The sequence below is a fragment of the Nocardia abscessus genome (assembly GCF_015477775.1).
GTDB classification, from domain to species: domain Bacteria; phylum Actinomycetota; class Actinomycetes; order Mycobacteriales; family Mycobacteriaceae; genus Nocardia; species Nocardia abscessus_A.
Window position 1 is genome coordinate 1 of record NZ_JADLQO010000028.1, and the last position, 56,094, is coordinate 56,094.

Sequence of the window (56,094 nt, forward strand, 5' to 3'; positions counted from 1 at the left end):
GCAGTCGCCGACGAACTCAACAACCGACCCCGCAAATGCCTCGCCTGGCAAACACCCACCGAAAGACTCGATGCTTTACTGAACGCTTCGTAGTTCGAACCGTTGCGACGACCACTGGAATCCAAGCTCGCCCTTACGGGCGACCGCGACAACATCGCGGCGGAACTCCTCGGGATAGGGCTTGGGCATGGTGGTCATCCTTCCACCGCGAGGACGCATCCTCACAGATCAGGAGTCAACCAAACCGGGGGCAGTCCCCCCTGCATGAGACGAGGACCTGAACCTGATGATGCTGATCGGCGTCGATCCGCACAAGTCCACCCACACCGCCACCGCTGTCGGCCCCCGCGACGAACTCTGATCGCGGCCCGATCCGTATCGAGGCCAGCTTTCGCGGCTATCGCCAGCTGCTGGCCTGGGCGCTGCAGTGGCCCGAACGAACCTGGGCGGTGGAGAACGCTGGAGGTTTGGGCCATCATCTGGCGGGGTGGCTGGTCTCGAAGGGTGAGGTGGTGGTGGATGTCGCGTCGGCTGCGACAGCTCGGATCCGGCAGCTTTCCCGCGGTGGGCGCCGCAAGAACGACCGCATCGACGCCGCTGCGGCAGCGAGTGTCGCGGCCCTGCACGGCGACGCCCGTCCAGTGCATGCGGAAAAGACCACCGACTCCTTCGCGTTGCTGGATGAGCGGCGAAAGAATCTGTCCAAGAGAACGACCCGATGGGTGAATCAGTTGCATGCCCTGTTGCGGGAGCTGTTGCCCGCCAGGGTGCCCACCGATGGTACAAGAACGCCCGCCTGCACTCCCGGCTGGACTACCTGAACCCCACCGAACACGAGAGCACCTACTACGCCTAACGACCACCACGCCGACCGGCGCTGGTCTAAACCCGATGCCGGTCCTGAAGCCGTGATTCCTCTGTATTCGTCAAGGGGCTTCGGCTTGACGGGCGAGTTCTACTGGTTTGGTGCGTCGTTCGTCTCGGATCATGGTTCGCCAGCACAGATCCGCCAGTCGCCGCTTGAGACAGCGTTTCGCCTCCTTCGGTGTCCTTCCCTCGGCGATCTTCTTGTCGTAGTAGGCGCGTCCGGCGCTGCCACGCATCCGGATCTGGATCATCGCAATGGTGTGCAGGGCGGAGTTGAGTTCGCGATCGCCATAGCGTGACAAACGATGACGAGTCGAATCACCGCTGGCGATCTCGACCGGCGCCGCAGCGGTGTAGTTGGCGTAGGCGGCCGCGGTGGGGAATCTGCCGGCCCGGCCAGTGCGGCCGACGATCCGGGCGGCGAGCACCGGGGATGCCACGCAGCGTGGTGCCGTGCACGTCGAGCAGCTCGCTCATGGCCGCGGTGTTGTCGGTGAGCTGCGCGGCGTAGTGCTTGATGTCGGCGATCAAGTCCCCACGACATCACGCTTACACCAAAGCCGATCGGTGGAATTACTGCTCACTCACTGGTGCCCCACTTCGCCGGAGCCCTCCGTGGTCACCGCCGCCGGCGTGAGTACCCGCAGCGGCCGTGATGACAAGCGCGGTCACTGCGACGATACCCACACCAAATTCGAACACCAGATTGGCTCCGGTTCGATGAAAGAGCAGGTACCCGCCCAAGGTCTCCCCAGCGAGCGCACCTGCGACAACCGCAAGCCGATGCCGGTTTTCCCAGCCCACGCGGGTCGTCCACTCGCGAACGAGTAGATAACCGGCCGCGGCAATAGCGAACTGCAAGAGCAGTGTGGCTGGAATCGGCAGGTGTCGCGCCCACGAGTCGGGAGCAATCGTCGCGAACCATACGAGAGTTCCGGCCCCTGCGGTCAGCCCAACCGCCCATGGGGGCGGAACTCGCGTCGCCGAGTGCTCGATTTGGATGGCCCACTTGATACTTCGCCCGCTCAATAACGCAAGCAGCACGAGGAACACGACGACACCGAGATATTTCACCGCGTCGATGTCGGCATCGACACCGTACCTCGGCAGTGTGACCCGTCGAAAGTAGATGGCGCTGAATGCTGCGTCGAGAATAAAGATGACGGCCGCCAAGCGGATGCCAGTGGCGCCGAGCCAGGAGTGGAAGCGGCGGCGATGGAACAGGGTTTCTGTCAGAACGATCGGGAGTGTTACGCTCCAAATCGAATGAAAAACGATATTGAACGCGGCGTAGGTCCAGAAGACGCCGAAGGCGGCTCCGTATGGGTGTCCATGTGGTGGAAAGAGCTGCGGAGTGAGCCATCCAGGCTCCAGTAGCCCTTCGAAGATGGCCGCGAACAAGGCGCCGAGTATCAGCATTGACGGCCAACTGCCGCCGCGCCGCCGGACCACCTCCCGAATGAGTAGCGCGCCAGGCCCGTACAGGCCGATCCGTAGAGGGAGGCCGACGATGTTCGACAGTATCGTCGTCGACCCGGTCAGAGTTGTCGTTCCGGTCAGAATTTCAGGAATCGCGGCGGCCAGAACAATAAGCACAACTACCGGCCACCCCCGGCAAGATCGCAGTCGCCGATAAAAGGCCTGGTGAGACAAGGTATTCCGCCCCTCGATGTAGAACTTAAGCAATGATGTCTCAGTCACCGACTGAGACATGGAGCTTAGGATCAATCTGATTCATGACGCAAGCAGACGCGTTGTCCCATCAGAAATTCGCGCGTCGCTCGGGGCCGTTGCCTCATGCCTGAGACCGCGTGCGGTGCGCTAGCGGGACTGGTCCCGGTCGGTTCGGTGGGCCGGCGTCGTGGAGTCAACGCAAGCTGTGACAACGGTGGTAGCAACCCGGCTTCTGTCGCGGGCAAGGCCGCAGGCGTGCATCCGAGACGAGTGGTGCGCGACAGTCAGCTGGTGCCGCTATCACGGGAGAAGCGTTGGTGCAGAGCGGGAACCGAAGATGCGATCAATTTGCTTACCAGGCGTGCGCCGCAGTGCGGGCTGGAAGTTGTTGGCGGACTGGGTTTCTACGAGGCGGTGCTGGGGATGTCGGCCGGGAAGCCGCTGTTGCGCCGGTGCTGGGTGACCAGGTAGCGACCCTGCGTCGGTTGGTTCGAATCTTGCTCGGGGGCAGCGGATCTCGCCGATGTTGCCGACATGTCGTACTGCCGGTAGGCTGCCGAAGTAGTGAGTCATGCGAAGCATCCGAGACCTGAGGCGGCTATCGCGCGACGATTCAGTTGTGAGGGGAGATTGTGGTAGGGGATTCCGAAAACCGGCTGGGAGTGAACTTGCTTCCGGCTAGCAGTCCATTCAGTATTTTGCCCGGAAATGATGACGAGCCCACGGCGGACCATCCAGACCTTCCCGATTCGCATGTGTTGTTGTCGTTGTATGAGAAAATGATTATCGGCCGTAGGTTCGATAATCAGGCTACGATACTTGCGCGGCAGGGCCTATTATCCGCGTACCCGCCGTGTCTTGGTCAAGAAGCTTGCCAAGTGGGAGCTGCGGTTGCACTGGACGCTCAGGATTGGCTGTTCCCCACCTATCGCGACAGTGTCGCAATGCTGACTCGCGGGGTTACGCCGCTTGAGGCACTGACCTCATTTCGTGGTGAATGGCACTCAGGTCACGATCCCAATCATTACAGGATTGCACCGAGATGTACCCCTCTCGCAACACATATGCCGCACGCGGTTGGGCTAGCGTTTTCGGCGAAGTGTAGAGGAGAGGACTCCGCGGTTCTAGTACTACTTGGAGATGGCGCGGTTAGTGAAGGAGACGCACATGAAGCATTCAACTTGGCAGCTGTGTGGCAAGTTCCGGTCGTCTTCCTAATCCAGAACAATGGGTATGCGATCAGTGTCCCGTCAAGCATGCAGTCTGCCGCTCCCTCGCTCGCCTGCAAGGGGGTGGGGTACGGGATGCCCGGCGAGCTAATAGACGGAAACGACGTTGTCGCCGTATTCAGTCGGGTAAGGAACGCACTAAATGTCAGTCGTTCAGGTGGTGGTCCGCGTATTATCGAAGCGCTTACATATCGAGCCGGACCTCATACGACTTCCGATGACCCAACGAAATATCGCGATACACACGAACATGCACAGTGGTTGCTTCGAGACCCCGTCGCGCGGATGGAGCGTTTTCTTGTAGCGGGGGGAGTTATTGACGATCATGTTCGAGATAGAATGTTGGACATCGAACACCGAATTGTTGACGAGGTCCGTAATGCGGCCCTCCACTCCAAGCATGCGAGTGAGTCGTCTCTGACCGAGCATGTCTATGCACTTCCGTAGCGAACTCGGTGACTTCAAATTAACTTGATCTTGTTTAGCGGATCCGCTTTGCGACGCTGACTGCTTTTGTGTTTGTCGCATCCGAATATAAGGGTCTGGCTACAGAACTGTAAGTCCCTGGGAGGGTATTCGTGCATACCGGAACCGAATCACTATGGAGCGACGGAGCCGAGATCAATTATTCACAGGCACTAAATCGCGCACTTTCGGAAGCGCTTGAACTGGATGATCGCGTAATTCTACTGGGACAGGATATCGGTCGGCTAGGTGGACTATATAGAGTAACAGATGGATTATTAGAGCGTTACGGATCGCATCGGGTAGTAGACTCGCCAGTGGCTGAGTCCGGACTGGTGGGCGCAGCGATCGGGATGGCGATGAATGGGATGCGACCGGTAGTGGAGTTGCAATTCGATGCCTTCTCGTATCCTGCGCTTGAACAAATTTTCAGCCATCTGGCCAAATTCCGCTACCGCACGCAGGGTGCTATTGTGCTACCTGTAGTAGTTAGGATTCCATATGGTGGCGGGATCGGTGCAGTAGAACATCACAGCGATTCATCCGAGGCCTATTTCGCACATACCCCCGGCTTGCGTGTAGTCACGCCATCGACACCGTCCGACGCCTATACGATGTTAAAGGCCTCGATAGCTTCCCAAGATCCTGTAATATTCCTCGAACCGAAACGCCGCTATTGGGATAAGGAGCGAATTGATCTGCTGGCGAGCGTGCCCAATATTGGGAAATCCGTGGTTCGACGTTCAGGTACAGATGTAACTTTAATTTCCTACGGGGGATCGGTAGCGGTTGCGCTTGAGGCCGCGGAGTTAGCACTTGATCATGGATGGGACGTTGAGGTTGTTGACTTGCGGTCACTTGCACCTTTTGATGATACAACCTCAAGTGAATCGGTAAAAAAGACCGGTCGCTGTATTGTTGTTCATGAGGCTTCTCGCTTTCTCGGGTATGGGGCAGAAGTTGCGGCTCGACTTACGGAGGATTGCTTTTACCATCTGTCCGCTCCGATCTTGCGGGTGACTGGGCTCGATGTTCCGTATCCACCGCCAAGATTTGAGGAAGATTATCTTCCATCTGCGTCGAGGATTATAGATGCGATAAAGCGTCTTCAATGGGATGAGAGCCAGGTAGTGGTGAGCCATGGTTGATTTCTGTTTACCGAAACTTGGCGACGGGATCGTCACTGCCGAAATTGTAGCGTGGCTCGTTGACGAAGGCGAAGCTGTGGAACTCGACCAGCTTGTCGTTGAGGTTGAGACTGCGAAGTCGCGGGTGGAGCTCCCCAGTTCTTACGCAGGGACTGTGGACCGGCTGCATGCTGCTATAGGTTCGACGGTCGAGATCGGGCAGCCCCTGATGTCAATCTCGGAGACTGACAGCGCAGGTGGTTTAGGGCCTGATGTCGGAGCTTCTAAAGAGCCCCTGTCCGAGACGGCAGATGTACATGAAAATGCGTCACAACCTGTACTAAGTGGCACCGAATTTGGCTCACTCAGTGAAGCCGGCACGGTGAAGGTGGTATCACCACGGGTTCGACGCTTGGCGGCGCTCAATGAGGTAGATCTGAAGCTGGTGCGGGGAACGGGACCTGACGGCTTAATAACTGTTAGCGACGTGCAACGGGAGATAGCTGCAAAGAAGACCGGCCGGAGTTTGGACCTTAGAGCCGAAAAATACATGTTATCTCGACGGGTAATTCCAGACGTAACTGTCTGGTTGGATGTGGACGCTACGAATCTTGTAGAATACGGAGCAGGATCCCACGGTATCCAGGGTATCGACCCGGTGTTTTTCTGTATCGCCGAATTGACCGTGCAGGCGCTAAAGAGCTATCCGGAACTGAATTCTACCATTGATGACAGTGAAATCCGACCGGCTAACAGTGTTAATTTGGGTATCGCTACACAGACCAGGCGTGGATTATTTGTTCCCGTCGTCAAGGATGCGGACTTAATGGACAGGACTGAACTTGGGCAAGCTATTGCGACAGTAACGGAAAGAGCCCGGTCAGGTGAAGTCGATGCCAGTCTGTATAAAAACGGCACCTTCACGTTGAACGACTACCGAGGGCTGGGGGTCGACGGCTCAGCGGCGATTATCAATTACCCTGAAGTGGCGATACTGGGTATTGGTCGTATCAAAAGGCGGCCTTGGGTGATGATCGATGGCATTGCAATAAGGCATATTCTGCATCTCAGCCTTACTTTCGATCATCGGGCGTGTGATGGAGATGTTGCTTCTGGATTTATAAACTTCATCGCCCGCGGAATAGAATCGTATTCTTCTCAAAAGCCTGGCGGACGCGCAACGGTCGGCTCAAAGTCGTTGACCCAAGGCCGTCTCGCAGATCCTGAGTTGAAAATCTTGGACCTACTCGATCAAATTGTGGTTGGGTTGGGCCGAGAATTTGATGCTAACGCGAGTTTTAAAGATCTCGGTCTGAGTTCAAAAGATGCTGTTGAGATACGAAATAATCTGTGTCTCATCACAGGTATGCGATTGCCCGCCACTCTATTATTCGACTACCCTACTCCCGCTGAGCTCTGTGACCACCTGGAGGGGATGCGCAATACTGGATCATCTGATGTTTCATCGATAATACTAAATAGTTTAGAAGAGGTTCGAAACCTGTTAGGTGGGGTCACGGACCTTCATCAGCTCTCGGACATCAGAAGCCGTATTGTACGCCTTAGTCGTTTGGCCGTGTTCGACTCGACTGGCGTGGCAGGTGCTCGCGAGCTTGAGTCGATGACAGGTGACGAGGTTGTAAATCTCCTAAAGGACGAATTCGGAATATCGTAGCTAGGTCATTGTAAGTCGGAGCAATTCAATCCCGAGCAAAATGATCGGCCATCTCCTTCCGTATGCCACAATTTGCGTGCCCGTCATTGGGAATCCCGTTGCATTGAGCGTGGATGGGATGTATAAGTTGCGCCTAACGGAGCAATTTGAAAGGTTTCACTAATGTCAAGTGATTCACACTACGTCGGGTATATTAAGAAGCTTGTAGTGGAACTTCGGCAGGCTCGGAAAATTATTTCTGATTCCCAGGCCCGGTTGCGGGAGTCGGTGGCGATTGTTGGTATGGGATGCCGTTTTCCGGGGGGTGTGGATACGCCGGAGGGGTTGTGGCGAGTTGTCTTGGAGAGGCGAGATGTAATTTCTGGATTTCCGGTGGATCGGGGCTGGAATGTCGAGGGGTTGTTCGACCCGAATTCGGACCTGTCGGGCAAGTCGTATGTACAGGAGGGCGGGTTCCTCTATGACGCCGGTGATTTCGATGCCGGGTTCTTCGGGATTAGCCCGCGTGAGGCGCTGGCGATGGATCCGCAGCAGAGGTTGGTTCTAGAGACTGCGTGGGAAGCGCTGGAGCGGGCGGGGATCGACCCGGGGCAGTTGCGAGGCACACCGACGGGGGTATTTATCGGCGCTATGGATCAAGCCTACGGAGGAAGCTGGGGAGGGGGTGGCTCTGCTGTGGAGGGGATCGAGGGGTATCGGCTGACGGGCGGGTCGGCGAGTGTGGTGTCGGGTCGGGTGTCGTATGTGTTGGGGTTGGAGGGGCCGGCGGTGTCGGTGGACACGGCGTGTTCGTCGGGTCTGGTGGCGTTGCATCAGGCGGTGGCGGCGTTGAGGTCGGGTGAATGTTCTCTTGCCCTGGCCGGTGGAGTGACGGTGATGGCCACGCCCAGGACATTTGTGGAGTTCTCGCGGCAGCAGGGACTGGCGCGGGATGGGCGGTGCAAACCGTTCGCCGAGGCCGCTGACGGGACCGGCTGGAGTGAGGGTGCGGGGGTGTTGGTGTTGGAGCGGTTGTCCGATGCCCGCCGCAACGGGCATCAGGTGTTGGCGCTGGTGCGCGGCAGCGCGGTCAACCAGGACGGCGCCTCCAACGGTTTGACCGCACCCAACGGGCCTTCCCAGCAGCGGGTGATCCGGCGGGCGCTGGCCAACGCCGGAGTGTCCGCGGAGGAGGTCGACGTGGTCGAGGCCCACGGCACCGGTACCCGGCTGGGTGATCCGATCGAGGCCCAGGCTCTGCTGGCGACCTACGGGCAACGCGACCGTGACGGGCAACCGTTGTGGCTGGGCTCGATCAAATCCAACATCGGGCACACCCAGGCCGCCGCGGGCATGGCCGGAGTGATCAAGATGGTGCAGGCACTGCGTCATGGTGTGCTGCCCCAAACCTTGCACGTGGATGCCCCGACCTCGCATGTGGACTGGACCGCCGGACACATCGGATTGCTCACCGAGGCACGGGAATGGCCGGCCAGTGACCACCCCCGCCGGGCCGCGGTCTCGGCGTTCGGTGTCAGCGGCACCAACGCCCACGTCATCCTCGAACAAGCACCACAACCAACACCCGCCGATTCGGGCCCGGTGCCCGAGGGGAAGTCACCGGCAGCGGGTACAGGTCCGCTGGTGTGGTTGGTGTCGGCGCGGACCGCTGAGGCGTTGACCGGGCAGGCGAGCCGGTTGCTGACCCATCTGCAACAGCATCCCCAACTCGACCCCGCCGATGTGGCGGCCACGCTGTCGGCACGCACCCGCTTCGACCATCGCGCGGTGATCGTCGGTGGTGACCGCACCGAATTGATCGACGGGTTACACGCGCTCGAACAAGGACAACCCGCCGCCGCGCTGGTGACGGGCACTGCCCGCAAACACGGCAAGACCGCGCTGGTGTTCCCCGGCCAGGGCGCGCAATGGGTCGGCATGGGCCGCGACCTGTACACCGGATTCCCGATCTTCGCGCAGAAGATGACCGAGTGTGCTCGCGCGTTCGCCCCGCTGGTGGACTGGTCGCTGCTCGATGTCCTCGACGGCGCCGAGGATGCGCCGTCGCTGGATCGGGTCGAGATAGTGCAGCCGGTGTTGTTCGCGGTGATGGTGTCGCTGGCCGAGCTGTGGCGTTCGGTCGGTGTAGTACCCGATGCCGTGGTGGGGCATTCCCAGGGAGAGATCGCCGCCGCCCACGTGGCCGGCGCGTTGTCGCTCGAGGACGCCGCCCGGATCGTGATCCTGCGCTCGGCAGCACTGACAGCGTTGACCGGTCAGGGCGGGATGGTGTCGGTGCTCTCGCCGCTGGAGCGAGTCGAGGACCTCCTCGACGGGTTCGACCGATTGGCGGTAGCGGCGGTCAACGGCCCGGGATCGATAGTGGTGTCCGGTGAAACCCGGCAGCTGGAGCAGTTCCTGAGCGAATGCGAACGCCGCGAGATCCGCGCACGCCGTATCGCGGTGGACTACGCCTCGCATTCTCCCCAGGTCGAACAGCTCCGCCAGCAGTTGCTGGACACACTCACCACAGTCCAGACACGACCGTCACAGGTAGCGTTCTACTCCACTGTCACCGGTGCGCTCTACGACCCCGCCGACATGGACGCCCGCTACTGGTTCCGCAATCTGCGGGAAACAGTGCGTTTCGACCAAGCCGTGCAGGCACTGCACCACGACGGGTACACCGTGTTCGTCGAGGCCAGCCCGCATCCGCTGCTGGTCGTGGATATCGAGCAGAGCTGTGAGACCGCTGTAGTCGGCAACAGCGGTGACCCGGTCATCGTGGGCTCGCTGCGCCGTGACCAGGACGGTCCAATCACGTTCACGCAGTCGATGGCCCGGTTGGATGTGGCGGGTGTGGCGGTTGCGTGGGATGCGGTGTTGCGGGGGCGGGGGCAGCGGGTCGAGTTGCCCGGGTATGCGTTCCAGCGGCGCCGGTACTGGCTGACCGCGACCGCGGCGACCGATGCGGTGGCGTTGGGTTTGTCGGGGGCCGGGCATCCGCTGCTGGGTGCGGTGATGGTGTCGGCGGAGACCGGGGCGGTGGTGTTGACGGGCCGGTTGTCGCTGGCAACGCAGCCGTGGCTGGCCGACCACGCGGTCGGTGGTGTGGTGTTGTTGCCGGGTACCGGGTTCATGGAGTTGGTGATGCGTGCCGGTGAGGAAACCGGCTGCCCGGTGCTGCAGGAACTGACCCTGACGACTCCGCTGGTGCTGGTGAGCGAGACCGCGCGGCAACTGCAGATCGTGGTCGACACCGCCGATGAACACGGCAGGCGCCGCACGACGGTGTACTCCCGCGACGGCGAGGACACCGAGGCGGAGTGGACACTCCACGCCGAAGCAGTCTTGGCCGGACAGACCACACCCGCCGGACTGGGTGTTTCGACCGGCCTCGCCGCGGGGTCGGAGGCATTGACGGTGTGGCCGCCCCGCGACGCGGTACCGGTGGCGGTGGACGGCTGGTATGAGGTGCTGGCCGAGACCGGATACGACTACGGCCCCACATTCCGAGGACTGCAATCGATCTGGCGACGCGGCGAGGAATTGTTCGTCCAAGCGGCACTACCCGACACCGTTACCGACGCACAGCGATTCGGACTACATCCAGCACTGCTGGACTCGGTCCTACACGGGATGATGGTCGCTGCCGACACCGCTGCTGCTGGTGATGGTGTGGTGTTGCCGTTCGCGTGGGAAAACGTGTCACTGCACGCCGTCGGCGCCGCGGGACTCCGGGCACGGATCTCCCCGGCCGGTGCGGGCGCGGTCGCGATCGAGGCCACAGACCTCACCGGGCAACCGGTACTGACCGCCGGGTCGTTGACCTCGCGTCCGGTCTCACCAGAACAACTGGGCACACCCACCACACGCGAACGCCTGTGCGAAGTCCAATGGACCGTGGCCCCGATGTCGGCCCCGGTGCCGGAGCCGGAAGCGCGGGTGTTCTCGACGGTCGAGGCGTTCATCGCTTGGTCGCAGGACCAGACGCTGCCAGTGCCGTCGGTGGTGGTGTTCGATCGGCGGGCCAGCGGTAGCGGCGATATGCCGCAGCGGGTGCACCGGGCGACCGGTGAGATGTTGGCGGTGCTGCAAAGCTGGCTCAGCGAACCACGATTCACCGCCAGCGTGCTGATGGTGGTGACCTCCGGAGCAGTCGGACGAGCTGATGAACAGGTCACCGACCTAGCTGGTGCCGCGGTGTGGGGATTGGTGCGCTCGGCGCAATCGGAAGACCCCGGACGAGTCGTACTCGTCGACACCGACCACCCCGACACCGACCACCCCGACACCGACCGCTCCACCGCTATCGACGCGGACCCGCTGCCGGTGGCGGCGGTGCTGGCTTGTGGTGAACCACAGGTCATGATCCGTGCCGGGGTACTGCACACCCCCCGACTGACCCGGCTACCCCGACCCGACAGTGTCGGTGGTGTCGGTGGTGTCGGTGGTGTCGGTGGTGTCGGTGGTGTGGATTCGGGTGTGGTGTCGCGAGTGTCGCAAGGCACTGTCCTGATCACCGGTGGGACCGGTGGGTTGGGGGCGATGCTGGCCCGGCATCTGGTCACCGCCTACCAGGTGCGGTCGCTGCTGCTGGTGAGTCGTCGTGGACCGGCGGCGCCGGGGGCGGAGGAACTGGTCGCGGAGTTGACCGAGCAGGGCGCGCGGGTACAGGTGCTGGCCTGTGATGTATCCGATCGCGGGGCCGTGGCGCAAGTGTTGGCCGCTGTGCCGCAGGATGCGCCGTTGACCGGTGTGGTGCATACCGCGGGTGTGCTCGACGACGGTGTGGTGACAGCGTTGACCGCGGACCGGGTCGATACCGTGCTGGCGGCCAAGGCGGATGCGGCCTGGCATCTGCACGAGCTGACCCGAGAGTTGGATCCGGCGTTGTTCGTGCTGTATTCCTCGACGTCGGGTGTGCTGGGCGGAGCCGGGCAAGGCAACTACGCGGCGGCCAACGCGTTCCTGGACGGGCTGGCCGGGCACCGCCGTGCCAGCGGTCAGGCCGCGGTGTCGATCGCATGGGGGTTGTGGGCCTCGGGCACCGCGATGACCGGGCACCTCAGCGAAATCGACACCACACGCATGGGCCGCGGTGGCATGCTAGGTATGTCTGCCGACCAGGGGCTGGCACTGTTCGATGCGGCCGTGGGACAAGAACGTGCCGGTGTGGTCGCTGCCCGCCTGGACACGGTCACACTGGCTGCCCGAGCCCGTACCGACGCCATCGCCCCGATCCTGCTGGGGCTGGTACCCGGCGCCCGCCGAACCACGGCTGAGGATAGAACAACTATCCGAAATCGTTTGCTTGAAGCGGATACCGATGAACGTCAAAGGATGCTGACTGAACTAGTCAAAGGATATATTGGCACAATCCTGGGTCACGAAAATATTGACCCGCAACAATTCAGTCTTCAAAGCGCTGGGTTCGATTCTCTTACTGCGATGGAGCTTCGGAAATTGCTGGCCGACGCTACTGGGGTGCGGCTGTCTCCGATGGCCGTCTTCGATCACCATAATATAGATGGATTGGTTGCTGAGATGTTGGATAGATTGGAGGGAGACATCTATTCTTTAGGGAGATCTAACGGCAATCCAATCGACGAGGATTCTGATTTAACTTTGGTTTCTCTGTTTAAAGCTGCGGTAAAGAACGGGAATTCTTACCAGGGAGAGCAGCTGATTCGGGCCGCAGTTCCGATACGACCAACCTATACGGCCTCTCGAGATTCATCGCGTGTTGTTCAGCGGGCCCAGTTGAGCTACGGTTCGGCGGCACCGCAGATAATATTCTTGACGTCTCCAGTATTCACTGGTGGCATTCACCAGCACGCTCGGATTGGCAGGGGTTTTAATGGTCGGCGAACTGTATCAAGTATATCTCTGCCTGGTTTCAGGCCCGGCGAGTACCTGCCGGAATCCCTGTCTGATGCTGTAGAAGACCTCATCATGGCTATTAAGGAGGAATCAAAGGGTCGGCCCTACGTATTGGCTGGGTACTCATCCGGTGGAGCGTTGGCTCATGCGGTCGCAAATAGAATAGAAGAATCGGGTGATGAAACTCTATCGGGTGTCGTTTTAATCGATAGCTTCGACGGAAAGCGCGGTGCAAAAATATCCTCCCGCCAATTAATTGAGTTGATGCTTGAGAAGGAAGCCGACTTCGGTACAGTTACAGATTGGAATCTGACAGCATCTGTGAGATGGCTCGATCTGCTCTCCAGTATTGAATCGAAACCCCTTAGTGTAAACTCCCTATTTATAAAATGCGCTAGGGCAGTATTCAAGGACTCTGTGAATGGAGGCGGATCCAAGGATCTACTTGCTGAACCTTGGCATGAGGGGCAGGCGGTAACGGTGTTGGATGCGGACCATTTCTCGGTATTATCCAGTGATGCGCTTGCTGTAGTGCAATCGATTGAACAATGGTGTTCGGAGCTTGATTGAAGGTGCTCTTACAATGCGCCTGATTCTGCACTGTAGCTATTAGCGATCGATGGGTGGTTTCCTGCTGGATTGGGTCGTCGTGCCAGGGAGACCATTTAATCTGGGCCTCGCATCGTAGCCTGGCGTTCTGGAATCTAGCTATTGGCATAAAAGACGACATGAAAGGTATTGTTAGTGGACGTCACAAGGAAATCTAATGCATGGGTGAGGTGCTTTCACCCATCCCCGGGACCTCGCGCTCGGCTGGTTTGTTTACCTCACGCTGGCGGTTCGGCAAGCTTCTTCCTTCCTTTCTCTAAGTTGCTGTCGCCTGAATATGAGGTTCTTAGTATTCAGTACCCAGGAAGACAAGATCGAAGGCTTGAGCCGCTTATTGATAGCGTTGACCGGCTATCGGACTTGATCGCGGACGAACTAGGCCCTTGGCTCGATCTGCCTATGGCATTTTTCGGTCATAGTATGGGAGCGTTAGTTGCATATGAGACTGCGAGGCGGTTGGAGGCTGAAGGAAAACGGGTAGAGGCACTGTTTGTATCGGGCAGAAGAGCTCCCTCTCGGCATAGAGATGAAGTGGTGCATCAATATGATGATGAGAGACTGTTGAAAGAGATAAGAAATCTAAATGGAACCGACGAGAGGGTGCTAAACGATCCTGAGATTTTGCGTCCAATGCTTACTGTTATACGATCGGACTACAAGGCTGTGGAAACCTATATGCATATCCAAGGAATTCAGTTGTCTAGCCCAATACATGCACATATCGGGCTAGAAGACGCGAGGGTCTGTATCGATGAAGCTAAAGCCTGGAAGGAGCACACGTCTGGGAGATTTGAGCTGCACACGCATCGAGGGGGGCATTTCTACCTTGCTGAAGATGATAGAAAACTTATAGAGAATATAGTCGATGTCTTATCCGGCGAGACAGCCCAGCCTCAATATTTCTTGCCCCCAGCAGAGGGGAGGTGACCTCGTGTAGGTAGATCTGCCGTTGTCGGCTCGTAGTCGCATGCCGGGGAAGTAGCGGTATCTGCGCCCCAAAGCCAAGTCGTCCACACCCAAACTCGGGCGCGTAGGGTCAGATCGGGCAGCTCGCGGATCTGCGGCTCGCGGATCTGGCGCAATCGGGTGGTGCGGCTAGCCTCGCTGCTAAATGCCCCGGTCAAAGCGAGTGCTACTGCGAACAGCGCCCTGCAGCAGCAACGTCCGCCGGCTGTAGGGTCGGCGAGTCCGGGTGCCTGTTCAGCGAAGTCCTTCTTCCGCAGGGTCTCGCATAGCCTCTGCAGGGGTACGGTCACCGAGCACGATCCGGGGCGCCGGTTGAGCCCGCCAGCGACCTCCCGGAGATCCCGGAGGCTGTGTTCGGAGATGTCAGCGGCCTTCGGGAACTATTGCCGCAGAAGGCCGTTGGTGTTTTCGTTGGTGCCGCGCTGCCAGGGTGAATGCGGGTCGCAGAAGTAGATCCGGAAGCCGGTCAACACCTCGATCCTGGTGCAGGGTCAGCTCTCGACTCTGATCCCAGGTCAGGGTCTTGCGCAACTCGGGCGGCAGGTCCGCGGTCTGCGTGATCAGGGCGTTGCGCAGTTGTGGTGTCTTCCAGCCGTAGGGCAGGTGGATCAGCCGCAGGTAGCGGGTGTTGCGTTCGACCAGCGTGCCGATCGCCCCGCCCTGTTCGCCGCCGATGATCAGATCCCCCTCCCAATGGCCCGGTGTGCGACGCTCGTTGACCTCCACCGGCCGCTGGTGGATGAGCCGCATGTTCTTGATCCGGTTCGGGTGTGCGAGCCCGCGACGTTGCTTCTTGTGCCGGGTGCGGCCGGTACGCAGCTTGCCCTTCTTGCGTCCGAGCAAGCCGGCGAACAAGCCTCGGTAGATCGTCTCGGGACAGACGCGCATGGCGGTGGCGGTGGCGAAGGTGTGGGCCAGATACCGGGAGATCTGCTGAGGTGACCAGTCCTCACCGAGCTCGTCGTAAACGATCTTCCGCAGTGCGTTGTTGTCGCGAATTTTGTTGCTTTTCGGCCGTTTGGGGCGTAGTAGTGCCTGGTTGTGCGTCCACCACGGCTGGGATCGACCGTCGGGTTTGCTGTTGCGTTCGATCTCTCGGTAGACAGTCTGGAAGCTCTTGCCGATCGAGGCGGCGATGTCCTTGATCGCCAGTTTGGCCCGGAGCCCGTCGGCAATGGTGATCCGGTCATCCTGGGCGAGGAAGCGCGGCGAAATGTGGCCGGGGTCGGGCACGAGCATCCCGCCAGCATCGAGGAACCATAGCAATCCGCAGCTGGTTGACACACCGACGATCCGTGCCGCGGCAGCCCCCTTCAGCCCTTGCCGGATCAACTCGAAGTACCGCTTCTTCACCGCAGTCGGCAGCTTGTTGGGTGCGTATCGGGGCATGCGAACGGTCCTTCCTTGAAGCGTTCGCAACCACCGATAGAACTCAAGCGCGATCGAGAGGCCGGTTGCACAGTCGGTCATCTCCGCGACCACCTTGTCGGTAATCGCGGAGAGGGTGTCCTTGGACACCGAAGCGCCGTAGATCTCAGCGAAATGCGCCGAGATCTCCCCGGTCGTCAACCCCCCCCCGACAAGTTCGTCCAGATGAGCGCGGCGTCCGGAGGGAAGATCGGTCGAACGGCTCATGATCCACGAAGTCAGCCGACGCGGTGAGGGGCAGATGCGGTCGCTCTCGGCGCGCCCCCGGTTGAGATATTTGTGCAGCAGGTTCAGGCCGCCGGTGTAACCGAGCGCTTCGATCTCGTGGAACAGGTGAAGGACCGGGACACCGGGCTGTTCGGTGCGACGCTGCCGCAAGTGGTCGCGAAAGGGGTCGACAAGGCAGGCCCGGTAATACGGTGGGCGGCGCAGCTGGTCCGGCTCGGATGCGCGGGCGTAGCGTTTCACCGCGTTCAACGCCAGGCCCAGACGCCGCGCGCAGCCCAGCAGTCCCACACCTTGATCGAGCAGATCGTGCACCGCATGCCAGCGTTCCAACGTGGTGGTCTCGCGGGTGAGTGTTTGCCGTTTCGGGCCGGCCGCGGCCCAGCATCGGCCGTGCGCGGCAACGACTTCCCTCACCGGTCGGGCCAGGCCGTGCCACAGATGCCAGCGGTCGCTGACCTGCAGTGCGGCGGGCCGCGCGCGGCGTACCGCTTCGGCATATGTGGCCGATCCGTCACGGACGACGACCTCGACGCCTGGATTGTTCCGCAGCCATGTTTCGAGGGTTTCGGACTTGCGGTCGGCCAGGACGTCGATCCGTTGGTGAGTGACAGCGTCGATCACCGCTGTGCCGTCACGGTTTCGGCGGCGCAGGGCGAAATCGTCCACGCTGACCACCCACGGGACCGGCCGGTGCGGCAGCGGGATCGCCAGCAGTACCCGCACCGCGGTATGTCGGAACAAGCGAACCGGCAACGCGGCCCGTACACCGACCGCAGCCCGACGGCCAGTTCTTTCAAGATTGCCCGCACCTGGCCGGTCAGTCGGGTCGTTCGCCGTTGGTAGCGTTCGAGCAGCCCGGGAACCTGTTCACGAAAGTCCTGCAGCACTGCGCTGTCGGGCAAACCAGTCGTCGAACCCGGACGCGGATGATCACCGGGCGACCGTCGGCGGGCAGGTCGGCGACGGTCCGGTGGTGGTAGCTGTGGACTTTCTCCGACTCCTCACCACAGCGTGAGCACACCGCCGGACCGGGCGCTGTCCGGGCCCGCACTACGAGCCGCCAGCCCTCCTCGACAACTTCCTCGATCACCAGCGTCGACAAACCCGAGAACACCAGCCCGACAGCAACATCCGCCTCACCCACCCAGGCATCGTGCCGTCAGGCGACCACACTCAGCCACCGGAAGTGAGCCAGAGCCGTTGTTCCCAGTGTCAGGATGATGCGGCCGCCGGTTCGCTCCCCGTTCTTCTGCCTGCGTGGCTAGTGCCGGTTTTGCGGCCGGCGGTACCAGGCGAGACCGGCCGGCATGGCTTGAGAGGAGCGTGGCACCGCCCCCTACTGGGATATGCCCACCGACCGGCCTCGTGCCATCCCCAACTGAAAAGGGCTGACACCGCAACAATGATGGTTATCGGGATCGACGCGCACAAGCGCACCCACACCGCTGCCGCGGTCGACGAACTCGGCCGCCACAAGTCGACCAGAACGGTCGGCACCACCAGCAGTGACCACCTCGCACTTCTGAAATGGGCGCAGGCACAAGATGTTCCGGACCGGCTTTGGGCGATCGAGGACTGTCGGCACATGACCCGTCGTCTCGAACGAGATCTGATCGCCGCCGGTGAACGCGTGATCCGAGTGCCACCTAAACTGATGGCTCACGCCCGGGACTCGGCCCGCACCTATGGCAAATCCGATTCCATCGATGCTCTTGCCATCGCCCGCGCCGCATTGCGGGAATCAGACCTGCCTGTTGCTCGGCTCGACGGCGTCGAACGCGAGATTCGCCTGCTGGTCGACCACCGCGAGGACCTGGTCGCCGAACGCACCCGCATCATCGCCCGGCTGCGCTGGCACCTGCACGAACTCGACCCAGCATGGACCCCACCGGCGAAACTCGACCGGACCAGCGCATTCGACCGAGTCACAACATATCTGGCCCAGACCACCGGACTTCTCGCGCGGCTCGCAGCGACGCTGGTCGAGCACTGCCGTCGTCTGACCGTCGAGATCGATGACCTCGCCGCCGAGATCGGCACCCGCATCACCAAGGTCGCTCCGTCACTGCTGGCGATCGTCGGCTGCGCCGAACTGACCGCCGCGAAGATCATCGGCGAAACCGCTGGGGTCGACCGGTTCCGATCCAAGGATGCCTACGCTCGGCACAACGGCACAGCACCGCTACCGGTCTGGTCTTCCAACCACGAACGCCACCGGCTATCGCGGACCGGAAATCGGCAGCTCAACGCCGCGATCCACCGTATCGCACTCACCCAGGCCCGCTGCCACCCCGGCGCCCGAGAACTACTCGCACGGCGCAAGGCCTCCGGCGACGGCGGCATGGAGGCACTGCGAGTCCTCAAACGCCGAATCTCCGACGCCATCTTCCGCGCCATGGCCAACGACCATGTCGCCTCGACGGCTTGACAGAGGAGCAAGCGACAGTCCCAAAGCCCCCAGCGGCGAGTACACGACCGGGGAGTGTCAGAACCTTTGTGGGTGAGCGCGATTGATTCTATTTTTCGGTGTGGTCGGTGCGGTCGCCGTAGATCAGGGCGAACTGCTGCAGGGCTCGTTTCCAGCCGGGGGTGCGCCCGACGACGTTGGGCCGGTTCTTGCGGCGGTCGCGGATGACCAGGTAGAGCACCTTCAACGCGGCTTAGGTTGGGAAGTGCCCGCGGCGGCGCACCGCTTGCCGGAAACGGGCATTGAGCGATTCGATCATGTTGGTCGTGTAGACGACCCGCCGGATCTCCGGCGGGAACTGCAGAAACGTGGTGAAGTGCTCCCAGGAACCGCGCCAGGTGTTGACGATCATCGGGTAACGGTCGCCCCATTCAGCGGTGAACTCGGCGAACCGCGCTTCGGCCGCATCGACCGTCGGGGCGGTATAGACCTGACGCAGCTGTTTGCTGATCGGCCCCCAGTGCTGTTTACCAGCGTATTTGAGGCTGGCCCGCACGAGGTGGACCACACACAGCTGCACGTCTGCGGCCGGCCAGATCTCGGCGATGGACTCCGGGGAGTCCCTTCAAGCCATCGCAGCAGACGATGCACACATCCTCGACACCACGGTTACGCAGCTCTGCCAGCACCGCCATCCAATGCTTGGCGCCTTCACCGCCGTCGCCGACCCACAACCTGAGCACGTCACGAGCGCCGTCGAGGCCGATACCGACAGCCACGTACACCGGGCGCGAGGCGACCTGACCATCGCGGATCTTGACCCAGATGCAGTCGATCATCACGACCGCGTACACGCGATCGAGTGGTCGGGACTGCCATTCGGCCAACTCGCCGGCCACGGCGTCGGTGATCTTCGAGATCGTCTCCCGCGAGATATCCGCGCCGTAGATCTCGGCCAGATGCGCGCGGATCTCACCGGTCGTGAGCCCCTTGGCATACAGGCTGACCACCGCCTCGTCGAACCCGGCCACCCGCCGGGCATGTTTGGGCACGATCCGTGGCTCGAACTGCCCGGCGCGGTCCCGGGGCACGTCCACGGTGACCTGCCCGATATCGGTATGCACCCTCTTGCGGCTGGTGCCGTTGCGATGATTGCCGCCCTCGGTCTCGGCCGCCGCCGCACGATCGCCCTTGGCGTATCCGAGATGGTCGGTCATCTCCGCTTCCAGGGCAGCCTCGATGACGCGGCGGGTCACTGCCGTCAGCAGCCCATCGGCCCCGGTCAGCGACAGCCCCTCGCTGCGGGCCTGCTCCACCAACTCCTGCGCGATCCGAACATCCAGCCCGCCACTAGCAGTCCGAGTTGCGTTGTCGTTCAAGGTGATCCTTCCTCGCCGAAGCAGCCGCAGGCTACTTCAGCACCTGTTCGGAATCACCTCCACCCCCAAAGTTCCTGACAGTCCCCACGACCGTGGAACGTTCTCGTGGTGGGTAGCTTCGGCTACGTGGCCATAAACCGAATATTTCCTCGCGCAGGGCTGTTCGGGTGATGACCGAGCGAGCCAGCGGCGCCGGGTGGGGGGCATTGCCACTCAAAATGAGGGCTGGTACAGCGAGTAGGTCTTGAGCTGGCTGGGTGGGAAGTGTGCGTCGGTTTGTCTCGTTTCGTAGATGTCGTACTGACCGGTTTCGGCGTTGTATATTCCGACAGTTGTATCGTCGATAGATTCCGGCAGAGGATCGTTCTTCCAAAGCCTGGTGAAATGTGGCGATCTAGCCCACGCTTCGTAGAGTTCAGCGAATCTGGCGGGGTCGGCGAAAGGGCGGAAAACGCGTACTCCGAAGAGTAGTACCTGTATGCGCTCGTATCGCTTTCTGAATCTATCGGAGTCAGGATGATTGAGCATCAGATCGATGATGTTTACAGCACTTTTGGAGCCCCTAGGTGCTGGCTGCAGCATGGGGAAAACATCGCACCATTGCTGGTTCGCGCCGCCGGGTGGGATGTCGTAGAGCCGCCCTTGGAAACACGCTGGACCTTTGTGATTTTCGAGGTAGGAGATGTCGTCGTCCGTCAACTCCGGCCACTCCTCGGTGGAGACCGGATAGAGATCCGGAGCGACCAATGCGCGCATGACGTCCGCGATGTACCACGGGACGCTCAGCAGCTCGATGAGCAAGTCGATATAGGTGTCGGAGGGGGTGCGTTCGTCGCGGATCCACTTTTGGACGGTATTGAGAGAGGAATCGAGCAAAGCGCCCAACTGTGTCAGCGTGAGTCCCCGTTCGTTGCCCCTGGGTGAGAGGTGACGGACCTTATCTGGCACGACGCTGGTCAATCTGACCCAGTTGATATATTCACCGAGAGTCGACGGTCTTGGGCCGGTGCCGAGTGGCTCTATTCGCTCGACCAACTTTCTCATTGTTGCCTTCGTCCTTCTGTGATGTGCTGCCCTCATCATGTACCTGGTAGCCACCGAGGCGACTGACTCGCCATCACCGCGCCGTGGCTTGATGAGTAATCGGGTTGCTTGCTGCCGAGACTGGTTCTGGACAGTGCCAACGACGTTCGCTGCGCTGATGGCTTTGGGTGCGCGACGACCAACGCCGAATCGACGTTGTGGGCGCATGCCGGTTTGGCCGAAACACTGATTGGCGCTGTCTTGTCGTGCCCACTGTGGCGTGTGGGGGCTGTGGGTTGACAGAAGAGGTTCGCCATGGCCGGTCTTCAGATGTCCTCCGCGCCGTGCGCGACCAGCGGTGTCTCAGCGGCAGCGGGGGCGTCATCTTCGTCATGGGCCGCCGTCAGTGCTGTCCGGAGCACGGCGGAGAGTGCGGACCGCTCGTCTCCGCGGCAGCGTAGGCTGATATGTCCGTCCGGTCGCACCAAGCACAGTGAGTCCGTGACGGAATCGCCGTACATGTCGAAAATATCGTTGCGGTGAGCGACTACGGTGTCCCTTGGCGCGGCCGTGTCAACAGGGGCCGATCTCGATGCGCGGGGGAGCAGGCCCCGATCGAACCTCCGCTGCCACCAGACTTTCCACGATCGACAGCCTCGGCGCCGTTTCCCACGCCGTGCCGGCCGCCGCCGGGTCGCGGCGATCGCCACCACTCGCAGTCGTCGGCTGTAGGGCTGCGCAGCGTGCGCGGCCCATGCCGCCAGCGCGGACTGCGGATTTCGTTGCAAGACCAGCAGCGTGTAGCCCGGATGTCGCAGCAGGTCGTGAAGCCACAGCGTGGGCGTGATGGGCACGTCAGGGGCGCGGTCTCCGGCTCTGAGGCCCTCCATGGGCAGTATGCCGGGGGGCTGGGCTATGACCTGGCGGTAGGAGTAAGAGAGTCCTGAAATTTGCTCTGCGGCAGCTCGTCTGAAGCCTGGTGCTCGGATGACCGCGCGGCGGTCCTCCATGGATTTGCCGTGCGCCATCATGAAGCTGTGCAGCCTATGGGTGCCGTCGATGACTTGCTCGGCGACCGGTCTGCGCTCCACCTCGTAGGTGTCCAGCACCTCGTTCGGAGCCTCGCCTGCGGCGACGCCGGCGAGTTTATAACCGAGGTTGAGCGCGTCCTGGATGCTTGCGTTCATGCCTTGGCCACCGGCAGGTGAATGAACGTGTGCAGCGTCGCCGCACAAGAAGATATTTCCGATGCGGTAGGCAGAGCTGACGCGTCGCCAGATCTCGAAGACGGTGGCCCACTCCGGTTCACCGAGCATGACGGTGCCGTCGAAGTGCCTGTCTATGGCCTGCTGGAACTCCGCGCGAGCGGCGTCGAGTTCGGGTTTGGCTTTGCGTGCGGGCGTGGGGTCGTGGATCAGGACCCGGTAGTTGGTAGGAAGCTGCGCTTCGGTGGGCAGCGGTGCCGTGAGCAGCATTTCCCCCCGATGGATGTCGTAATGGATATCCGCGTCTTTGTGTGGAAGGCCGAACACCGGGACATCCATCATCCTCATGCTGCCGGTGTACTCATCGCCTTGAAAATCCAGCCCGAGGAGGGTGCGGACGGTGCTTCGCACTCCATCACATCCCACCAGCCAGTCAGGGTTCACGATCTCCGCTACCACGGTGGTGCCGGCATCCGTGTGTACAAGGGTGGCAGTGACGCGTCCACTGTCACTGGTGGTGAGGGCGCGAAGTTCGGTGTTCCATTCCACGAAGACGCCGCGTGCGGCAAGCTCGGCACGAAGGACGCTCTCCAAGCGGTCTTGCTCGAGCAGGAGGATGCCCGGATATCGGTGGCTCAATTGCTCGAATGCGAGCCGCTCCGCCTCTTGTTCGTCCCCTTCGAAATGGAAGACCATCCCGCTGCTCCAGATGCCCTTATCCAGCATTGGCGCGATGATCCCTGCCCTGTCGTAGCCTTCCAAGGTTCGGATGTGGACGGTGAAGGATCTCGATGTCGTGGCAGGACCGGACCTTTTGTCGATCACGCGACATGGCACGCCCCAGCGCAGCAATTCGAGGGCGAGAGTCAAACCCGCTGGCCCAGCACCAACGATCAGAATCGCATCACGCGAGACAGCGGCTTGTGACATGGTGATCCTTCGTGCGGTGCCTGTGGCGTCCAGCGGCAAGGGAGCGCGGACCGGCTTCGGATGGCGCCCTTCCATCGCGGGAAAGCTGTGGTCGTCAAGCGCGACTCTCACATGCACGCAACGAAGATGGAATGCGGAATGACCGGCAGATACCTACCGAGGCACTTACCTATGTCACATCGTCAGGATTCGGAGCTGACGGCCGGTCTCGTGCTGCGGCGTCGATTCTGGGCGTGAGATGTGCGGGAATGCTCGCCGCTACCTCGCCTCGCGACTTGATCTTCAGCTTTTGGAATATAGCCGCGACTTGCGCGTCGATCGTCCGCCGGGAGACGCCTCGCCGTGCGGCGATGGCACGATTTGTGTACTCGGCAGCAATCAGGATGGCGATCTCGAGCTGGGGTTCCGATAGAGTGCGCCACGGCTCGGGTGCAGGCAGCGGTGCGAAGTTCATCGTCAGTTCGCGCAGAGCGACGCGGTGCACCTCGTTGTTCACAGGGTCGAGGCGGGCACCGCGTTTCTCGGCATCCGCGTAGGCGGCAGCACCGAGCACCTTGCGGGATACGGCGCGAGCCTGGCGCGACTGGTCAGCGAACGATCCCATCGATGCGATGTCGATGCCCAGGCGAGTTCGCACGGCGCCCATGCCGCCAGCGAGGTAGGCGATCTCCCTTGCCAGAGACGGATTCTGAGGGTGGCTGCTGCCGTTCCTTGTGATGAGGGCTGCCAATGCCCAAATCCGCAGCTCGACCGCCCACGCCGCACCCCACTGATCACGAACGGACAGCTGATGACGCAAGGCGTCATCCAGGATCGCCAACGCCTCATTGGGATCGCCATGCTTGAGTAGGGCGACGGCACGGCTGAGCTCAGCCCACGAAGCCGCCCACCGTGCGCCCGATACTTGCGCTTGCTCGAGGCAACGCTCGGAAATGGCGTGAGCTTGTTCCGGTGATCCGAGCAGGGCCGCCGCGAAGCCGGCGAACATGCCGGCCATCATTTCGCCGCCGCGATTGCCCAGATCACGGAACTTGTCACGGGCCCGCTCGAGCACCGTGATTGCTCTTGGATCCCGATCGCGCATCACCATTTCTGTGCCACGGGCCAATTCCAGTCGCGGAGGAAGGCCAAAGTCGATTTCAGGGTGCTTGCGCCAGCTGGCCATGTCGGTATCGGGAATGCTGGCGGCGACGCAGTCCTCGATCATACGATGGGCGTCTTGCCCTTGCCGCACGGCAAGCCACGCGATCGCGGACTTGGCAGATACCTGCAGCGCAGTCGGCTGTGGGCTGAGGGTCTCGGTGGCACGCAGACACCGCTCCGTCAATCGGCGGATATCTTGGATTCTCCCTTGTACGAAGGGGACACGGAGAGCTATCAGTCCGATACAGATTTCCAGACCCGCCGCGGCCGTGCTGGGCGAAGAGCGGGACGTTTCGATAGCTGTGAGGATGTTGTCCCAGGATGCGCGGGCCCAGTCCAGCAGTTCTCGCTCTTGTGGACTGAAGCAGCGGTCTGCGGCATCGGTGACTCGATCGCGGTAGTATCTCAGATGTCGATGAGCCAGGCAGACCGATTGATCTTCTCCGCTGCTGGCCGAGCGTCGACTCAGCTGCTTCCACGCGAACAGCCGTAGGGTCTCGAGCAGGCTGTAGCGCACCGTCGATGTCGTGATGTGGATAGTGACCAGCGATTGATCGACGAGCCTGTCGAGTAGCTGCTGTATCTCATTGCGTGGCAGCGGCAGACGATCATCCCTGTTGTCGCCGGAATCGTCGACTTCTTCACCGCACACGGCTTGGATCGCGTGCAGATCGGCTCCGACATCTGCTGCGGCGGTGTGCGTGTCGTCGGGGTGGGTGTCGTATCCGGATGCGAAGACCGACATGCGGTCGAACAGCAGTCGTTCCTGGTCGGAGCACAATTCGTACGACCATCGAATGACGTCAGTGACCTTCCTGTGGCGGGGTTCGACCCCCGCGCGGGGCCCGGCCGACCATTGCATCCGCTGGTCGTCGGCTCGGCCCGATAGTTCATCTCTGATCCCTGCCAGCGACTGGTAGCGCCGCCTGGCGGCGGCCAACCGGATGTAGAGGGGATGGTGATGCACGTGTCGGCATATCTCAGCGGCGATCTCCGATTCTTCCTCGCCGATCACCTGGTGGCCGGTGAGCTCGACACGCTGCCGAAACAGAGTTGCGGCTTGTTCCCTGGTCAGCGGTGGAACATTCGTTACGCGCTCATCGGCCCAGCCGAGGGAGATCCGGCTGGTGGCCAGGATGGTGAGATCCGGGAGCGTATCGAGGAGATCTGTGACGAAAAGTAGTATGGGGTCGAGCACGTGCTCGCAGTTGTCCAAGATAACGATGGTGCGTTGGGGGCGGCCTGGCTCATCGGTGCCGGTGCTGTTCAATGCGTCGACTAGAGCTTCCCACCCGGTTCGTCCGGAGAACTCGCCCTGGAACACGATTCGGGTGGTCTCCCGCTCGACTGCGGCGTAGTCCGAGTCTGCTGGCAGCCGTGCGAGGGGTACCCAGTGGACCTGAGTGCCGCGGTCCTTAGCTTTGACTCGACGGATCACCTCAGCTGCCAAGGCTGTTTTCCCGATCCCACCCGGACCTGCGAGCGTGACCAGCCGCTGGGTCAGTAGGTAGTCGTGGATCTGCTCCAGCTCTCGATCGCGTCCGACAAAGTTCTGAGTCGGCGTCGGTACACCTCCCACACGCCCCGCCCCTGGTTTATGCATATGCGGACTATAACCGAAAAGGATGGTCGGTCTTCGATGTCCTGCTGGCCGACCTAACTCGTGGCTGTCAACACTCATGCCCGACTGGGCGAAAACACCATTGCGACCTGGGCATCTCGATATGAACCCTTCTCGTGTCGATCCGAACGCGCTGGCAACTGAGGATCGACGAGGGGTAGGCGTGCCAACCGTATTCGGTGAGGATAGGTAGGTATGTCCATAGGTAGCTACCTATCCTTTCGGTACTTGGAAGTGTGCAGCTTTGCTGTCCGCAGTCAGTGCGTCCACCTGGACGTGCCATTACTCCCGCCGACAATCGATTGCCAACGTTTGTCAGTGGTGTAGGTAGGTGTAAGCGTAGGTAGTTCCCTATTCCAGGGAATCTTACGATTATGGCAATGTGTCGCTGGCCTACATCGGGAGGTAACTCGATGCTCAAGCCGAGTTGGTGGTCGCCGCAGAGCGAATGGTGTGGTGACCCGGCTGCGTTCGCCGGACGCTGACCGCGCGACTGGTGGTGTCTGAACGTTGGTCGGGCTGATGGCTCACGACGCCCGAGCGGCGAGGTAGTCCAGCAATGAGAGGGTGAGGATGCAGACCGGACGCCCGAGCACAACCGCGATGGCTGTGGCGCAATATCGCGCCTACCACCAGCTCGCCGACGAGCCACGGGTGTTCACCGATCCTTTCGCTGTGAGAATTCTCGGTGAATCCGTCTTAGCTGAAACGGAGTTCGACCACGGCCTGGACTGGGACCTGGTTCGTCAAAGGAGGTTGTTCATCAATGCACGCAGCCGATTCGCAGACGACACCGTAGCGGCCGCAATCTCCAGAGGCACTGACCAGGTGGTGATCCTCGGTGCCGGACTCGACACGACGGCCTACCGCCATGGCAGCGCACAGGCGCGAATCTTCGAAGTAGATCACCCCACCACACAGGAGTGGAAGCGACGCCGCTTGTCCGGAGCGCGAATGGCGATTCCGAACTCGCTGACCTTCGTTCCAGTCGATTTCGAGAACACCACACTGGCCACCGGGTTAGCAAGAGCAGGCCTCGACAGCAATCGCAGTGCCGTGTACGTCTGGCTCGGCGTTGCCGTCTACCTCACGAGAGCGTCGGTCGACGAGACGCTCCGATACATCGCCAGCCACGCCAAGTCCGAGGTGGTTTTCGACTACTTCTACCCGGTCGCCGCGAGTCCCGACGATCTCACGGCTGCCCAGGTGCAAGCACGTGCCGATCGCGTCGCCGCAGCGGGCGAACCGTGGCTGACTTTCTTCACCGCAGACGAGATACGCGACATCTTGCAGGACTTCGGCTACAGCCATGTCGAAGACCGCTCCGCGATCGAGCTGCTTACCTCATACGGCGTCCCCGTCGGCTCTCGTGCCACGGATTCGGGACCCCATCTGGTGTATGCCTGTACGGCGTGACAGCGCCACACTGCCCCTCCGGTCGCCGCGGATCAGTTTCCCGTCACGGTAGGTGAGCAGCATGTGGCGGGACGAGCAGCAGGTGAGGTGAGGGGGGTGTCAGACTTCCGCGTCGGTTTCATCGCAAGGAACGCGGTGCCGTCTTAGCGCGCATGCGCCGGCTGTCGGTCACCTGTCGACGCGGAAGCTGCCAGTAGATCATGGAGTACGGACCCATCCAGTCGTGACATGAAGGATATCGGTTCTATCTGTCCGACTCTCGAACGGGTCAATTGCGGCCGTTGCCGATCTTTTACCACTGTGCGGCCACCGCCAGGTGTCGCGGCGTTCGGTAGCGCGCCGATATAGCAATGCGATGGATGCCGCTTTCCGATGCCCGGCAACAGTGGCTGGCCTGAGTGTATCGCAGACAAGGCTGGCCGATTCTGCCGTGGGCGATGTGAGTGTAGAGCAGTCCCGTGTTATCGCCCGAATGCAGTCAACAACCGACGGAAAATATACCCAGCCTGGGTGAAATTTGCCGATATATGTCGGTGGTGCTGACGGTCCGGGGGCCTTTCTGCAAAATGTGTACAAAGTGGGTACCCCAAGAGCGTTGACACGTACATCTTGCTGTCGAAGACTGCTTGTAGCCCGAACATTCGGTACTCGATCGGATATCCCGGCAGTAGCTGCCGTAGGAATCGGCTCGTTTATAGATGGGTAAGGCTGACAATGGCCGGGGGCGGTGGGCAATTCGCGTGCGCCGTAGCTGCGCTGTGTGCTGCACGTGTACGAGATGTTCTTCCATTCGCTGTCGGTCGATCACTGAAGCTCGGTGTGAAATGTGATCAGTTCATATCGAGCGGCCACCATTTCGATGTACGGACAACGTGCGTCAGTAATGAAAGGAATACCTAACTCATGGACATTCTCGCCCTGGCCTATGGAGTTTCGAATCTCGCCTCGAGCGTTCTGTCGATCCTGGCGAACGGGATCTCGCTTCTGCACTCGTTCGGCGTGATCTAGCGCTGCGGGCGGGAGCCAGCCCGCACGGTGCGGGCCGGTTCCTGGAAGTCTCCACGGTTTCCCGGGCTCATCGCAGAGCCCGGGGATCCGCGAAGACTTCACCGTCCGCTGCTGCGCTGTCTACCGCCAATGCTTCTCGATCATTGGAAAAGGAATTCCATTGCGATGCTTCATTACTCGCTTCGTGACCGAGGCCGGTGTGGTGCTCGGCTGCGTGCAGGTCGCTGCGCGAGAAGCCTTTGTTCATGCAGTTGTGGAGGTCAGTGCATGAGAAGGCATCGCCGCTGCCCTAGGAGTACACGAGCCGGTGCGTGGGGAGCGGTGGCCGTGACCACCGCTGCTGTGATGGCGACGGGCGCCGGCGCTGCAGCCGCAGACGAAGGGGCCGTCCCGCTGCCCGGCTGCCCGGCGCTGCTGGTGTTGGGCGTGCAGGGTACCTCCGAGTCGTCGCCGACCGCCTCTCCTACGGCGGATTCGGGGATGCTCGGCCGGGTGTTCGCCGCGATGCTCGCTGAGGGAGCGAGCGTGGACCGCGTCTACATTCCCTACCCGGCATCGTTCGGTGGTGCGCTGGGCACCGGACCGGGTACCGACCCGTTCGCCTCCTCGACCGATCAGGCGCGCGCTCGACTGGACGCCACGGCAGCCGAGATCATGGACCGCTGCCCGCACACACAGATCGCGGCAGCGGGATATTCCGGCGGCGCCGCGGTGGTGTCCGGCTTCGCACAGGACATCGGCGCAGGTATCGGTCCGGTGCCTGCAGATCGAGTGGCCGCGATCGCGCTGCTGAGTGATCCCACGCGACCGGCTGGGACAGGGCCGATACCGGGTCTGGCGGGCCAGTCGTCGCCGAGTGCCCCGCCGGGCACCGACGGCACGCACACCGGACAGGTGCGGCTGTCGCCGGTCCCGGGCAGCGGCGGCATCGCCGACCGCGGCACCGACTTCGGTGCCCTTGCCGGGCGAGTAGGCGAGTTCTGCGCGGCGGGTGACTTGGCATGCGATGCGCCCGGTCATGCCACAGCGCTGCGCACGGCAGCCGGACTCGCGGCGCAGGCCGACCTGCGTGACCCGATCGCTGCGGCAGGCAGCTTGGCAGGGGCATGGGGTCAGACGGTGACCGAGGCGAGCAATGTGGTGTTGCTGTCGGATGTCACCGTTGATCCAGCTGGCCAGGTGAATTACGTCCCGACGCAGACCGTCTCGCAGCGGCTGGCGGAGGCGGCGGATCCCCGCACGCCTGCGGCGGCCGCGGAGCAGACCCAGGCCGCAGCGGACAGAGTCGGTCAGATCGTCGGCGCGATCGTTGCCGACCCGCTAGGGCAGATTCCGAGGCTGGTCAATCAGATCGGCGCGGCGGTCGGCGCGGAGGTCGCGGCGAACGCCGACCTGCTGAATCCCGCCACCCTGTTGCACTACGCGACGGTCACTGTCGCGCACACCGGGTACGGCGCCAACGGCCAGACCGACGAGGCAGCCGACTGGTTCGCCGCAGCCTCACATGATCTCTTGGGGAACGGGCAATGAGTGCCGAAGCGCAAGGCCGCACGCGATATGTCCTGAGCTCGAGCCTCATCGCCGCACCGACGACCGCAGCCGATGTCGTTGCGTCACCAAAGCGCATTTCGGAAGGGCTGCCCGACCAGTCCGGCGCGGCCCGGGCTTCGGTTTCTCCGGCGTCGATCTCCGCTGCGACGAGGGGGTGCGCACACAGCAGGGACGGGTACTCGTATGCGGCATCCGCGCCGCTGGCCCGCGGCCGAAGAGATGTGCACGGGCGCCACCATCGAGCGGCGGAACCACGATGAGCGCCTCCGAGGACGACCAGCCGCGCCACTACGATGATGGTCATTGCAGACCAGACCGGTTAGGGCTCTACGGGCTAGTGCCCGCAGACGGTCTTCTCGCGTCGGGGCCGCTCGGCGCGGAGCATGAACTCGCGCAGGTCGAACGCCGCGATGCCGACCCGGCGACCGAATTCGATCTGCTGCGCAGGATCGTGCGGGCCGCAGCGGTCGCCAGCGTAAGCGAGGGAGAGTTCGTCCGTCGGCTGCGCACGCCGCGCATGATGCTGCAGCCACGCTTCCACGCGAATGATTCGACGGTCGCAGGTTTCTCGCTGCGCGATCCGCGCACAACGCTTCTGCGACCGGAGGTATCAGACGCGGAACTCGGTGGCGATTGCTTGCTGCAGGTGCTGCGCCTGGATTGGGACTCCGGCGAACAGGCGCGGTTGGAAGCGGCGGCGGAGTGGCGACACGTGCGCATCATGGGCCGATGGGAGCGGGAATCAATCCTGTTGACCTCCCCGGCGATGTGGCAGCGAGCGCTGGTAGATGCCGCGCAGTTCAATCACCACCTGCAACTTTGCGAGGCTGCGGATCGCCACAGCTGGCAGTGGGCGGCCACCCGAGTCGCCGGTGTTCTCGCGATCTGGTCGCTGCGCACCGAACCCGCCTCCGGTGGGCCGTTGGCCGCGGCATCCGAGCAGGTTGCCCGATCCGGCATCGCCCGGGGCAGCGGTCCCCGCTCGAAGACGGACGGGGCCCCTTCGGCCAGTCTCGCGCGGACGGCGTATGTGCTGGCTCAACAATCGGCCACAGCCCACGACGCGGCGCGCGAGACGCTGTTACTCGCGCAGTTGTCCGCGTCGGTGATGCTCATCGCGAAGGCCCATCGCCGCCGCGGCGAGCTACCGGCCGCGATGCGGCTGGCAGAGCGCGCCTTGTCGCCACTGGCGGAGGTCGAAAGGTTGATGCGCGAGCGCATCGATCGGCTCCCGCCCAACGACGATGCGGTAGGCGAGTAGATGCCGCAACAGCCGACCAACACGATCTCGGCCGCCCTGCACGCCGCGCGCGCCGTCATCGACGACAACGACGCTGAAGCAGGCGGTCTGGTCGTCATTCTGCTGCGTGAGGGGCATCCGGTGACCGTGCTGCGACAGCTGCGGGGCGAGATCGACCTGGCGACGATCACAGCAGCGGCACGGTCGGCGAGCGCTGCGGTGGTGATCGTCCTCGGCACACCGGCAGCACGGGGGATCGGACCGATCCTGATGCGTCTGGACGAGCTGGTGGCGCAGCTGTCGGCCGCAGGGATCAGCGATCCGGTCGCAGTGCACGTCCCCAGCCTCGACGGTGACCAGGACACCGTCGTGACGGCCTTGATCAACACCGGCGACCGGGTCGTGCCCGCCCTGGGTTCGAACCGCCGTGCCCGCCGAAAGGGCCGGATCTCTGCGCTCCTCGGGCGCCGCCGCCCAAGCCGCGAGAGCGGGAGATCGTGATGCATTGCGACACGAAGAATCCGGATGACGACACCTCGCCGAGGCAGTGGCAGACGTTGAGCAGTGTGGTCACAGCCGCCGCGGCGGTCCCCGCGGCCGCCGTCGGATGGGCGACGATCTGGTCGCCGAACCCCGAACCGTCGCATCCGCCGAGCAGTACCAACACCGTGATCCTCGTGCCCGCCCACTCGGGCGACAGGGTGGGCTGTGGAGGCGCGGCTGAGGGCGTGATCCGCCTGGCCGTGCGGGTCACCGATAGTGGGGTGGCGCAATGAGCGCGGATCTGTTGATCCTGGCCGCCTTCGCGGTCGCGGCGGTGAGCATCAACGCCGCGATCGGCGTGGCCGCCCCACCACCACGACCTACGGCCCCCCCACACCGACACCGGTGTGCCACCGGAGCGCAGCGGGAGCTGACCATGCTGAACTTCGTATCGGTCTATCCGGTTGTCATCGCGGTGGGCACGGTGATAGGCAACGTCGCGCTCACCATCGGCGGCCATCAACCCCGATGTGCACGTCAACGCTGCCGCGACTGCCCGCGCACCCGCGCGAGGAGCCGTCGATGATTCCCTCCGGCCCTCAGAGCTCACGGCTCGAACAGACCTCAGCCGCGGCACCGGCCGTGGGGAGCGATAGTCCTCGCCCACCGAAAGAAACAGCGTGGGTGCTGGTGCAGACATTCCTGCCCGGCTCGCCGCGATCGGTGGTGGCCGAAGGTGTCTATCCCCGGCGATTCTCGCGAGTCGCGCGAACCCGCGCCGCGGGTAGTTCCACAGTGGCGCAGCATATTCCCGCGATCATCGAGCAGACCGTCACCACCGGTGAGCCGCAGGTGCGCGCACTTTACCCACCCTCGGGCGAACCGATGCGAGTGTTCGCCGTCCCGGTCCTCGGCCCGAACGATCACGTGTGGGCAGTGCAGCTATGGGCCGGCCCGCGCGATGCCGCAGCGCCGCTGCGACCGGAGGTCGGCGCCATGCTGTGGACCGCATCCGGTGGCGGACTCGTCCACACCACCAGCGCACTCGAACGGATATTGGACAGCGACTCGATGCGGTCGACTGAGCGCACGCTGCCGGACCTCATGCGTCATTTCGAACGCATCGAGGACCGCACCGCATTTCTGCACCTCTTCGGCGACACCCACACCCCGAAATTGTGGTCGGGCACCGCCATCACCGCAGGGGTGATGAGCCAAGCGCGGCTGCATGTTTCCATTGCCGCCTGCGGCAGCGGTACTGGACGCACCCGCACCGTCCAGGCCCTGGTCCACGACATCAGCGACGCGTACCCCGTTCCTGCCCCCGGAATAACAACGCGGCTGATACGAACGGTGCCAATTCCTGTCCAGCACGCCGTGGGCGTGGTGGACCTACGCACCGGCCTACTGCACGAGTGGGTCTCCCAAGGCCCACCGCCGCTGGACCGGTGGCTGCACCAGATACCCACGATCCACCCAGACGACATCACCGGGCTGGCCGCCCTACGCGCAGAGTTGCTAGCCGGGACCGAATACGCCCGAAATCACTGGCGGATGCGCTGGGACGACGAGGAGGACTGGGTTGTCGTCGCGGCCCGCTGGACTGTCCTGACCCGCGGGGACGCGCCTCAGGCAATGGTCGATGTGCGGCTGTCCGCGCCACGGCGCACACGATCCACGCCACGGCCTGACCCCGAGCAGCAAGCAAGCAACCCGCCCGGCTCGAAGCCTGACCACGCAGAGCGGGTCCTATGAACACTGGTCACGCCACACCGCAGTTACCGCCACCAGTGCGCGCCGAAATAGCCCCCGCACAGGCCCCGACTGGCCCACTGGCGCGGCACCTCCTGACCGATAGCCGCCTCACCGTGGCCGCCGGCGCACGCCGCCATCAGCACCCTCCATGATGCGGCCGCCGGTCGCGCCTCCACAGGACGAACCGGCGACAAACGAAGTCACGGGGCCCAGCTGCGACAAAACGAACTGTCGCACCAAACATCGGAAAACGGCTGGAGCGGGTATCGACAGCTGAGACAAGTGAGGCAACAACTATGAACTCACCGGATTCGCGACAAACCATGGCGAAGGTTGCGATCGTCGGCGCCGGTTTCGGCGGGCTCGCGGCGGGAATTGCGCTACGCGAGAATGGGATCGATGACTTCCTGATCTTCGAGGAGGCCGACGATGTCGGAGGTGTTTGGCGAGAGAACACCTACCCTGGATGCAACTGCGACGTACCGTCACATCTGTATTCGCTGACCGCACAACCGTATCGCGGCGAGGTCCGCTATCCGGGACAGCGGGATATCTTGGACTATCTGCGCCAGGTCGTCGGTGACCACGGGCTGCGCCCGCATCTGCGTCTGCGCACCGCCATCGCCCAGGCGGCCTTCGACGAGGACACTGGTCGCTGGCGGCTCACCACCGCCCAAGGACATATCGTCCACGCCGAGATCGTGATTTTCGCTGTGGGGATCCTGCACCGCCGGCATCTGCCCAACATCCCCGGCCGCGACACCTTCGGCGGGGATTGGTTTCACTCCGCACAGTGGGACCACACCCGAGACCTGCGGGGCCGACGGGTCGCGGTCGTCGGCACCGGCGCCAGCGCCGTGCAGTTGGTCCCGGAACTGGCGGCGATCGCCGCGCAGGTGCGCGTGTTCCAACGAACTCCGACCTGGGTGCTGCCCAAACCCCGCCCCGAGTTCGGATGGCTCACCCGCACGCTGCTGCAGCGGATCCCGATCACCCACGAGCTGTATCGCGCACTGGTGTATTACATGGCAGATCTGGTGTTGGCTCCGGTGATGACCGGCGGATGGTCGGCGCGCCCTGCCGAATGGGCCGCCCGTGCCTACCTGCGCTGGCAGGTCCGCGACCGGCGGCTTCGTGACGCGCTGACTCCACAGCACCGTATAGGCGCCAAACGCATACTGCTGTCGCGCAGCTACTATCGTGCGCTCGGCCGCGACAGCGTCGAGCTCATCACCACCGCGATTCACAGCGTCACCCCGACCGGCATCCGCACCGAAGACGGTGTCGTGCACGAGGTCGACACGATCGTCTATGCCACCGGGTTCCGCGCCACCGAGTTCCTGGAGCCGATCCGAGTCGTGGGCCGCGGCGGCATGCTCCTGCACGAATACTGGAAGAACGGGGGCGGAACATTCCTCGGCCTGGCCGCGCCGAAATTTCCCAACGCCTACTTCCTGGCCGGACCGAATACGTTCAACGCTGCCGGCTCCAACATCGGCATGAAGGAATCCCAGCTGCGCTACATCATGGCCGCGATCCGGCTGCGCGAAACCTCCGGCGCGGCCGCGCTCGAGGTCAGGGCCGGCGCCATGGCGACTTATGACCGGTGGCTGCAGGCGGCAATCGCTCGAACCGTTTGGTCGACCGGGGGACCGAGTTGGTACAAGACCGCCTCCGGGCGGGTCGTCACGCCGTGGCCGTCGACCGCCCGGGCGTATGCGCGGATGACCGCCCGTGATCCTGCCCTGGACCTCGGCCCGGTGCCGCTGCGTGGACGCGCACCCGCGCAACGCCCCACCGGCCCAGCGGTCACTGCCCGACGCGCGCACACCCTCCCACGCGCATCACACACCGCCACGCCGTAACCGCCAGCCGCGACGGCATAACCACCCACTCTCTCTCCACCGAATCGAGGACTTGTCATGACCACATCCGCCGCGCCCGATGGCCGCGCCTACTGGCATTCCATCCACTCCACCCGCACCCACAGCCCAGCCCCCGCAGCCTTGCGCCACACCCTCGCAGGCACCGGAACCCTCGACCAGCGTCGGGTCCGCGACATCATCGCCGCACTCGATGACCGTCCCGTGCCGGGCCGCAGCTACACCGACACCGCCCACCACGGCTACGAACTGATGGCCCAGATCGTGGCCGCGCTCGGCGGCTCAGCCACCGACATCGCCAGCAATTTCCCACTCCTGTGCGCCATCTACGACTCCGCCGCCATCCACGCCCCACGACTGCTGACCGTGCTGCACGGATTCAATCTCGGCATCGCGCCCATCCTGCGCTTGGGCAGCGGATCCGACTACCAGCAGTCCTTGCTGCACGCGCTCGAGGACGGCACCGCCAGCGGCGCGTTCGCAGGCACGGAACTCGGCCACGGCACGAACCTGGCTGGTCTGCAGACCGAGGCGATCTGGCAACCGCAGCAGCGTCGATTTCTGCTCCACACCCCCAACGCTGCGGCGATCAAATGGATGCCGAACATCGCTGATCCCGCCGTCTCCAAGATCGGGATCGTCCTTGCCCGCCTCTTCGCTGCGGGCACCGACGAGGGGGTCTGGCCGTTTTTGGTCGTGCTGCGCGATGCCGACGGCGAGCTCACCGACGGCATCGAGTTGTCTGCGCTGCCTCCGTCGGTGGGTGGGCCAGAGATGGATCACGCGGGGTTCCGATTCGTCGAGAAACCGCTGCCCGCGGAGTCGCTGCTGTGCGGGCAGCTGGCCCACTTCGATGACGAGGGCCGGTTCCACTGCGCTTTGAGCCGACACCAGCGCTTCCACGCAGCTATCGGCACCATCGATTCCGGGCGCGCTCTCTACGCCGGCGCGGCGCTGGCCAGCGCCCGGGCGGGATGGAGCATCACCACCCGCTACGCCCGTCAGCGGCTGACCGCTGGCGGTGTCCTACTCGGTGACCGTGACGGCATCCAACGCGATCTGGTCTCCGCGGCCGCGCGCATCACCGCCGCCACCGCGTTGAGCAACCTCACTCGCGCCCGGTTCACCACCCGCGACGGCCGCGTACCGGATCCGACTGCCGCGCCGATGGCGATGCTGGCCAAACCCCTGGCCACCTACACCGCACGCGACGTGCTGACAACGTGCCGTGAAATCGTTGGTGCGCAGGGTTTATCGAGCATGAACTACTTCGGGGATTACATTGCCCGGGTGGCCGGGACGGTCACCGCCGAGGGCGCCAACAGCGCGTTGTTGGTGGCGGCCGGTCGCAGTATCGAACTCGTCGCCGCCGGTCGCGCCCCCCGATATACCGATATCTCCCACCTGCGGGTCGTCGACGAGCGCGCACCATTGCCGTGGTGGAACGCGATGCTGCGCGAGCGGGAGGAGGCGATCGTCGCTGCTGCGCGAGAAGGCGCACTCACCGGTGGCGGCGTCGTCGGAGCCGACACCGCCGCCACTGAGGTGGCGATCGCCGTGACCGACCGGCTGGCCTCCGACGCTGTGATCGCGGCCGCCACCGCCACCGACGACCCCGAAGCCGAGGCCATCCTGCGGGATCTGGGTGCTGTGTTCGCGCTCGAGCGCATCAACGCCCACGCCGCCTGGTATGCCGCCCACCGGCAGCTGCCGGCCAAACGTGCCGGTGAGGTCCAGCGGCAGCTGACCGACCGCTACGCCGCGCTCGCAGCACACCTGCACACCACCGTGCTCGATGCCTTCGGTGTCCCGCCCCTGCCCGCGCTCATCGACCAGCCCGACTACATCGCCGCCTGGAGCGAGCAGTTGGGTTGGCGCACCGAGGATTTCAGCGAGGTCACCGCCGAGCGGGCCAGCAGCGCGTCCGGTCCCCGCAAGGCCTGACCGTTTCGGGTTTCGATACGCCGAAGAGGAGAGGTGGGCAAGTGTGGAGCTGGAGCCGCACTGTCGTCGAGCACGCTGAAGCGGCGTCGTTCACCGCTTGGAGATATCCACCCCGTCAGTACGGAACACACAACTGCTTGCCGGACTGCAACTCGGCGCGATTGTCGACACCTCGCCGTGGGCGGCGGGTGCGGATTCGGAATATTTGGAGGCGGCTTCTCCGGCACGGACGGTGCGAGGTCCACAACGACGAGCGTGTCGACGTCGATGAGTTCGGTCCTGCTGCGTGAGGAGACGGCCGGTTCGGGATGTCCCCGTCGCTGGGATCGCGCCGGGACTGGCCAGAACAAGTCGAAGGGGCTGATCGAAGAGCGCCCGACGCGCGTGCGTGCGAGCCGTCCCGGCCCACGAGGCCGGGGCGGCTGGACCCGCCAATGCGAGCGAACCCGACTTCGGCGGCGCGATCACCTCTGTCGCCGACTATGGTTCACAGGCGCGCCTACACGGCCGCGGTCTTAGCGGTGTGGTCGCCTGAGCCTGTGACACAGTGCGCAGACAACACCTCGCACGCGGGCCGTTCGGAAAACGCAGAAGCGCAAACCTCAGCGTGTCGAGCCGCCGAAGCCGAAGTTCGCACGACATGGCCCGCTTGGAACCAATTCTGAAAGAGCGAGGAGTGAAGACCGAAGTCGAGCACTGGCTCTCTCGCTCCGCTTCGAGGGACGTCGGTGGTGTCTCCATGGATACGCCGGATGCCCGATCCAGGGCTAGCCAGTATCTCAGACCTCGGTGGCATCGCCCCTGATGACTGATCTGATGCTGCTGGAGGATTAGACTCAGCGCGAGAATTGAATCACGCACGCCCACATCATGTCTCGCGATAGGTGATGTTGTGCACTGACCTCCCGGCCCGAACCGAAGCCCGAATGGTCCAGCGGTTGCCACGTCTGGAAAGGCAGGGGAAGTCAGCGCACGCGGATCCGGTGCTGCCTCCTCCGGGGGCAGGAGGCAGCACCGGCAGGAACTCGTCGGTGGGGGTATCGGCCGGGAAGGCCCGGCGCAAGTTGAGTTCCCGTCTTCTTCTGCGCAGCAGAATTGTTTCTGCCGAATTCCACGATACTCGCTTCCGATCGCGATTTGTCAATGCCGTTAACACACCCACCGTGGGTGACTTTTCATGCTGCGCTATAAGCAGATAGCGAAATGTACCCAGCCTGGGCGCATTTCCTGGAAGCGGCACGCGGGTAAGCCGCCGAAGGTCTGGAGATGCTGCCAAAGCTATGGATAGCAGCGCAACCCGTCGTTCAGCGGTTCAGCGGTTCAGTGGTCGATGCTGTTGGGGCGCACGTCGCCCCACCGATTGTGAATCTGGAATCTTTTGTCGTTGCGGTTATCGCCTCGGCGACTTACAGTACGAATGCGCCCCTTGGATGGGGGTTTCCCGGTATCTCGCTGGTGGCGGAACCGGATGTGGCGTCGTTTTCCGTGTGTCGGCAGTGGCCGGCACGTGAGCGGCTTTCGGAATCGCGTGTATTCCAGCGTGCATGTATTGGTCGTATTCGATCATCGGCTGCGCCTTTGTTGCGGGTGATCTTGCCCGCCCATCCGGGGCTGCACGCTCGCTGTGGTGCTCGCGCGCACTCATCGAACGAGGGGTATCGAAGAATGGACACACCCACGCGACGGCATCTCGCCCGAGCGGTGGCGCTGAGCGCACTGCCGGTGGCCATGGTGGTCGCAGTCGCCGGAGTTGGCGCTGCTGATCCGGGGCAGGGCCTGGCGCCGGTGAATCAGCAGAGTCAGCTCACTGCCGACGCGGGCGTGACTGCGCCGCCTGCGGAGTCAAAGTTTTCCACCGGAGTCGAGGCAGTGCCTATCCCGGCGCCGATGCCTGATCCGGTGCCCGACATCACCCACCAGGTCCTCGACGCGATCACCTCGCTGACGGAGGAACTGGTGGGCGCCCTCGCCGAGGCGCTGCCGCGGCCTCTGTGGCTGGGATCCGGACGATGAGGCTTCCCGTCCGGGCAGCAATCCGGCGATCCCTTGCAGTGTCGGTGAGAAAGTCGCGGCGGGGGATCGCTGCGGACGTTGTGTTCGCCCCCTTCTCGCCGCAGACAGCGGGATCCGATCACGGGTTCATGCCAGCGCGTTCGGCGCCTTTCGAGTCGGGTTCGAGGATCTGAGGACGATATGACTGTTCGACGTCAGCCGATGCTGGCTTTCGCGGCGACAGCAGTGGCCGCCGCGCTGGCTGCGGGGCCTGCGTATGCCGCGCAGCCTGGGCTGGAATCACCGGGCCAAGGACAGCCCGGTTTGAGCACGACACCTCCTGCACCGGCACCGGCACCGGCACCTGCGCCTGCGCCGCCGGAGGACACACCCACTGTGGTGGATCTCCTACCCAAGCCTGCGCGACCGCGCCCGAGCCAGCAGACGCAACCGGTGGTCACGACCCGTCCGCCGGCTGCAGCACCGGCACCCGAGCCCGAAGCGGACTCTGGTGAGGCAGAAGCTCAGCAGGCGCAGCAAGCACCCGCGCCTGAACCGGTCGCGCCTGGTGTGCAGCCGCGGACGCTGCGGTTCGGCACGGAGACGGTGGCGGTGCCGGAGTGGGTTCCGCCGGAAGCTCAAGCGGTCGCACAGGATCTCGCTGATACCGCCGAGTGGTGGATCGCGGCGGGTTTCGACGCGGCGGGACTGCCCATCGATCAGTCCGATCGGCGCGCGGCCGCGACCATGGTCGGCGGCGTCGCAGGCTGGAGCGTCGGGGCCAACGCGGGCGGGTTCGTCGGCGGCTTGACCGGCTGCGCTGCGGGCATGGCGGTCGGTGGCGTCGCTGGCGGTGTGATCGGTGGCGCTGTATCTGGCGGTGCCTTGGCGCCGTTCGGGGCGTTCGCTGGCGGCTTGGCCGGGTGCATGGCCGGCGCGGCGATCGTGGGCATCCCCGCCACGGTCGCCGGAGGAGTCGTCGGCGCCAGCATCGGCGCGGCAGCGGCCGCGGCCCTCGGGTCCGACACCCACCTCGACCCCGCCGAGCCGCCCTCGGACCAGACCACCGACACTCCTGCCGCGCAGCAGGATCCGGACACGACGACCGTCGACGAGGACGTCGATGCGTCCGCCGGGACTGACGAGGACTGCGCGTGATCACGCCGCTGCGGCGGCTGCCGGCTGCGCTGCGGGCATGGCGGTCGGTGGCGTCGCTGGCGGTGTGATCGGTGGCGCTGTATCTGGCGGTGCCTTGGCGCCGTTCGGGGCGTTCGCTGGCGGCTTGGCCGGGTGCATGGCCGGCGCGGCGATCGTGGGCATCCCCGCCACGGTCGCCGGAGGAGTCGTCGGCGCCAGCATCGGCGCGGCAGCGGCCGCGGCCCTCGGGTCCGACACCCACCTCGACCCCGCCGAGCCGCCCTCGGACCAGACCACCGACACTCCTGCCGCGCAGCAGGATCCGGACACGACGACCGTCGACGAGGACGTCGATGCGTCCGCCGGGACTGACGAGGACTGCGCGTGATCACGCCGCTGCGGCGGCTGCTGGCGGTAGCCGCGATCACCGCGACAACGACGGCGGCTGCCGTGGCGGCAGCCGCGCCGGGCACGTGGGCACAACCAGCCACCGGCCGAAACTGCCCAGCGCTGTTGGTGATCGGCATTCAGGGGGAGGGCCAGGCCGCGGCCGACGCTGCCCCCGACACCGACTCCGGAGTGCTGGGTCAGGTGTTTCGTCCGATGCTATCGGCTGCCGCGCCGGGGTCGGTGCAGCGGGTCTACGTGCCCTGGCACGACCCCACCGCCCCAGCTGTCGCGGGCACTACAGGCGGTGGCGGGTTCGCAGCCAGTGTTGACGCCGGGGTCGCGGCGGTGTCGCAGGCTGCCTCTGAGTTCGCGTCGCGATGCCCGAGCGGGCAGGTTGCGGTAGCGGGCGCGGCGCAGGGCGCGCAAGTCGCCTCGCAGTTCGCGCAATCTGTAGCGCGTGGGGCCGGCGCTGTCGCCGCCGAGCGTGTGGCAGGGGTGGCGCTGTTCGGTGATCCCAGCCGCAACCCCTCGGCGGCATTGTTTCCCGGTCAGCCGGGCAAGACGGTGCCCGATCCGGCGCCGGGAACCAGCGGCGGCACGGTGGCCCGGCTTCAGGCGCTGCCGCAGCAGCCGTTGACCGGCGGCGGTATCGGGCCGCAACGCGGCGCGGTGGCCGACTTCGGGCCTTTGGCGGGGCGGGTGGCAAGTTTCTGCGTCGCTGGCGATTTGGCGTGTGACACCCCGGCGCAGGCCCCGATCTTGCGGGTGGTGTCCAACATCGTCGCGGCGGCCGATCAGTCCGGCGGTGACCCGCTGCGCGCGTTGGCGTCGGTCGCACAAGCGTTGGCGTTCACCGCCATCAAGACCGCGACCAGCGTGGTGAACAACGACGTGCAGGGCACGTCGTTGGCGTCGCTGTCGCTGTCCTCGCGCACGTCGCTGTCGGCGCGAATGGCCGAGGCGTCGGATCCGCGCACCCCGCTGGAGATCAACGACGTGTTCAAGGCGCTGCTGAAAGTGGGCACGATCGCGTTGAATTCGGTGATCACGGTGGCCAAGGCGGTCATCACGCCGGGCAACATCGCCGAGGTCGCCGCCGCGGGGCTGGCGAACCCTGTCGCGGGGTTGGCTGTTTTGGGGCAGAAGCTGTTGGGTGCATTGCCGCAGCTGGTTCCGCCGACGACGGTGTCTCGGCTGGTCAACCAGGCGTTCGAGGCGGTGGTCGCCAACGTCACCGACAACACCGGCCTGGTGGACACCACCACCGGGGTGAAATACAGCGACGCGATCAGCAGCCGCGGCGCCTACACCGCCAACCCCGTCGCCGCCGACGGCGCGACACCCGTGCAGTTCACCGCCGACTGGTTCGGTGCCCTCGCCCGGGATCTCACCGCCCGCCCGGCACCCACCACTGTGCCCTCGACAACTACCGCACCTCCGAACAGCGGCTGGTCGATCGGCGGCGCACCCTCGACGACCGCGCCGACGACCAGCAGCCGACCGGGCGGTGGCGGGCTGTTCGATTCCTGGCCGTCTTCGACCGGCCCCACACCGTGATGTCTGGTCGGGTCGGTGGCGTGCGGGGGCACAGGAGAGGAGGACCGTTGTCCGATCCGCGTGGTGAATTCATCGTCCCTGGCTTGTCCTCACCGCTGCCACCGAGCTGGCCGGAGTCCGACGAGCTGGACATGCTCCCACCCGACGCGCTGCTCTCACCGGACGTCACTGAGGTGGACTACACCACCTGGCTGCCCCACCCCGCGCCCACCACCTCGACCACGGAGGCCTCCAAACCGCCTGAGCCGATTGCGCGGACGAGTACTGACCGCACCCGGCCGCGGTCGCGGCGCCGGTTGGTGGTCGCGCTGCTGTCGATCTGCGGTCCGGCCGTGATCATCGGCATCGGGATCTGGGGGTGGCCCGCCGACACCGCACCGCAATCCCAGTCACCGCTCACCGGTGCGGCGTCCCCGCCCACGGCTGCGCCACCGGCTTCCTCGGTCGCGCCGGGGGCGTGGTGTGTGCAGCGTGCCGGCGCTGATCGGGTCAGCGGCAGCGGGGCGGGATCGACGGCGTCGGGGCCGGAAGTGATTCTGGCGCTGGAGTACTCGTATTACACCCGCCGTGACGCCACGGTCGTGCGGACACTGCTGGCGCCTGAGGGCCGGTTCGGCAGCGACGCGGAGATCCAAGCCGGCATCGACGCCGTGCCGACCGGCACCACCCACTGCGTGGACATCACCCCGGCCGGGCCGGACCGGTGGTCGGTCACCGTCACCGAACGCTGGCCCAACGACTCCCGAACCGTGCACCGGCAAACGATCTCGACCACCACCCGCGATACCCGCACGCTGGTGGTGGCGGTGGAACCGGCATGAGGTCAGCCGCCATGGACACCCCCACCCCCACCAGTGACCGCGCCCGCACCGCCCTCAACCGGGCGCGTGCGAGAGCGTCTGCTCGCGCGGTGGTGGCGCCGCCGCCCGCCCAACGGGCCGCGGTGTGGGACCGCCCGGTGCCGGTTGGCCGCGGTGCGATACCTGGCGGCCGACCGCCGCTGGTGTGGCTGCTGGGCGCCCACGGCGGCGCCGGAGTCACCACGCTGGAGCGGCTGCTGGCTCCCGCGGCGGACTGTCACCGCCGCTGGCCCGCCCCTATCGGCCGTGAGTCGCCGTATGTGCTGGTGGTGGCCCGCGCCACCGTCGTCGGGTTGGCGGCCGCGGATGCGCTGCTGCGCCAGCACCACGCCGGGCTGGCCGGAGACAGCACCGTGGTAGGGCTGGTCACCGTCGCCGCGCGACCCGGCCGCCTCCCGGCGGCGATCCGCCGCGACCGCGACCTCTACAGCGGGCTGGTCGAGCACCTCTGGCATGTCGACTGGCACGAAACCTGGACGCTGGCCGGACACGACGCACTCCCGGTGTGGACCCCCGGACAACCGACCCCGCCGCACACCCGCCGCGACGACGAGTTGTCCACCCCGCCAGCGGATGTGCGCGTGCTCGGGGCAGCGGTCACCGAGACCGTTGCCGCTTTGCATCACGCGACCATCACCGATAACGGAGAGTCACCATGAGCTGGATCCTGTCCGCCGCCGAACACACCACCGTGCTCGCGCAGGTCAACAACTTCACCCCCGAAGCGCCGCCGGGCACCAGAGGGCTGACGAAGTTGGTGCAGTGGCTGATGTGGTTCGTGCTGCTGTCGGGGGTGAGCGCGATCATTTTCGCCGGTGGCCGCTTCGCGTGGGAGAAGTGGCATGGCGGCATGCTCGAGTCCCCCAAAATGGTCGTCGGCGCGTTGATCGGCGGCATCGTCGCCACCAGCGCCGGATCGATCATGAACGCCATCCTCGACGTGTAAGGGTCGGGGAGCGCTCTGATGATGGAAACGGTTGTGGCGTACAAGCAGTTGCCGCCGGAGATCACCGACCAACTGCGCCAGATGTTCCAGTGGCTGCTGTGGGGCGTGGAAGTCGGGCTGATCATGCGGCTGGCGTGGGTCGGTGGCCGCGCCGGCTGGGAATACTTCCGCCCACCTCCCGGCCCGCCCGCCGCACCCGCGGAGGTGATGCGGGTGCTGCTGTCGTGGGTATTCGCCACCGTCGCCTGGCCGATCGCCGCCTCCCTGCTCATGGACCTCGCCTTCTGAGGCCCCATGCGCACGCGAAAAGGACTGCACATGAACCTTTTTAAAAGCCAGCGTTGCGCTGTGGCCGCGGTCGCGGGGGCCCTGGTGACGATGGGTGTGGCAGTGGGCGGCTGCGGCCGCGACGATCACCAGGCACCGGCATCGGTGCATGCCGACACGGATCTGACAGTGGTTCCTGCGGACGTGCACTGGGTGGACTATCAAGGTGTGCGGCTGCCGGTCGGCGCCGACGGACCCGGGCAGGTCAGCGCGGAGGCCGCGACAGGATTCACGCACACTCCGCAGGGGGCGGCGCTGGCGGCGATCGTGCACACGGTGCGGATGTCGCTGGCCCCCGACGAGCACTGGGCCAGCGTCGCGGCCCAGGAGATCGCCGCAGGCGCAGGCAAAGATGCCTGGGCCAGCTCTCGGGTGCTGCTGTCGATCCAAGGCCGCGCCGATCCCGCCACCGCGCCACGCGTGCGCGGCTACACCATCACCGACTACAACCGCGCGATCGCCCACCTACAGATCTACACCTCCTTTCCGGACGACTCGGTCGCGGTGAACACCGCGACGGTGGTGTGGGTGGCCGAGGACTGGCGACTACAGCTGCCCGACCCCTCGGCCACCGACGCGGTGGTGCGCGAGGCCACCACCGTGGACGCCAAGGTGAGACTGGAAGCCCCGCAATGACCACCGATCGACGACACACCACACCAGAGGTTCGGCAGGTCAATGGGTGGACCGTGGCGTCGGTGGCGCTGCTGGCGCTGATCCTTATCGCCGCCGCGATCGCGTTCGCCGCCCACCGCACCCACACCTCTACCGCGGGCCGGGCTTCCGTGGCCGCCACGACCAGTGCGCCGCCGGTGACGGGGGAGGGCTTCGATGTGCCGACGGTCGATGCGTTCGGCCGCCGCGTGGACATCCCCCGCAACCCGGCCGGGCAGCTGCGCGCGCAGACCGGCCCCGCACGCCAGACCAGCGACCCGGACTGGTTGACCGCGCCGCCATCGGGTTTGGCCGAGCCCGGCGGGTGGCAACGTGTGCACGGCGCGGTCGTGCCGTTCTCCACCTCCGACGGGCCCACCCGCGTGCGGGACGGGATCGCCGCCGGCTACGCCCACACACCGCAAGGCGCGGCCGTGGCCGCGGTCTCGAGCATCAACCAGGTCGCCGCCCGCCCCGGAGATCGGACCTTGGTCGCCGCCCGCATGGTGCTGACCGCCGCTGACCAGGCAGCGTTCGACGCCGGGATCGCCGCCGGGAAGCTGCCTGTGCAGCAACCGGAGTCGTTGACTCGCACTTTGGTGGCGCCTGATGCGTACCGCATCGACAGCTACGCCACCGATCTGGCGGTACTGCGACTGGCCGCCCGCACACGGACGGAGCCCACCGGCACACGTTCGTGGGTGACGGTGACGGTGGGCATGGTCTGGCATGAGGGGGACTGGCGCCTGCGCGGCAACGGCCAACAGCTACCCACCACCACAACAACCGATCTGACGGGGTGGACACGATGGTCCTGACCGCCGGTCGCCGCCTCGCTCTCACCGTCGCCGCCATCATCGCTGTGGTGATCAGCGCCGCGGGCGCGGCCGCGGCCCAACCGGTCACGCCGTCACCGACGCCCGCACCGGTCCCGGCCGAAGCCGGCACCTCGACCACCTACGGGTTCGACCACACCTGCAACGAGATACACGACGCGCTGTCGTCGATCCCCGGGTTGGGCGCGTGGACCGGGGATGTGGCCTCGGCGGTGTGTAAGGCGGGCAACGCCGCCTCCCACCCGGGCAGCGCGATCGAGGCCACGAAATCCAAGCTGTGGGATTCCACGTTCGGTCAGGTGACCGAAATCCTGCTCGAGGGGCTGGGTGACGCGCTCACCTTGAGCACGGCGTGGGCACAGTTACCCAACGACCGCATCCTCGACGACCCTGCCACGGGAGGGGAGATGCTGTGGCAGCGGGTGGATTCCTATACCCGGCAGGTGCAGACGTGGCTGCTGGCGTTCTCGATTCTCATTTCGGCGTTGCGGATCGGGATCGCCCGCCAGCACATGGCCGCCGAGCACGCCGAAGAGGCCTTCCGCACCTTGGTGCGTTCGACCGCGACGACCTGGATCGCCGGTTTCGCCATCTTGGCCGGTGCCCGGCTGAGTGACGCGTTCTCGATGTGGATCATCAACGACTCCACCGGCGGCAACGCCCGCGGTGCGGCGGAGTTGCTGGTGCGCACCGACCGCTTCGGCGTGTACGGGCCGGGACTGGTGTTCATCGTCGCCTTGGTCGGGATCCTCGGCGCGGTGGCGATGGTCGCGTTGACCATCATCCGCCAAGCCCTGCTCGTAGTCGCCGTCGGCATCTACCCGCTGACCGCGGCGGCGTCGGGGATGAGCGGCGGGCGCGCGTCCTTCCAGCGCCTGGGTGCGTGGATCGTGGCGTTTCTGCTGTTCAAACCGGTCGCGTCGCTGGTGTACATGATCGCCTACCTCACCGCCGACACCACCAACACCACCCTCGACCAGCAGCCGCCAGCGGGTTCGGTGGATTCGGCGCATCGCGCGCTGGTGGGGTTGGTGTTGCTGTGCAGCGTGGCGTTCGTGCTCCCGGCGTTGGTGCGGTTGGTCGCCCCCGCTTTGAGCGTGATCGGTTCCGGCGGTAGCGGCGCGGCAGCCACCGGCGCCGCAGTCGGCGCCGGCATCATCGCCGCCACCGGCGGCAAAGCGCTGTTGGCCCGCGGCGCAGCGACCGGAGGTGCAGGTTCCGCCGGATTCGTCTCCAACACCAGCAGCGGCCCGACGAGCGGCGGACTTTCCGGCCCGGCCCGCCCCACCGGCGGGGGTGGCGGCGGCGGTAGTGGTGGGTCGCCGAAGCCGCTGCCGGGCCCGGGCGGTTCTCGGGGACCCGCTAAACCGTCTGCGGCACCGGCCAACCCGCCGGGAGCGGGAGGCATGGTGCGGCGTGCGGTGCATCCGTCGACAGTCGCGACCGGCGCGGGCCAGGCAGTCGAGCGCGTGAGCGACGACGTCACCGGCGGGGCCCCGCCCGCGTCGGGGGTGGCGCGCTATCGCGGGCCGGATCTGGGGCCTCATGACATTCCCCGCTGAACCTGGTGCGTCGCAGCGGGTTTCGTTCAGGAAGGAGTCGCGGTGAGTGTGGAGTATGTCGAGCGCACCTACAGTGCGGGCTCACGGCCGCGCACCGAGGGCTTGTTCGGGCTGTCGTGGGTGGCGATGATCACCGCTGGTGCGGTGATCATCGCGGTCGTGCTGACCCAAGCGGTTTTCGGGTTGCTGGCGGCGGGGATCGCCGCCGCTACGGGGACAGTGGTGACCGCGCCGCTGGTGATCCAGATCGGCGGCCGCACCGGGTACGCGCGGGCGCTGCTGCTGTGGCAGTGGTGGCGCGGGGCCCGCCGCGGCGAGCACGTCTACCGGTCCGGGTCGTTCTCGGCGATGCCCGGCGGCGCGACCCGGCTACCCGGCCTGCTGGCGCCCTCACGCATGTATGAGGGCCAGGCCGTCGACGGCCACCGCTTCGGCATGATCCACCTGCCCCGCTTCGACGAATACACCGTGGTCTTGCGGGCGTGGCCGCAAGGCGGCGAAGCCGTCGACCAGGACCTGGTGGACCAGTGGGTCGCCGCGTGGGGAGCGTTCCTGGCGTCAGTCGGGTCGGCGCCGGATGTGAAAGCGATCGTGCCGGTGATCGACACCATCCCCGAAACCGGCAACCGGCTGATAGGGGAGGTCTCCGCGCTCACCCACCGCGACGCGCCGATGCTCGCGTCGAACGTGATGTGGGAGCTGGCCTCACAGCTGGCCAGCCAACGCGTCCAACTGGAACCACGCATCGCGATCACCTTCGAAGCCACCACCCCCGAACGCCGCAAAGTCCCCGCCGAACAAGCCCTGGAGATCGGCCGCCGGCTGCCGGGCATCCTCGTCGCTCTCGCCGAAGCGGGGGTGCGGGCGGAGCCGATGACCGCTGCCCAGATCACTGCGTTCGTGCGCCGCGCCTACGACCCGGCATCTCAAGCCGACCTGGAAGCCGCCGCGACCGAAACCGACGGTCACAGCGTCACCTGGGACATGGCCGGCCCGCAAGACGAACAGCAACGCTATGACCGGCTCCAGCACGCTGGTGCGGTCAGCATCACCTGGGAGATGACCGAAGCCCCCCGCGGCGTGGTGACCGAGCGGGTACTGCAGCGGCTGCTGGAACCCAACCCCGACCTGCCCCGCAAACGCGTCGCCATCGTCTACCGGCCACATTCCGCGGCCGAAGCCACCCGCCTGGTCGACGACGACTACCGCAACGCCCGCGTCGCCGAACAGAACACCCGCGGCGGCCTGGTCTCCGCGTCCGCCAGCATCCGCGTCGCCGGGGCTGAACAAGCCCGCCAAGAACAAGCCCGCGGCCACGGGTTGACCCGCTACGGCATCCTCATCACCCTCACCGCGCCCCGCGGCGAAGAAATCCCCCGCATCGAAGCACTCGTGCGCGACCTGTCCACCCAAGCGCGGCTGAGCATCCGCCGCTGCAACACCTACCAGTCCGCGGCCTTCGCCGCCGCCCTCGGCGTCGGGGTCATCCTGCCCGAACACGCCACCGTCCCCGAAGCACTCGAAGGGTAAACCGATGGCGAAGACACCGACGCCCCCGACTGAGGCGCAGCACCGGCCTGCGGCGTCGGTTCCCGGGGGGCGCGGTCCGCGGGTGCTGACCGACGAGCAGCGCGCCGCCTTGCAGGCGCGGCAGCGGCGCGGGGGAGTGCGCGGTGCGTGGGCGGGCGTGCTGCTCTCGCGCGACGACCACCGCCGCCGCAACCTCGGCGTCCTCCAACGCGCCAAGCCGGCTGAGGATTTCGATCGTCCCGCGCTGCGGTTGACCGACACCGGGTACGCGGGCCCTACCGGGGGACGGGTGTCCGCAGTGGGGCGGCCGGCGGAATGGCGCGGCACCACCGCCCAGGTCGTCGGACTGTGGCCGTGGTCGGTCGGGGCGGGAGCACCGCTGGTCGGCACTCCGCTGGGCCCGCATCTGCGCACCGGCGCACCGGTGTGCTTCGACCCGATGAACTGGTTTCTGCGTGGTGGCTTCATCACCGCGCCCAGTCTGTTCGTGCTCGGTTTGAACGGTTTCGGCAAATCGTCGCTGGTGCGGCGCATCGTGCTCGGCGGGATCGCCCAAGGCATCACCCCGCTGGTGCTGGCGGATGTGAAACCCGACTATCGGGCGCTGGTGGAACTGGTCGGCGGCCAAGTCATCGACCTCGGCTACGGCTACGGCCAACTCAACCCCCTCGATGTCGGGGTCATGGGCAAAGTCCTCGCCCGCCTGGAAGCCGCCGAGATGTTTGAACGCGCCCAGACACTCGCCCAAGAATTACGGGCCCGCCAGATCGCGTTGATCTGCGCGCTGGTGGAACTCGTGCGCGGGCGCCGTGTCGCCGATTTCGAGGAAACTGTCATCGCCACCGCCCTGACCTGCCTTTACCGGCCTGTCAGCGAAGGCGGACGCGGATTCACCGCCACCCGCCAGCCCATCCTCGATGACCTGCTGGAGGTGATCGTCGCCGGTGGGCCGGAGCTGCAGCTGGACGCGGCAGCCGACAGCGAGCAGCGATATCAGGCCGCAGTGGTGCCGCTGCGGCAATCGTTGCGGGCGCTGACCCGCGGACCGTTCGGGCAAGTGTTCAACGGCCCCACCACCGTCGGCATCGACTTGGACTCCACTGCGGTATGCATCGACGTCTCCCACATCCCCACCGGCGATCGCAAACTCAAAGCCGCGGTGATGTTGGCCTGCTGGGGAGCGGGATTCAGCGCCGTGGAGGCATTGAACATGCTCGCCGACGCCGGGCTGGCACCGCAACGCTACTTCCAGGTCGTGATGGACGAGCTGTGGCAAGTGCTCAGCCTCGGCGACTTCATGGTCGAACGCGTCGACGAACTCACCCGCCTGCAACGCCAGATCGCCACCGCGCTGATCATGATCAGCCACACCATCAAAGACCTCCAAGTCCTCGGCAGCGACGCCGCCATCTCCCGCGCACTCGGGTTCCTCGAACGCGCACGCGCCAAGATCTTCGGCGCGCTACCCGGTGAGGAAGTCAACCGGCTCTCGGCGTTCATCCCCTTCACCGCCGCCGAACGCGCGATGGTCACCAACTGGTCAGCCCCGCAGGCGTTGACCGGCGAAGCCATCCGCCCCGGCACACCACGCCCCACCCCACCCGGCACCGGAAAATTCCTGCTCAAAGTCGGCGAAGGCCGCCAACCCGGCATCCCGTTCCTCGTCGAACTCACCGACACCGAACGCGCCACCGGCATCCACGACACCAACACCCGCTTCGCGGGCTTCGACACCAGCGGTGACACCCCATGAGCAGCAGCAGCGGTACAGCCGCCGTGCACAATCCGCAACGCGCAGAAAGCGACATGCTATGAACGGCCGAACGGCCGCAGCAACACATAGGGGCGAAATTAAATGCGCTGCAGGCAAACGCCTTACGCGCATGATGGCCCGCATTGCCATCACGGCCCGGTGTGGTGTCGGCGTGATCGCTGCTGGAGGGGTGTTGGCTGCCCATCATGGCTTCTGTGCGGTGGGTGCACGGAGTGGGCCATGAGGCCGGTCGCCATCATGGCGGTGGCCGGGCTGGTGTTCGTGTCGGCGATTCTGATGTTGCTATTGCTGATGCTCGACGCCGAGCGCGACGCAAACCGCTGCACCGCACTGCGTCCTGGCGCGGCAGGCTCATTCCCGCCCGGGACTCGGGTGGCACCGATGAAGTCGGGGACCTACCAGATCACCTCTGGTTTCGGATATCGCGAGGGCGGGGAGTTCCATCGCGGCATAGATTTCGCTGCCCCAGCGGGCACACCGATCTACGCCGCCGCCGACGGCATCGTCGCCGCAGCTGGTCCGGCCGACGGGTTCGGTACCTGGATCGTCATCGACCACAACCTCGACGGCCAGGTCATCTCGACCGTCTACGGGCACATGTTCGACTCCGACCTGCACGTACGCACCGGTGACCCGGTGAGCGCCGGTCAGCAGATCGCGTTGGTCGGCTACAACGGGCAAGTCGTGCCCAGCGGCCCGGGCGGCGCGCACCTGCATTTCGAAACCTGGCCCGGTGGCCGTTTCACCGGCGGTCAGGCCACCGACCCGCAAACGTGGCTCGACGGCGCTGCCGACCCCGGCACCGACTCTCACCCCGCGATCCCGCCACCGGCGCCCGCGTCCGGTACGCCGCTGGGCGCGGACCTCGCCGCCGCCGCGGCGTCCGGGCCGGGCGCGGAGTTGGCGCCGTTGCCTGCGAGCGTGGAAGCCCGTTTGCAGGTCGATGCGGTTCGTGTGGCTCGCGCGATCGCGGTGACGTTCCCGCAGATCACCACTATCGGTGGGTGGCGCGAATCCGATCCTTACCCCGACCATCCCTCCGGGCGGGCGATCGACGTGATGATTCCCGACTACGCCACTGGTGAAGGAAAAGCGTTGGGCGACAGCATCGCCGACTACGTCATGGCGCATGCCGGCGACTTCCACGTCGAATACATCATCTGGCGGCAGGTGTACCGCGCCGCGGACGGTACGTCGAATCTGATGGACGATCGCGGCGGGGACACGGCCAACCACTTCGACCACGTGCACATCAGCGTGACCGGCGGAGGCTACCCGGACGGCTCGGCCATCACCGGCCCCACCCAAACCCCTGGCCACGCAGGGATCGGGGGGTGTGAAGCCGCCGCCGCCACCGCCGACGGTGAACTCGCGCCCGGGTCGGTGCCGCCGGAGTTCGAGTCCTGGTATCGCCGCGCGGGAGGGTTGTGCCCGCAGATCAGCGCCGCGCTGCTGGCCGCGCAAGGCAAGGCAGAAAGCGGATTCAACCCGCACGCGGTCTCGGGCTCCGATGCTCAAGGCCCAGCACAGTTCATGCCCGACACCTGGCCCTCCTACGGTGCCGACGACGACGGCAACGGGCAGGTCTCCCCGTTCGACATCGGCGACGCGATCATGGCCCAAGGTCGCTACATGTGCACGATCGCCGCCCAGGTCGATGCCTGGATCGACGAAGGGAAAGTTCACGCCCCCAACGGGCGCACCGAGCTGTATCTGGCCGCCTACAACGCCGGTGAGGGCGCAGTCCTGGCCTCTGGCGGATTCCCCACCGGTGCACCGGATTACCTCACTCAGACCCGCCCGTACGTCGACAAGATCCTCGCCACCACCCCCGAGTTCAGTACCACGCTGAGCTGACGATACCGACAGGAGACCCCACTGATGACGAGTGCGATGATCACCGAGCTGCGACTGCCGCGTCTGCTCGCCGCGCGACCCGACCCCGCCAGGACACTCGAGCAGGCCCGGTTCGCGGTGAACCTGTTGCGCTGGCGCGCGACACTCTCCGCGCTGTTTCGTGACTACGACCGGGTCAAAGCCGATCAACACCTCACCGACAAGACCCGGGAACTGGCGCTGGTGCGTCTGCTGGACTCCATCAACGCTGTTGTCGTTCGAGAACCGCTGCACACCGATCGGCTCGAGCTGCCCAGCCGCGAGCCGCCGGCGCTGGTGGAGACCACCCAGCATTACCTCGAAGCGCTGATCCTGGCGGCCAACCGCATCCGCGCCCGCGGAGTGCTCGTCGAAGACCTGGTGCGGCGCTGGCTGTCGGAGCGCAGTTCCATCGAGGCGATCGCGGCCCTCGACGGAGACCGTCACTCCCAACTGCTCTACAGCCTCGACACCGGGTCTGTGTCGGTCCGCGACGCGGTCACCACGCTGGCATCGGCGTGGTTGTTCGACCGCGTCGACGCCCCCTCGCCCCGATGACACGCCACCGCACAGTGCTGGCCGTGCTGTGTTGTGTCGCCGCGGCAGTCCTCGCCGCAGTGGCGCTGGCCGGCCCGGACCACGGCGACCGCCCCGACACCACAAGCGCGCCGGGGGATGCCGAGCACTCCATCCACGGTCTCAGGCCGGACACTGCCGGTCCAGCCGAGGCGGCGCAACAGGCTCTCGCGGCGCTGTTCACCTGGCAGCCGGTCACCGACGCCACCACCGGGGTGGCGTTGTCGCGGGCGCGTCCCTGGCTCACCGGTGAACTCGCCCGCGCCTCGCAGTACCCGCTGGCCACCGGTGTGCGCGAACCGCCGTACTGGGCGGCCTGGCGGCGATCCGGCGACATCGTCACCGCTCACGCCGTCGCACCCGCATCTCCCGACTGCCACCGCGACGGCTGCACGGTGACCGCGGTCGTCACCCAAACCGTGCTGCACCGCGACGGCACCTCCACCCCCTACCAGGTCATGCACGTCAACGCAGCCACCCAGCACACTCCCGAAGAATGGAAACTCAGCGACTACCGCATCCAACAGTAGCCGTCCGCGTCCATCCTCCGGCCTCGATCACGAGCGGAGCGCGAGTAAAAACATTGAGCGACAACGATATTCAGCCGACCGCACAGCAGCCCGTCGCGGATGGGCTATCGCCGCGACACCGCGCCGCACCCGGTGCGGGGATCCGGCGCGCGATGCTGACATCACACCGCGCCGACCTCGCGGTTCCAGCGTTGGGACCGTACCTGCGTCAGATCCGCGAATCGATTCACCCGCCCGGCAGCAGCAAACACCTGTCGCGGGAGAAAGCCGCCACCCGGATCGGTCTGAGCGCCGCCTATCTTCGGCAGGTCGAAGACGGCACCCGCGTCCCCACGCAACAAGCGCTGCAACTGCTCGCGTCGGGCTACTCGCTGTCGGCGGCGCAGATCCGCCACATCCGCGAACTGCGGGAGCCGCCAGTTCCGCTGATCGGACTGGACACGCTGCGCGCCCGTGTCACGCAAACACCAGCCCTGCTCGAACGCCTCGACGACCTCGACCGAGCCGACATGCTGGCTGGCTACTTCTCCCCGCTGCTGCATGTGCTCGCCGCCAACCGCAATCTCGACCAAGCACTCCCCGGGCTACCAGAAACCGGGAACCTGGCCCTGTGGTACTTCACCCCCGCCGCACACGAGGTGCTCATCGACTGGGATCAGGAGGCCACCCACATGGTGCAGTGGCTCAAAGCCATTCTCGGCCAACACCGCAGCACACCCGCCGCCGGGCAGTTGCTGGCCCGCTTGCAAACCGACGAGCAGTTCTACACCCGCTGGAGCGACAGCACCGCCGTCGCCTACCGCCGCGATGCCCAGCGGCCGATGATCCTGCGCACCGGGCACGGTGAGCACATCGCCGTGAACGTCGAAACCAGCACCGTCACCGACACCCACGGATACATCCGTCTGTTCCTCGGTGTGCGCAAACCACCCCGCGGCGACGCGGCCAGGATCCGGTGACCAGGTCTATGCGCCTCGACAACGCCGGGGTGTGCCCGTCTGGACCCCGCCCCGGGACAGAGCTGCCCGGTGGGCAGACCGGTAGGCTCGCCGAAATGGTCTTCCGGGCGGGGATTCTGCTGGCGACACTTCTACTGCCGATGACATTGCTGAACGGATGCGGGCATGACATCGCCGGTACCGCGCTCCCTCGAATCGCCGACAATGGCCCCTCCAGCTACCGACGCGCGTTGAGCGCCGAAGAGCAGGCCCGTTTAGCGGTATCTGACCGGATCCGGGACCTGGATGCCTGCGGTTTCGTCAATCAGGCAGCGATCGCGACCCTCGGTGAGCCGGTCTACTTCGGGCAGGGCCAGGATTTCGACAGCTGCATCCTACGATTCAGACCCAGCATCGGCCCCAGCAGAATCTACGAAGTCGAGATCAACACCGGTCAGCGCGACAAGCAGACGCCGCCGACCATGCTCGACGGAGTACCCGTGCGATTTCGCCCAGCCGACGGCTGCATGGCCACAGTCCCCTACCAGGTGCAGGACTTCGTGATCTGGGTCAAAGGCCGAGAGAACTCAGATACGTGCACGGAGGCAACGGCATTCGTGCGAGCCGCGCTGCCGATGCTGAAAAGCACACCGCTTCGTGCGCATTCGCAGCGTGTACTCGATACACCGTTGGCTCGGCTGGACCCGTGCGCGGCCCTGTCGGTCATCGGCAAGGACCGGCCGCGGCTGCGTGTCGAGACCAATATGCGTCCGTACTACTGCGATTTCACCCTCGACAGCGACGACGAGACGACCACCCAGAAAATCGCATACACCCAGAAGACGCTCGAGATCCTCGACTGGGCCCGCAAGGACGGCAAGGTTCATGACTTGGGTGCCGGGCAACTGCAGATCAACCGAGGATACAAAGACAGCCCCATCGGGCATTGCTCAGTGGATCTCTACCTGAACATGGGTTCCCCGCACACCCGCAACTTCACCGACGACATCAGCAGCAGCGGCCCCGAGCGATGGGTAGATGTTGTCGACATGTCCACGATGGCAGGATGCGCTGCGCTGCAGCGAACCGCAGCAGCGATCCTCGAGTTCTACGGCAAATAAACCACCGAACCCTCCACGCTCCCCGCGGCACACGCTGCGACGCCGATCAACCCGGCTCTCCCGAACCGGTCGATGTGCACACTGTCGCGAGTTGGGGTGCCGGTAGTAATCGCCGAAGAAGCAACGGATATGACGTAACCGCTGGTCGAGGGGTGATCGTGCTGCGGGTGCAGCTGGTTCGCCATGATCTGCACGGTCGTTCTGTAACTTCCGCGCCATGAGTATCTGGCAAACCGGTTTGACTTCTCTGGCAGTGGCGCTGATCGCTGCGACGGTGCTCGGCACCGTCAAGTCTCTCGCTCCCCGGGCACAGAGCCGATGGTTGAGTTGGCGGCAGCAGCGCACCGCGACGATCCAGGCCCGAAGTGCCG

General features: G+C 64.8%; 40 protein-coding genes and 2 pseudogenes. 34 read left to right on the forward strand and 8 right to left on the reverse strand.

The window, feature by feature from the left end; translation table 11 throughout:
* Positions 1-422 precede the first annotated feature (422 nt).
* Entirely contained in the window at positions 423-821 is a 399-nt protein-coding gene (locus tag IU450_RS37510; RefSeq protein ID WP_228835690.1) for an IS110 family transposase, read from the forward strand.
* Between the two features lie 105 nt (positions 822-926).
* On the opposite strand, the gene IU450_RS37515 is transcribed toward IU450_RS37510, so the two are convergent.
* Together IU450_RS37515 and IU450_RS37520 are read right to left on the reverse strand one after the other, a co-directional pair.
* Positions 927-1,295 carry a transposase gene (locus IU450_RS37515; RefSeq protein ID WP_324197963.1) on the reverse strand — a complete coding sequence of 123 codons (369 nt, stop codon included), beginning with the start codon at positions 1,293-1,295 and terminating at the stop codon, positions 927-929.
* 145 nt (positions 1,296-1,440) lie between these two features.
* Positions 1,441-2,463 carry a hypothetical protein gene (locus IU450_RS37520; RefSeq protein ID WP_195154468.1) on the reverse strand — a complete coding sequence of 341 codons (1,023 nt, stop codon included), beginning with the start codon at positions 2,461-2,463 and terminating at the stop codon, positions 1,441-1,443.
* A gap of 857 nt (positions 2,464-3,320) precedes the next feature.
* Between IU450_RS37520 and IU450_RS41520 the strand changes: the two genes are divergently transcribed.
* The 5 genes from IU450_RS41520 to IU450_RS37545 all read left to right on the forward strand — a co-directional run bounded on the left by IU450_RS41520 (position 3,321) and on the right by IU450_RS37545 (position 14,435).
* A complete protein-coding gene (locus IU450_RS41520; RefSeq protein ID WP_195154501.1) occupies positions 3,321-4,217 on the forward strand; it encodes a thiamine pyrophosphate-dependent enzyme in 897 nt (298 codons plus the stop codon).
* Positions 4,218-4,348: 131 nt separating this feature from the next.
* Positions 4,349-5,383 (forward strand): alpha-ketoacid dehydrogenase subunit beta, encoded by a 1,035-nt coding sequence (locus IU450_RS37530; RefSeq protein WP_416382942.1) that lies wholly within the window; start codon positions 4,349-4,351, stop codon positions 5,381-5,383.
* Complete coding sequence (locus IU450_RS37535) at positions 5,376-7,037, forward strand: 2-oxo acid dehydrogenase subunit E2 (protein WP_195154469.1); 1,662 nt, start codon at positions 5,376-5,378, stop codon at positions 7,035-7,037. Before IU450_RS37530 ends, IU450_RS37535 begins: the two co-directional genes overlap by 8 nt.
* A 162-nt stretch (positions 7,038-7,199) precedes the next feature.
* Positions 7,200-13,469, forward strand: a complete 6,270-nt coding sequence (locus IU450_RS37540; RefSeq protein WP_267470690.1) for a type I polyketide synthase — start codon at positions 7,200-7,202, stop codon at positions 13,467-13,469.
* 204 nt (positions 13,470-13,673) lie between these two features.
* On the forward strand, positions 13,674-14,435 hold the full coding sequence (locus IU450_RS37545) for a thioesterase II family protein (RefSeq protein ID WP_324197967.1): 762 nt from the start codon (positions 13,674-13,676) through the stop codon (positions 14,433-14,435).
* Between the two features lie 402 nt (positions 14,436-14,837).
* Here the strand turns inward: IU450_RS37545 and IU450_RS37550 are convergent, their stop codons facing one another.
* The gene (locus IU450_RS37550; protein ID WP_416382943.1) at positions 14,838-16,043 is read right to left on the reverse strand and encodes an IS30 family transposase; all 1,206 of its coding nucleotides are present in this window, start codon (positions 16,041-16,043) and stop codon (positions 14,838-14,840) included.
* Positions 16,044-16,055: 12 nt separating this feature from the next.
* Positions 16,056-17,274 (reverse strand): annotated as a pseudogene (locus IU450_RS40420) (ISL3 family transposase); the annotation flags it as partial.
* Between the two features lie 258 nt (positions 17,275-17,532).
* On the opposite strand from IU450_RS40420, the gene IU450_RS37565 reads away from it, so the two are divergent.
* Entirely contained in the window at positions 17,533-18,558 is a 1,026-nt protein-coding gene (locus IU450_RS37565; RefSeq protein WP_195154473.1) for an IS110 family transposase, read from the forward strand.
* Between the two features lie 88 nt (positions 18,559-18,646).
* On the opposite strand, the pseudogene IU450_RS41525 reads toward IU450_RS37565, so the two are convergent.
* The 4 genes and pseudogenes from IU450_RS41525 to IU450_RS37585 all read right to left on the reverse strand — a co-directional run bounded on the left by IU450_RS41525 (position 18,647) and on the right by IU450_RS37585 (position 25,820).
* Positions 18,647-19,916: pseudogene (locus IU450_RS41525) on the reverse strand (IS256 family transposase).
* Positions 19,917-20,129: 213 nt separating this feature from the next.
* On the reverse strand, positions 20,130-20,960 hold the full coding sequence (locus IU450_RS37575) for a helix-turn-helix domain-containing protein (RefSeq protein ID WP_195154474.1): 831 nt from the start codon (positions 20,958-20,960) through the stop codon (positions 20,130-20,132).
* A gap of 305 nt (positions 20,961-21,265) precedes the next feature.
* Positions 21,266-23,191, reverse strand: a complete 1,926-nt coding sequence (locus tag IU450_RS37580; RefSeq protein WP_195154475.1) for an FAD-dependent monooxygenase — start codon at positions 23,189-23,191, stop codon at positions 21,266-21,268.
* Between the two features lie 52 nt (positions 23,192-23,243).
* Positions 23,244-25,820, reverse strand: a complete 2,577-nt coding sequence (locus IU450_RS37585; RefSeq protein WP_195154476.1) for an ATP-binding protein — start codon at positions 25,818-25,820, stop codon at positions 23,244-23,246.
* A 621-nt stretch (positions 25,821-26,441) separates the two neighbouring features.
* Here IU450_RS37585 and IU450_RS37590 point away from each other — a divergent pair.
* From IU450_RS37590 to IU450_RS37720, 27 genes are all read left to right on the forward strand, one after another.
* The gene (locus IU450_RS37590) at positions 26,442-27,254 is read left to right on the forward strand and encodes a class I SAM-dependent methyltransferase (RefSeq protein WP_228835686.1); all 813 of its coding nucleotides are present in this window, start codon (positions 26,442-26,444) and stop codon (positions 27,252-27,254) included.
* 1,335 nt (positions 27,255-28,589) lie between these two features.
* Positions 28,590-29,792 (forward strand): cutinase family protein, encoded by a 1,203-nt coding sequence (locus IU450_RS37595; protein ID WP_324197966.1) that lies wholly within the window; start codon positions 28,590-28,592, stop codon positions 29,790-29,792.
* Between the two features lie 277 nt (positions 29,793-30,069).
* A complete protein-coding gene (locus IU450_RS37600; RefSeq protein ID WP_195154478.1) occupies positions 30,070-31,074 on the forward strand; it encodes a hypothetical protein in 1,005 nt (334 codons plus the stop codon).
* A complete protein-coding gene (locus tag IU450_RS37605; RefSeq protein WP_195154479.1) occupies positions 31,075-31,554 on the forward strand; it encodes a hypothetical protein in 480 nt (159 codons plus the stop codon). It begins immediately after the preceding gene.
* Positions 31,554-31,829 carry a hypothetical protein gene (locus tag IU450_RS37610; protein ID WP_195154480.1) on the forward strand — a complete coding sequence of 92 codons (276 nt, stop codon included), beginning with the start codon at positions 31,554-31,556 and terminating at the stop codon, positions 31,827-31,829. The genes IU450_RS37605 and IU450_RS37610 overlap by 1 nt, the downstream gene beginning before the upstream one ends.
* Positions 31,826-32,122 carry a hypothetical protein gene (locus tag IU450_RS37615; protein WP_195154481.1) on the forward strand — a complete coding sequence of 99 codons (297 nt, stop codon included), beginning with the start codon at positions 31,826-31,828 and terminating at the stop codon, positions 32,120-32,122. Before IU450_RS37610 ends, IU450_RS37615 begins: the two co-directional genes overlap by 4 nt.
* 98 nt (positions 32,123-32,220) lie before the next feature.
* Positions 32,221-33,291 (forward strand): GAF domain-containing protein, encoded by a 1,071-nt coding sequence (locus IU450_RS37620; protein WP_195154482.1) that lies wholly within the window; start codon positions 32,221-32,223, stop codon positions 33,289-33,291.
* 323 nt (positions 33,292-33,614) lie between these two features.
* On the forward strand, positions 33,615-35,156 hold the full coding sequence (locus tag IU450_RS37625) for a flavin-containing monooxygenase (RefSeq protein ID WP_195154483.1): 1,542 nt from the start codon (positions 33,615-33,617) through the stop codon (positions 35,154-35,156).
* Between the two features lie 57 nt (positions 35,157-35,213).
* Positions 35,214-37,118: an acyl-CoA dehydrogenase family protein gene (locus tag IU450_RS37630; RefSeq protein ID WP_195154484.1), complete on the forward strand. Its 1,905-nt coding sequence runs from the start codon at positions 35,214-35,216 to the stop codon at positions 37,116-37,118.
* 1,266 nt (positions 37,119-38,384) lie between these two features.
* Complete coding sequence (locus tag IU450_RS37635) at positions 38,385-39,131, forward strand: hypothetical protein (RefSeq protein ID WP_195154485.1); 747 nt, start codon at positions 38,385-38,387, stop codon at positions 39,129-39,131.
* Positions 39,132-39,722: 591 nt separating this feature from the next.
* Complete coding sequence (locus IU450_RS40795) at positions 39,723-40,268, forward strand: hypothetical protein (protein WP_195154486.1); 546 nt, start codon at positions 39,723-39,725, stop codon at positions 40,266-40,268.
* A 124-nt stretch (positions 40,269-40,392) separates the two neighbouring features.
* The gene (locus tag IU450_RS37645) at positions 40,393-40,635 is read left to right on the forward strand and encodes a hypothetical protein (RefSeq protein ID WP_195154487.1); all 243 of its coding nucleotides are present in this window, start codon (positions 40,393-40,395) and stop codon (positions 40,633-40,635) included.
* On the forward strand, positions 40,632-42,194 hold the full coding sequence (locus IU450_RS37650; protein WP_195154488.1) for a cutinase family protein: 1,563 nt from the start codon (positions 40,632-40,634) through the stop codon (positions 42,192-42,194). The genes IU450_RS37645 and IU450_RS37650 overlap by 4 nt, the downstream gene beginning before the upstream one ends.
* Positions 42,195-42,241: 47 nt before the next feature.
* Positions 42,242-43,015 (forward strand): hypothetical protein, encoded by a 774-nt coding sequence (locus IU450_RS37655; RefSeq protein WP_195154489.1) that lies wholly within the window; start codon positions 42,242-42,244, stop codon positions 43,013-43,015.
* On the forward strand, positions 43,012-43,713 hold the full coding sequence (locus IU450_RS37660) for a DUF6668 family protein (RefSeq protein WP_228835688.1): 702 nt from the start codon (positions 43,012-43,014) through the stop codon (positions 43,711-43,713). Before IU450_RS37655 ends, IU450_RS37660 begins: the two co-directional genes overlap by 4 nt.
* On the forward strand, positions 43,710-44,000 hold the full coding sequence (locus IU450_RS37665; protein WP_195154490.1) for a hypothetical protein: 291 nt from the start codon (positions 43,710-43,712) through the stop codon (positions 43,998-44,000). The genes IU450_RS37660 and IU450_RS37665 overlap by 4 nt, the downstream gene beginning before the upstream one ends.
* Before the next feature lie 18 nt (positions 44,001-44,018).
* A complete protein-coding gene (locus tag IU450_RS37670) occupies positions 44,019-44,288 on the forward strand; it encodes a hypothetical protein (RefSeq protein ID WP_195154491.1) in 270 nt (89 codons plus the stop codon).
* Between the two features lie 30 nt (positions 44,289-44,318).
* The gene (locus IU450_RS37675; RefSeq protein ID WP_195154492.1) at positions 44,319-44,963 is read left to right on the forward strand and encodes a hypothetical protein; all 645 of its coding nucleotides are present in this window, start codon (positions 44,319-44,321) and stop codon (positions 44,961-44,963) included.
* Entirely contained in the window at positions 44,960-45,799 is an 840-nt protein-coding gene (locus IU450_RS37680; RefSeq protein WP_195154493.1) for a hypothetical protein, read from the forward strand. The genes IU450_RS37675 and IU450_RS37680 overlap by 4 nt, the downstream gene beginning before the upstream one ends.
* A complete protein-coding gene (locus IU450_RS37685) occupies positions 45,790-47,379 on the forward strand; it encodes a hypothetical protein (RefSeq protein ID WP_195154494.1) in 1,590 nt (529 codons plus the stop codon). The genes IU450_RS37680 and IU450_RS37685 overlap by 10 nt, the downstream gene beginning before the upstream one ends.
* Before the next feature lie 42 nt (positions 47,380-47,421).
* Positions 47,422-48,909 (forward strand): SCO6880 family protein, encoded by a 1,488-nt coding sequence (locus IU450_RS37690; RefSeq protein ID WP_195154495.1) that lies wholly within the window; start codon positions 47,422-47,424, stop codon positions 48,907-48,909.
* Positions 48,910-48,913: 4 nt separating this feature from the next.
* Positions 48,914-50,662 (forward strand): hypothetical protein, encoded by a 1,749-nt coding sequence (locus IU450_RS37695; protein WP_228835689.1) that lies wholly within the window; start codon positions 48,914-48,916, stop codon positions 50,660-50,662.
* A 240-nt stretch (positions 50,663-50,902) separates the two neighbouring features.
* Entirely contained in the window at positions 50,903-52,540 is a 1,638-nt protein-coding gene (locus tag IU450_RS37700) for a M23 family metallopeptidase (protein ID WP_195154496.1), read from the forward strand.
* Positions 52,541-52,564: 24 nt separating this feature from the next.
* On the forward strand, positions 52,565-53,116 hold the full coding sequence (locus IU450_RS37705; RefSeq protein WP_195154497.1) for a hypothetical protein: 552 nt from the start codon (positions 52,565-52,567) through the stop codon (positions 53,114-53,116).
* Positions 53,113-53,664, forward strand: a complete 552-nt coding sequence (locus IU450_RS37710) for a hypothetical protein (RefSeq protein ID WP_195154498.1) — start codon at positions 53,113-53,115, stop codon at positions 53,662-53,664. The genes IU450_RS37705 and IU450_RS37710 overlap by 4 nt, the downstream gene beginning before the upstream one ends.
* A gap of 152 nt (positions 53,665-53,816) precedes the next feature.
* Positions 53,817-54,623, forward strand: coding sequence for a helix-turn-helix domain-containing protein (locus IU450_RS37715; protein ID WP_195154499.1), 807 nt, complete (start codon positions 53,817-53,819; stop codon positions 54,621-54,623).
* 95 nt (positions 54,624-54,718) lie between these two features.
* Positions 54,719-55,723, forward strand: a complete 1,005-nt coding sequence (locus tag IU450_RS37720) for a hypothetical protein (protein WP_195154500.1) — start codon at positions 54,719-54,721, stop codon at positions 55,721-55,723.
* Positions 55,724-56,094: the final 371 nt, after the last annotated feature.

Bases quoted from the DNA above. Each gene is read 5' to 3' on its own strand.
- IU450_RS37575 (WP_195154474.1), bottom strand. From the start codon at position 20,960: ATGAGAAAGTTGGTCGAGCGAATAGAGCCACTCGGCACCGGCCCAAGA.
- IU450_RS37630 (WP_195154484.1), top strand. From the start codon at position 35,214: ATGACCACATCCGCCGCGCCCGATGGCCGCGCCTACTGGCATTCCATC.
- IU450_RS37710 (WP_195154498.1), top strand. From the start codon at position 53,113: ATGACACGCCACCGCACAGTGCTGGCCGTGCTGTGTTGTGTCGCCGCG.
- IU450_RS37720 (WP_195154500.1), top strand. From the start codon at position 54,719: ATGGTCTTCCGGGCGGGGATTCTGCTGGCGACACTTCTACTGCCGATG.
- IU450_RS41520 (WP_195154501.1), top strand. From the start codon at position 3,321: ATGATTATCGGCCGTAGGTTCGATAATCAGGCTACGATACTTGCGCGG.
- IU450_RS37670 (WP_195154491.1), top strand. From the start codon at position 44,019: ATGATGGAAACGGTTGTGGCGTACAAGCAGTTGCCGCCGGAGATCACC.
- IU450_RS37590 (WP_228835686.1), top strand. From the start codon at position 26,442: ATGGCTGTGGCGCAATATCGCGCCTACCACCAGCTCGCCGACGAGCCA.
- IU450_RS37680 (WP_195154493.1), top strand. From the start codon at position 44,960: ATGACCACCGATCGACGACACACCACACCAGAGGTTCGGCAGGTCAAT.
- IU450_RS37675 (WP_195154492.1), top strand. From the start codon at position 44,319: ATGAACCTTTTTAAAAGCCAGCGTTGCGCTGTGGCCGCGGTCGCGGGG.
- IU450_RS37565 (WP_195154473.1), top strand. From the start codon at position 17,533: ATGATGGTTATCGGGATCGACGCGCACAAGCGCACCCACACCGCTGCC.
- IU450_RS37585 (WP_195154476.1), bottom strand. From the start codon at position 25,820: ATGCATAAACCAGGGGCGGGGCGTGTGGGAGGTGTACCGACGCCGACT.
- IU450_RS37635 (WP_195154485.1), top strand. From the start codon at position 38,385: ATGCTGCCAAAGCTATGGATAGCAGCGCAACCCGTCGTTCAGCGGTTC.
- IU450_RS37705 (WP_195154497.1), top strand. From the start codon at position 52,565: ATGACGAGTGCGATGATCACCGAGCTGCGACTGCCGCGTCTGCTCGCC.
- IU450_RS37660 (WP_228835688.1), top strand. From the start codon at position 43,012: ATGAGGTCAGCCGCCATGGACACCCCCACCCCCACCAGTGACCGCGCC.
- IU450_RS37715 (WP_195154499.1), top strand. From the start codon at position 53,817: ATGCTGACATCACACCGCGCCGACCTCGCGGTTCCAGCGTTGGGACCG.
- IU450_RS37700 (WP_195154496.1), top strand. From the start codon at position 50,903: ATGAGGCCGGTCGCCATCATGGCGGTGGCCGGGCTGGTGTTCGTGTCG.
- IU450_RS37540 (WP_267470690.1), top strand. From the start codon at position 7,200: ATGTCAAGTGATTCACACTACGTCGGGTATATTAAGAAGCTTGTAGTG.
- IU450_RS37600 (WP_195154478.1), top strand. From the start codon at position 30,070: ATGAGCGCCTCCGAGGACGACCAGCCGCGCCACTACGATGATGGTCAT.
- IU450_RS37685 (WP_195154494.1), top strand. From the start codon at position 45,790: ATGGTCCTGACCGCCGGTCGCCGCCTCGCTCTCACCGTCGCCGCCATC.
- IU450_RS37610 (WP_195154480.1), top strand. From the start codon at position 31,554: ATGCATTGCGACACGAAGAATCCGGATGACGACACCTCGCCGAGGCAG.
- IU450_RS37695 (WP_228835689.1), top strand. From the start codon at position 48,914: ATGGCGAAGACACCGACGCCCCCGACTGAGGCGCAGCACCGGCCTGCG.
- IU450_RS37535 (WP_195154469.1), top strand. From the start codon at position 5,376: ATGGTTGATTTCTGTTTACCGAAACTTGGCGACGGGATCGTCACTGCC.
- IU450_RS37615 (WP_195154481.1), top strand. From the start codon at position 31,826: ATGAGCGCGGATCTGTTGATCCTGGCCGCCTTCGCGGTCGCGGCGGTG.
- IU450_RS37605 (WP_195154479.1), top strand. From the start codon at position 31,075: ATGCCGCAACAGCCGACCAACACGATCTCGGCCGCCCTGCACGCCGCG.
- IU450_RS37625 (WP_195154483.1), top strand. From the start codon at position 33,615: ATGGCGAAGGTTGCGATCGTCGGCGCCGGTTTCGGCGGGCTCGCGGCG.
- IU450_RS37665 (WP_195154490.1), top strand. From the start codon at position 43,710: ATGAGCTGGATCCTGTCCGCCGCCGAACACACCACCGTGCTCGCGCAG.